We start from the raw sequence: 56172 nt of genomic DNA, 5'->3' as shown, positions 1-56172 counted from the left end.
CCACCTCGATCATGTAGCGGACCACGTCCGCGCCCGAGTCGCCCTCGTACTTGTCGAGCAGGCCGAGGGCCTCCTGCGGGTGCGCCTGCAGCACCCACGCCGCGATCGCGAGCAGGCTGGGGTCGAGCTCGATCGCGGCGCGCAGCCGGCCCTTGCGGTCCAGCCCGCGGATCAGCGCGCGGGCCCGGTCGAACTCGCGCATGCCGTGCGCGGCGCGGACGCACGCGCCGATCAGCCGCGGGTCGGCGTGCACGCGGGTCTCGCCGAACGCCTCCAGCCAGCGCTTGACGACCGGCCAGTCGGCCCGGCCGAACAGGGCCGGGAACGCCTGGACGGCCGTCTCCACCGCCTGGTCGAGGTCGCCGAGCGACAGCCACACCTCGGTGGCGTCCTCGAACTGCCGGACCGCCGCCAGATGGCCGGCGTAGGCTGCGCGCAGCCGCACGTGCCGCTCCGGCTCCGTCTCGATCAGCCGCTGCCGCAGGAACGAGCGGAACAGCGAGTGGACCACGATGGCCGAGGAGGTGGCGCTGGTCGCGGGCAGGTGCCGCGCCGACACCGCCAGCCACAGCCGCTGCCCGTCCGGGCCGCACAGCGCCGCCGCGACCTCCGGCGTCACCGTGCCGGTGACCGAGGTGTCCAGCAGGAAGCGCCGCTCGTCCTCGGGCAGCGGGCCGAGCACCTGGCGGCCGAAGTAGGCCGACAGGTCGCGCAGGTTGGGCTGCTCGCCGAGGCCGAACCGGGAGGCGAACGCGACGCCCGCGGCCCATCCGCCGGTCGCGGAGAAGATCCGCTCGCAGGTGTCCGGACCCGGGCCCGTGTCCATGCCCGTCTCCAGGCCCGCGTCCGGGCCCGCGTCGGCCCGCCGGACGTACTCGGCGGTCTCCTCCAGGGTCAGGTTGAGGGTGGCGTCGCCGAGCTGGGCGATCTGGCCGTGCACGTAGCGGCGCTGCAGCGGCCAGGGCAGCTCCTCCCGCGACAGCAGCAGCATCCGCATCCGGTCGGGCAGGTACTCCAGGAAGGTGTCCAGGGCCGACGCGGCGTCGGGCGACGCCGAGATCTGCTGGCACTCGTCGATGACGACCAGGACGTCCTCGCCGCCGGACGCGGACGCCAGGATCGCGGCGGCCTCCTCCGCCGTGCCGTTGCTCTGCAGGGTGCCGCGCATCGCGTCCACCGCGTCGCCGGCCACCGGCCCGAGCGCCGTGGCCAGGTCGAACACCAGCCCGGACGCCGAGCGGTCGGAGCGGTCCATGGTGAGCCAGGCGAGCCGGCGCCCGGTGCGGCGGGCGAACAGCTGCGCCTCCACCGTCTTGCCCGCGCCGGGGGCCGCCACGATCTCGACGATGGCGTAGGAGTCGAACAGGGTGTCGAGCAGGTGATCGAGCCGCGGCCGTTCGATCGAGCCGCGAGGTACGCCGGGTGCGGCGAACTTGTGCCGCAGTGCAGGCGCCGAGGTGTCCGTCGTCCGGGGATCCAACAATCCAGCACCTCCTCGCCAGGACGGAGCCCCCGGATCCCATGCCGGGATTCGGTCGGTCCGCAGGAGTGAGTTACCTGCAACATGCCCGAAACCCCGACGGGTGTCAACGAACCGGCAACACCTCGGCGACCTGCGAGGAAACTCCCCGGATCGAGCGTCCCGGCGCTCGGGAGGCCGATAACGCGCGCGATAACGGTCGGCGGTGAGCCTGGCCGTGCTCGACGAAACCCGCCTGTCCGACCCGTGGCGCCCGACGCCGGCACGGGACCGGCACCGCCCCTACCGGAGGTCGATTTTGACGCTGCTGCTGAGCGACAGTGAGGTGCGCGCCGCCTGCGACATCGGTGCCATGGTCCCCTTCCTCGAAGCCGCGCTTCGCAAGGAGGCCAAGGGGCCCGGCCCGCGGCTCCCCGAGCGCGTGAACCTCGGCCACGGCCGGTTCTTCCTGCGCGTCATGCCGGCGTTGCTGCCCGAATCCGGCCTGCTCGGCCTCAAGTTCTTCCACGGCTCCATGCCGGACGGCGTCCGGTACGTGGTCGCGGTGTGCCGGCTGGAGACCGGCGAGGTGGAGGCGCTCGTCGACGCCGCCTACCTGACCGCCGCCCGGACCGGCGCCACCAGCGGCGTCGCGACCCGCTGCCTGGCCCGCGAGGACGCCGCCGCGGCCGGGGTGATCGGGTCGGGGCTGGAGGCGGAGACCAACCTGCGCGCGGTGTGCGCCGTCCGCCCGATCGAACGGGCCAAGGTCTACAGCCGGTCCGCCGGACGGCGCGAGGCGTTCGCCGCGCGGATGTCCGAGTCCCTCGGGATCCCGGTGACCGCCACCGGCGATCCGCGGGACGCGGTGGCCGGGACCGACATCGTCGTGGTGGCCACCAACACCGGGCCCGACCCGGTCACCGCCTACGAGGGCGCCTGGCTGGAGCCGGGGCAGCACGTCGTCTCGATCGGCTCCACCACGGCCGCGCTCCGCGAACTGGACGTGGCCGCCTTCACCGGCGCCGACACCGTCGTCCTCGACACCACCCTCGAGCAGATGAGCCACGAGTCCGGCGACATCATCGCGGTGCTGGACGCCGCGCCCGGCCGGCTGGCCCCGGTCGCGCTCGACCAGATCATCACCGGAGAGGTGCGCGGCCGCCGCAGCGACCGCGACATCACCCTCTTCAAGTCCGTCGGCAGCGCCGCGCAGGACCTGCTCGGCGCCGCCCACGTCGTCGGCGAGGCCCGCCGCCTCGGCATCGGCACCGAGATCGGCGAGATCGCCGCCCCCAAGCGGTTCTGAGCCCGGCGGCCCGGCCGTTCCGGGCCGTCACGCCATGTCAACGATCAACCACCGCAGACAGGAGTCGACGCAGATGAGGTCCCAGGAAGTCGAGTTCCAGAGCGAGGGCGTCACCGTCCGGGGCGACCTGCTGCTCCCCGAGGGCGACGGGCCGCATCCGGTCGTCGTCATGGCGGGCGGCTGGTGCTACGTCAAGGAGCTGCGCCAGCCGCAGTACGCCGAGGAGTTCGTCCGGCGCGGGTTCGCCGCGCTGATCTTCGACTACCGGACGATCGGCGCCAGCGACGGCGCGCCGCGGCAGCACCTGGACCCGTGGGCGCAGATCGAGGACTACCGCAACGCGATCACCTACCTGGAGACCCGCTCCGACATCGACGCCGGCCGGGTCGGCGTCTGGGGCATCTCCTACAGCGGCGGCCACGTCCTGGTGCTGGGCGCGGTGGACCCGCGGGTGAAGGTGATCGTCAGCAACGTGCCGGTGATCGACGGCCACCGCAACATGTGGCGGGTGCACGGCACCGACCGGTTCCGCAAGCTCCAGGACGCGATCCTGGAGGACCGGCGCAAGCGCTTCGAGACCGGCGAGTACGGCTACATCACGATGTCGGGCACTCCCGCCGGCCCGGACGCCGACCTGGCCACCTGGCCGCTGGACGAGGTGAAGGCCGTCTTCGAGGAGCTCAAGCGCACCCAGGCGCCGCGGCACGAGCACCGCAGCACGATCGCCTCGGTCGAGCTGCTGATGCAGTACAACGCCGCGCCGTACGCCGAGCGCATCGTCCACAAGCCCACCATGATGATCGTCGCCAACGAGGACGACATCACGCTGTGGGACGTCGAGACCAGGGTGTTCGACTCGATCCCCTCGAACGCCAAGCGCCTGGTGGTGCTGCCCTCGACCAGCCACATGACGCTCTACAGCGACCTCACCGCGCTGGACCTGGCCGCCAAGGCGGCCGGCGGCTGGTTCTCCGAGCATCTGGCCGCGCCGCCCACGGTCCCCGGAATGATCGCCGAGTTCGCCGCGCGGTGAGCGTGAGGCGGGGGTGAAGCCGAGTACCGGACCGGACGGCAGGGAGCCGCAAGTGACTGACAGTTCGCCCTTCTCGCTCGCGGGATCGGTCGCGGCCGTGGTCGGGACCAGCCCGAACATCGGCACGGGCATCGCGCTGCGGCTCGCCGCGGCCGGCGCCCGGGTGGCGTGCGTGGACCGGGACGCGGAGCTCGCCGAGCACGCCGCGGCCGAGGTCCGCGCCGTCACCGGCGCCGAGACCCTGGCGGTGACCTGCGACGTCACCTCCGAGGACGCGGTGGCGGCGGCGGTGGCCCGCGTCCGGTCCGGGCTCGGCCTGGTCGACGTGCTGGTCAACGGGCCCGTCGTCTACCTGGAGAAGGGGATCAGGGAGATGTCGCTCGCCGAGTGGCGGGCCCAGCTGGGCGTGCTGCTGGACGGCACCTTCCTGTTCACCAAGCACGTGACCGAGGCGCTCATCGAGGCCGGGCGGCCGGGCGCGGTCATCAACCTGGTGTCCACGGCCGGCCACCAGGGCGAGCCCGGCAACATCGGCTACACCACCGCCAAGGGCGGCGTGGTCAACATGACCCGGGCCGCCGCGATGGACCTGGCGCCGTACGGCATCCGGGTCAACAGCCTCACCCCGACCGCCACCGATCCCCGCCAGGGGATCGAGCGCGGCCGGCGGTGGGGCGTCACCGGGGTCGCCGGCGCCCATGTCGCCGCCCTGGACGTCGCGGCGGCGCAGGTCCCGCTCGGCGCGCTGCCCACGCCGGCCGACTACGGCGACGCGGCGGTGTTCCTCGCCTCCCCCGCCGCCCGCATGGTGACCGGCGCCGATCTGCGGGTGGACGCCGGCTCCCTCGCCAAGTACTGGCGGCAGAAGCCGGGAGGCGGGGCATGAGCGGGCGGACGGCGCCGGCCGCGGTGCCGCCCGGTCGCCGCGAGCGCGAGGTCGCCGCGGGCCGCTGGCGCGACCGCATGATCGACGGGTACGTGGCGGAGGCGGCCGAGCGCCGGCCGGACGCGCCCGCCGTGATCGACGGCGACGTCACGCTGACCTACGCCGAGCTGGAGCGGCGCGTCCGGGCCACCGCCGCCTCGCTCCAGGATCTCGGGGTGGTGCGCGGCGAGGCCGTCTCGTGGCAGCTGCCGAACTGGCACGAGGCCTGCGTCCTGCACCACGCGGTGCTGCGGATCGGCGCGGTCAGCAACCCGATCGTCCCGATCTACCGGCGGCGCGAGCTGGCCTACATCCTGGCCGAGGCGCGCAGCAGGGTGTTCGTCATGCCGGAGACCTTCCGCGGGTTCTCCCACGTCGACATGCTCGCCGAGATCCGCGGCGAGCTGCCGCTGCTGGAGCACGTCGTGCCGTGCCGGGGCGGCGGGAGCTCCTTCGATGACCTCTGCGCGGGCGACCGCGCCCCGGCGCCGGTGGACCGGACGGCGGACGACCCGATGCTGCTGCTGTTCACCTCGGGGACCACCGCGCGGCCCAAGGGCGCCGTCCACACGCACAACACCCTCGACTACGAGAACCGGAGCATCATCGACGTCTACGGCCTCACGCCGTCCGACGTCGTCTTCATGCCGTCGCCGGTGTCGCACATCACCGGCCTGCTCTACGGGCTGCAACTGCCGGCGATGCTCGGCACCGCGGTCGTCCTCCAGGACGTCTGGGAGGTCCAGGAGGGGCGCCGCCTGATCGACCGGCACCGCTGCACGTTCACCGTGGCCGCGACGCCGTTCCTGCACGACCTCACCTACCGGCCGGACCCCGGCGGCCTCGACGTCTCGTCCATGCGCGTGTTCGCCTGCGGCGGGGCCGACGTGCCGCCGGGCCTGATCAGGGACGCCCGGGAGCGGCTCGGCTGCGTCGCGTCCCGGCTGTACGGGTCGACCGAGTTCCCCACCCTCAGCACCACCGGCCCGGACGACCCGCCCGAGAAGGGCGCGGTCACCGACGGGCGCGCGATCGGCGCCGCCGAGTTCCGCGTGGTGGACGACGGCGGCCGCCCGGTGGCGGCCGGGGAGGTCGGGGAGCTGCTGGTCACCGGGCCGGAGCTGTTCCTCGGCTACCGGCGCGCCGAGGACGACGCGGACGCCTTCACCCCGGACGGCTGGTTCCGCACCGGGGACCTGGCCGTCCGGGACGCCGACGGCTACCTCACCATCCGCGGCCGCAAGAAGGACATCATCCTGCGCGGCGGCGAGAACATCAGCGTCACCGAGGTCGAGGCACTGCTGTTCGACCATCCGCGGATCGCCGAGATCGCCGTGGTCGCGATGCCCGACCCGGTCATGGTCGAGCGCGGCTGCGCCTTCGTCGTCCCGCGGCCGGACGCGGGCCCGCCGCTCACGCTCGCCGACCTGGCGGGCTACCTGATCGAGAGGGGCGTGGCCAAGCAGAAGATCCCCGAACGGCTCGAACTCGTGCCCGGGCTGCCCAGGACGCAGTCGGGCAAGGTCCAGAAATTCCGGCTGCGCGACACCGTCCGCGCCAAGCTCGCGTCCGAGGGCGTCATCGCCCCCGCGGACGCCTAGAGGGGGACGAACGACGATGACCCGCTACGGCAGGGCGGAGGCGCGCGAATGGGCGCGCGCCGAGATGAAGGGCGTCTGCAACGTCATCATCCCGTCCTACACCGCCGATCTCCGGGGGCTCAACGAGGCCGGGATCCGGCACGACGTGCGCCGCGACATCGAGCTGGGCTTCAAGGGCGCGCTGATGGTGAGCGAGACCGCCCTCAGCGCCGACGAGTACGTCCAGATGGTCGAGTGGGCCGCCGACGAGGCCGCGGGCCGCCTGGTGCTGTTCTTCCACGCCGCGTTCAACACGCTGGAGGAGAACATCGCGGTCGCCAAGCGCGCCGAGGAGGCCGGGGCCGAGATGGTGCTGCTGTCCTACCCGCCCTCGTTCTACCCGACGTCGTTGCGGCAGGTGTACGACTACACCGAGGCGTTCTGCGCGGAGACCGGCATGGGCGTGATGCTCTTCCCGGTGCCGCTGTGGGGGTTCGAGCGGCTGCACCCGGCGTCCATCCCCGTCGAGATGCTGGAGGAGATGGTCGAGACCATCCCGAACGTCGTCGCGATCAAGGCGGAGGGCGGGATGCCGGCGATCGCCGGGTTCACCGAGACCTGGAACCGGCTCTCCGACCGGGTCGTGGTCACCATGCCGCTGGAGCAGCAGGCCATCCCGCTGGCCACCGTGCTGCCGCTGCAGCTGATCGCGACGTCGAACACCGAGTGCCTGGGCGGCGCCGTCCCGGCCATGCTCGACCTGTGCCACCAGGGCCGTCACGCCGAGGCGATGGAGCTCTACTGGCGGGTCGACCCGGGGCGCCGCGCCAACGACCGGATCGGCGTGGCCGGGACGAACAGCGTGCACCGGATGGCGTGGAAGTACCAGGCGTGGCTGACCGGTTTCAACGGCGGCCCGCTGCGGATGCCCACGCAGCGGCTGGTGGCCCCGCAGATGGCCGGCTACCGCGCCGCCGCGCGCGAGGCGGGCGTCCTCACCGCGACCGAGCCCGACGAGGCGTTCTTCGTCGGCCGCAACCCCGCCTGAACCGCGATCCGGCCAATCCGGCCAATCCAGCCTGAGCCGCGTCCCCTCGAACACATCGGAGGTTCATCATGGCGCTCGTCCAGGAGTTCGGCTACGCGGTGTGCGGCGTGCCCGACCTCGACGCCTCGGTCGACTTCTTCCGCACGGTCTGCCAGCTGGAGGTGTCCGAACGCCGCGACGGCACCGTCTTCCTCACCGGTGGCGAGCAGCACGCCTGGCTCCGGCTGGAGCGCCGCCCGGAGCCGGAGCTGATCCGGCTCGGCTTCCGCGTGACCGGTCCGGACGCGCTCAGCGAGGTCACCATGCGCCTGGAGGACGAGGGCGTCGCCTGGGCCGAGGGCGGCACCCTCCGCGACGACCGGGTCGCGGGCGCCGTCCGGTTCCGCACGCCGCAGGACATCGAGGTCGAGCTGTACGAGGAGCAGGTCGTGCTGGCCGCCTCCCCCGCGCCCGACCGGGGGCTGGAGCGCGTCCTGCACACGGTCGTGGCCACCGACGACGTCGTCGCCGGCCGCGACTTCTGGAAGCGCACCATGGGCTTCCGGCGCTCTGACCAGATCGAGGACCTGGTGGTGTTCCTGCGCTGCGGCGACGGCTACCACCACAGCATCGGCCTGGCCAAGGGCGAGCCTGGGCGGCTCGACCACATCTGCCTGCTCGCCGACGGCATCGACACCGTGGTCCGGTTCCGCAACCACGCCCGCGCGCACCACGTGAAGGTGGGCGACCTGGTCCGGCACACCGCGTCCGGCTCGGTGTCGGTCTACCTGCAGGAACCGTCGCTGGGCATCGGCGTCGAGATCTGCGCCGAGCACGAGGTGATCACCGACGAGTCCTACAACGGGCGGCTGCTCATGGCGGGGCCCGTGACGGCCGACCGGTGGAGCGTCGGCTTCCCCGACGCCGCACCGGCCGGCACCGTCTTCGGGCGGGGCGGCGGCACCGCGGCGGGCGACGCCGTCTCCGGCGCGGGACGCTGACGCGGCGGCCGGGCCACGCGCCCGGCCGCCGGGCCGCGACCGGCTACAGCGCGAGCGAGACGTACTTGGTCTCCAGGTACTCGTGCATCACGTACCTGCCGCCCTCGCGCCCGTAGCCGGACAGCTTCATCCCGCCGAACGGCGCCTGCCCGGTGGAGGGCGCGCCGTCGTTGACGCCGACCACCCCGTACTCCAGCGCCTCGGCGGCCCGCACCACCCGGCCGAGGTCGCGGCTGAACACGTACGCCGCGAGCCCGAACGGGGACGCGTTCGCCCGGCGCAGCGCCTCCTCCTCGGTGTCGAACGCGGCCAGCGCCGCGACGGGGCCGAACGTCTCCTCGTTGAAGATCAGCATGTCGTCGGTGACGCCGTCCAGCACGGTCGGCTCGAAGAACCGGCCGCCGGGGCCGCACGGCGAACCGCCGCGCAGCAGCCTCGCGCCGCGCGCCACCGCGTCGTCCACGTGCGCCCGCACCTTGCGGAGGGCCGCCCCGTCGATCAGCGGCCCGACGTCGACCGCCTCGCTCAGCGTGCCGCCGACCCGCAACGCCCCGACCGCCGCGTCGAACGCCGCCGTGAACTCCTCGCGGATGCCCCGCTGCACGTAGATCCGGTTGGCGGCGATGCAGGACTGGCCGTTGTTGCGGAACTTGGCCCGCAGCACCCCCGCCACCGCCGCGTCCAGGTCGGCGTCATCGAAGACGATCACGGGGGCGTGCCCGCCCAGCTCCAGCGAGAGCCGCGTGACGTTGCCCGCCGACCGCTCGATCAGCTGCCGCCCCACCTCCGTGGACCCGGTGAACGACACCTTCCGGACCCGCGCGTCCGCGAACACCGCCGCCGCGAAGTCAGGCCCCGGCGCGGTGACGACGTTGACGACCCCGGCGGGCACCCCCGCCTCGACCGCCAGCCGTCCCAGCTCCAGCGCGGTGAGCGGGGTCTGCGGCGCCGGCTTCACCACCTGCGTGCAGCCCGCCGCCAGCGCCGGCCCCAGCTTCCGGGTGATCATCGCCAGCGGGAAGTTCCACGGGGTGATCGAGGCGGTCACCCCGACCGGCTGCCGCAACACCAGCACGCGCTTGCCCTCGTGCCAGGACGGCACGGTCTCGCCGTACACCCGGGTGGCCTCCTCGGCGGCCCAGGCCAGGAACGACCGCCCGTAGGCCACCTCGCCGCGGGCCTCGCCGATCGGCTTGCCGCCCTCCCTGGCGATCAGCTCGGCGAGCTCCGCGGACCGCTCGGACACCAGGCCGGCGAACCGGCGCAGCACCGCGCCCCGGTCGTCGGCGGTGCGCGCCCGCCAGCCCGGCAGCGCCGCCGCGGCGGCGACGATCGCGTCGCGGACGTCGGCCGCGGTCGCCTCGGGCACCTCGGCGAGGATCTCGCCGGTCGCCGGGTCGTCCACCGCGATCGTCCGGCCGCTCTCCGGCGACCGCCACACCCCGTTGATCAGATTGCGCGTCTCCATGCGGCGCATCGTGACCGCGCGCCGTTATCCCGGCCGTCACCGCGAGACGGCCGGTTCCGGTCCGGCGGGTCCAGGTAGGAACGGCTTCGGACTCCGCCGCGAGCGTCCCGCCTGTACCGTGGAGCGCCCGCAGTGAACGCAAGGAAGGCTGGGCGCTCCGTGAGAGAGATCGAGGGCTGGGTACCGCGCGACATCGACCTCGTGACGCCCAACGTCGCGCGCATGTACGACTTCTACCTCGGCGGCAAGGACAACTACGAGGTCGACCGCGAGGCCGCCGCGCAGATCCTGCGGGTCGCTCCCTTCACCCCCGTCCTGGCGTACGCCAACCGCGCGTTCCTGCGGCGGGCGACGCGCTGCCTCGCCGCGGCCGGGATCAGCCAGTTCCTCGACATCGGCACGGGACTGCCCACCCGGAACAACGTGCACGAGGTGGCCCGCGAGGTGGCCCCCGGCTCCCGGGTGGTCTACCTCGACAACGATCCGGTGGTCGTGACGCACGGCCAGGCCCTCATCAGCGGCGCCAACGGCACGCTCGTCCTCGAGCACGACCTGCGGAAGCCGGAGGCGATCCTCGGCGACCCCGCGATCCGCGGGTTCCTCGACTTCGAGAAGCCGATCGGGCTGATGCTGCTGTCGGTGCTGCACTGCCTGACCGACGAGGAGGGCGCCTTCGCGTCGGTGGCGACGCTGCTCGACGCCCTCGCCCCGGGCAGCCATGTGGTGGTCTCGCACATCACCGGCGACGACGATCTGACCGCTAACTCCGTGGCCGTCTACAACAGCGCCAACACCGACATGACGCACCGCACGCGCGAGCAGCTGCTCCGCTTCTTCGACGGGTGCGCGCTGCTCGACCCCGGGCTGGTCCGGCTCGACCAGTGGCGGCCGGACGCCGGCACCGAGACCATCGGGCAAGGCGGCGACTACTTCCAGTGCGGCGTCGGCCGCCTCATCTGATCGCGATGCTCCGCAGGGCCAGTTCCGGTGCCGTCTTCTCGGCCGCCTCGGGGGGCCGGCCGCAGACCAGGACGGGGACGTCGCGGAGCAGGTCGACCGTCGCGGTCGCCGCTCCGGGGCCGTGCGGGCCGTGCCAGGCCAGCTCCACGGCCGCCGACCGCCCGCCGGGGGCGATCTCGGTGCGCGAGGAGGTCAGCCGGTGGGCCGACCAGTCCCAGCCGAACCGCTCGAACAGCTCCCGCTCGGCCACCTGCGCCCACGCGTCCAGGGCGAGATCGCCGCGGTAGTGGCCGCGCAGCGGCGGCGGTCCCGAGCGGCGCACGATCGTGTCGAGGGTCCCGGTGTCCAGGAAGCCCCAGGCCCGCCCGTCCGGCAGGGTGAAGCCGGTCGGGGCGAAGCGGTGGCCGCTGGTGTGGCTGCATCGGCGGACGCGGACGTCCGGCCAGGCAGCGGCCACGTCCAGCACCAGGCGGGTGCCCAGCCGGCCGCAGCAGCCGTCGCGGGCGCCGTGCCCGCACAGCAGCACCTCGGCGGGCGCCTCCCGGCGGCCCGCGTCCGCCTCCGGGGCTTCGACCAGGTCGGCGAGGTGCCCGGCGGGCACGAGGTGGTCGGTGCCGGCGAAGCGGCCGGTGCCGGCGTCGCGGCGCCAGACGGTCACCCGCGTGCCGGACCCTTCGCCGGGGCCGCCGTCAGCGGGCCGGACGGCCAGCAGCCGGGTGCGGCGCAGGCCGCGCCGCCGGAGGCCGGCGAAGACCGGCAGCTCGGTGACGTCCCGCGGCCAGGGCGGCGGCACCTCGACGAGCACGAGCGTGTCGCAGGTCGGCGCGGTGCCGATCGGGTCGATCCCCTGTGCCCGCGTCCAGGGCGCGCACCGGTGGGACAGGGTGGGCGACGTCGTGTCCAGGCTCACGGGCGGGCGCCTTTCATGGGGGGATGGTATCGATCGGCTCCGCGGCGTCGTCCGGCGCCCTCCCCGGGGGACCCGAAGGGAGAATGGCCAAAATTGTGGTGATTTATTGGGAAATAGCTTTCCGTCACGGTGGGCACTTTTACCCCAGCGGACCGTAGCGTCGAAGGGAGGCGCGGAGAGGGGGCCGGCATGCCGGAGAAGACGGCGTACGAGCCGGGCGAGCCGAACTGGATCGAGATCTCCAGCCCGGACGTCGAGGCCGCGACGGCGTTCTACGGCGGCCTGTTCGGCTGGTCCTCCTACAGCGTCTCCGACCCGTTCGTGGGCGACTTCACCATCTTCACGCTCGGAGACGTGACCGGCCCGGAGGTCGCCGGGCTGACCTCCCTGGCCGACGACACCGTCAGCGCCACCTGGACGTGCTACTTCACCGTCCGGGACGCGTCGAAGGCCGCCGATGCGGTCCGCCGGGCGGGCGGCCGGGTCTACATGGAGGCCACCGACGTGGCGCATCTGTGCCGCGTGGTGCTCGCCGCCGACGACCAGGGCGCGGGCTTCGGACTGTGGCAGCCCCGCGCGCTCGCGGGCTGCGGCGTGGTCGGCGAGCCGAACACGGTCAACTGGATGGGCCTGGTGAGCCGGGACACCGCCGCGGCCCGGGACTTCTACCGCCGCGTCCTGGGCTGGAAGGAGCCCACCGTCGCCCAGGGCCTCCTCGTCGACTCCGTCTACGAGTGGCGGATCGCCGACGGGCCGGTCGCGTTCATGGTGCTCGCCGACGAGGAGCTGCTGGACGACGACCTGCCGGCCTTCTGGCTCCCCTACTTCGTCGTCGCCGACTGCGAGGCGACCGTCGCCGCGGCCAAGGCGCTCGGCGGGTCCGTGATCATGCCGTGCACCGACACGCGGTACGGGCCGTGCGCCGCCGTCCAGGACCCGGCGTCCGCGCCGCTGGGCCTCTTCCAGCGCCGCCCATGAGATCGGGCGCGCCGATCCGGCCGGCGACCGGCTACTCCTGCGCGCGGTAGCGCGCCCTCAGCTTGGAGGACGCGGCGTCGACCACCTGGCCCTGCACGCCGGGCTGCATCTCCCAGTGCCACGAACGCAGGTGCTCGCGCGACAACCGCTCCGCCTCGTCCGGGTCGCCGCGTTCGATCGCACCGGTGATGCGTCCGTGCGCCGACAGCACCTCGCGCCGCTCGTCGAGGCTCAGATAGTCACCGGCCTCGTTCAGCGCGTCGGTGAGCGTGAGCTCCCAGGTCTCCTCCTGGGCCGCCCAGAGCGATCCCAGGCCCCGCAGGACCAGCTGCAGCGTCTGGTTGTCGTTGAACGAGCTCAGTACCTGGTGGAACCGGCGGGACGCCCGGGTGAACTCCGCGGCGTCGTCCACCTGCCGCTCGGCCTCGGCGAGCAGCTCGCGCAGGACGGGGACGACGACCTCGCCGCGGTCCGGGCGCATGGCGCAGCACGCCGTGCTCAGCGGTTCGAGCATGGTGATCGCGTCTCCGAGATCGGACACCTTCACCCGCGCCGCCTGCAGGGCCAGCCCGAGGGCGTAACCGGCGCTGGAGGCGCCCGGCGCGTGGATCTCGGCTCCCCCGACGCTGCCCCGGCGGACCGTGATCAGCCCCTCGTTCTCCAGGATCCGCAGCGCCTCGCGCACCGACGGGTAGCTCACCCCGAACTCGGCGACGAGCTCGTCCTGCTTGGGCAGGAGGGAGCCCGCCTCCAGGTCGGCCGCGAGAATGCGCGCCCGCAGCTTGCCGGCGACCTGTTCGGCCAGGCGGAGCTGCCTGGGCCGTCCCCGCCGGGGGGCTCGTGACGAAGGAGGCGGGGACACCATGGTCACAAAGTTAACAGATACGGCTTGAAATGCTGTTAGGAGCTGGTAAAAGCCGTCAGGGCTTGTAGGCGATGCCGCCGTACATGGCGATGTCGGCGTCGTCGACACGGCCCACGTCGACGTGATCGGGACGCCATTTGTGGATCTGCACCACGCCCGGCTCCTCCAGCTCCAGCCCTTCGAAGAAACGCTCCGCCTGGGCCAGGGTGCGCCATCGGAGGGTCTCGCCGTGCGAGTGGTACACCTCCTGAACCCGGGCCAGCACCTCGGGCGCGAAGTCGTCGGTGGCGATGGCGGCGGCGAAGTAGCTGCCCGAGGGCAGCACGTCCACGATCCGCCTCACCACCCGGTAGGCCTCGTCGTCGTCCTCGATGAAGTGCACCATGGCGATCAGCGACAGCCCGACGGGCCGGCTCAGATCCAGCGTCTCGAGCAGCTCGGGCGCGGTGATGATCGTCTCGGGCTCGCGCATGTCCGCCTGGATGTAGGCGGTCCGCCCCTCGGGGGTGCTGGTGAGCAGCGCCCGGGCGTGGGCGAGCACGATGGGGTCGTTGTCGACGTAGACCACCCGGGATTCGGGCGCGATCGCCTGGGCCACCTCGTGGAAGTTGGGCGAGGTGGGAATTCCGGTGCCGATGTCGAGGAACTGCCGGATGCCCTTGTCCGCCGCCAGATAACGGGCCACGCGGTGCATGAAGGAGCGGTTGGCCTGCATGTGGATCCGCAGCGACGGCCACACCTGGAGGGTGGCGTCCCCCGCGGCGCGGTCCGCCGCGTAATGGTCCTTGCCGCCGAGGATGTAGTCGTAGATGCGCGCGCCGTGGGCCCTGTCGGTGTGCAGGTCCACCCCCTCCGCGCCCGCTCCCCCGCTGGCCGGGGTGCCGCCCGGTGCACCACCGTCGGTTTCGCTCACGACTGTTCCCCTCTGGTCACGCCATGCTCCCGCACCACAGGATAAGGCTATTCTCCCGTTACAGAGAGGTTGTCCTGAACGCGTTGAGGGCGGCTTTTTGCCATTCCGTCAGCCGTCCGCGTCGGAAAATCTCCTGGCCAGATCGCGATGCCTGTCCGCGGCCTGCCTCGCCCGGTCGGCGCCGATGGGCGATCCGGGCATGCCGCCCAGGCGCTCGACCTGATCCGCGAAGCGCAGGTGCTCGGCCCGCGCGTGCTCGCGGCAGGCGAGGCAGGTGACGTTGCCCGGACGCGGAGAGGTCATCGCGTACGGCACCCGCAGCCCGCATCCGGTGGTGACCACGCTCGGCAGGTCACCGGCCAGACCGAACGCGGAGGCCATCAGGTCGCGGACGGCGGCATGGCGACGGACCACCTTGACCTCGACATGGATGTGCGGATCGTCCCCGCCCATGGAGCCCTCCCGCGCCCTCACGCCACGGCTGCCGGACCGACTTCACGATCAGTCTGCCACGCGACCCGCGCCTCGGGACCGGCTCAGCCGCGCCCGTGCCGCCGGACGGTCAGGACGGCCGACAGCAGCGTGCGGGTGTACTCGTGCTCCGGGTCGCGGCGGACCCGCCGCCACTCGCCGGTCTCGACCGCGACGCCCTTGTAGAGGACGACGACCCGTTCGGCCAGCGCGGACACCGTGGCCATGTCGTGGGTGATGAGCAGGTAGGACAGTCCGAGGCGGTCCTGCAGCTCGCGCATGGTGTCCAGGATCCGGCCGCGGACCGACAGGTCGAGGGAGGCGGTGGGCTCGTCCAGCACCACGAACTCCGGCTCGGTCACCACCGCCCGCGCGATCCCGGCGCGCTGCTGCTGGCCCCCGCTGAGCTCGCGCGGGTAGCGGTCCCACAGCCCCGGGTCGAGATGCGCCAGCTCCATGGCGTGCTCGGCGCGCTCGCGCCGCTCGGCGGGCGCCAGCCGGGGGAAGTGGACCTCCAGCGGCTCGGTGACCGACTGGCCGAGCGTCCGCCGGGGGTTGAGCGCCAGCTCGGGCTCCTGCAGGACGATCGAGGTCTTGCGGCGGAACTCGGCCAGCCGCTCGCGGCCGAAGCGGGCGAAGTCCTCGCCGCCCGCCAGCAGCCGCCCCCGGTCGATCGGCTCGGCGCCCAGGCAGATCCGGCCCAGCGTGGACTTGCCCGAGCCGCTCTCGCCGATCAGCCCGAGCGTCGTGCCGGGCTCGACGGTCAGCGACACCCCGCGGACGGCCTCGACCGCGTTCCGCCCGCGCCCGTAGGTCTTGTGCACCTCTTCCAGGACGAGCCTGCTCACGACGCCTCTCCTTCGCTGCCGTCCGTGTCCTCCAGGTCGCCGGCTCCGGCGGCCTCGACGAGGGACCGCGTGTACTCGTGCCGCGGGGCGGCGAAGACCTCGCCGACGGGGCCGTCCTCCAGCACCCGGCCCGCGCGCATGACGTACACGCGGTCGCAGTAGTGGGAGACGACGCCCAGGTCATGGGTGACGACGAGGACGCTCTTGCCGTCCTCGTGGCAGATCCGGCTGAGCAGGTCGAGGATCTCGCGCTGCACGGTGACGTCCAGCGCGGTGGTGGGCTCGTCCGCGACCACCAGCTCGGGGGCCAGCAGCAGCGACATCGCGATCACCACGCGCTGGGCCATGCCGCCGCTGAGCTGCCCGGAGTGCCCGGCCAGGACGCGCCGCGGATCGGCGATCTCGACGCGCTCCAGCATCTCCAGCGCCGCCCGGTCGGTCCACGCCCGGCTCCTGCCGTGCGCCCTGCCGACCTGCCGGAACTGCCGGTCCAGTCGGACGACCGGGTTCAGCGCGCTCCACGGCTGCTGCGGGATGAACCCGATCCGCGCGCCCTTGAGGCGGCGCAGCTCCCTGGCGGGCAGGGCCTGCAGGTCGGCGCCGCCGAACTCGGAGGTGCCCGCGGCGAGCGTGCCGTTGCGGGGCAGCATCCGCAGCGCGGCGCGCAGCGACACCGACTTGCCCGACCCGGTCTCGCCGATGATGCCGACGAACTCGCCGGCGCCGACGTCGAACGACACCCCGTCCACGACCCGCGTGGTGCGGCCGTGCCGGGCGAAGTCCACGGTCAGGCCGCGGGCGGCCAGCAGCGCCGCGGACCCGCCGTCCGCCGCGGCGCCGTCCGCCGCGCGCGGGCCGGGAGTGCTCGTCACCTTCACTGGATCTCCTTGGCGAAGTACGCGTCGAGGCTGTCGGCGATCAGGTTGAACGCGACGATCGCCCAGACCAGCGCGAGGCTGGGGAACAGCACGGGCCACCACTGGCCGCCGGTGATCCCGGTGGCGCCGGACTGCACCATCGCGCCCCAGCTGGGGGTCGGCGGGGCGATGCCGAGGCCGAGGAACGACATCGCGCCGATCGCGCCCAGGGCGAGCGCGCCGCCGACGCTGGCCTGGCTCAGCACCGCGCCGCTGACGTTGGGCAGGATGTGGCGGCGCAGCACGTGCCCGCGGCGGGCGCCGATCACCTCGGCGAAGAACACGTACCGGGACTCGCGGATGTGCAGCGCCTCCGCCCGGGTCAGCCGGATGAACCGGGGCATGTTGAGGATCGCGATGGTGAGCACCAGGACCGCCGTCCCGCCCCCGCTGATCTGGACGATCACCAGGATCAGGATGAGCAGCGGGAACGCCTGGAAGCCGTCCACCAGCCGCATGATCGGTTCGGCGAACCGGTTGCGGGTGCCGGCGACCAGTCCCAGCAGCGTCCCGGCCAGCAGCGCGACCAGCGTGCCGCCCAGCGCGATGGGCAGGTCGGCGGCCCCGGCCGCCAGGGTGCGGACGAACACGTCCCGGCCCGAGGAGTCGGTGCCGAACCAGTGCTCGGCGGAGGGCGCCTTGAGGACCGCGTCCACGTCGATCGCGTCGGTCTCGGCGCCGAACCGGGCGGCCAGCGCGCCGCCGAACAGCAGCACGAGCATGCCCAGCCCGATCCAGGCGCCGCGCAGGGCGCGCCGTGCGGCGGGCCGTTCCCGTTTCCGTGTGCGGACCGGAGCGGCGGCGCCCGCCCCGGCCGTCGTCGCCGGCTTCATGGAGGAGGCTCCCTTCAGGAGGAGGCCGCCCGGACCCGTGGGTCCAGCAGCAGGATCAGGATGTCGATCAGCAGGAACAGCACCACGGTGATCCCGCCGAAGACCAGCACCAGCCCCTGCACCACCGGCAGGTCCAGCTTGAGGATGGAGTCGACGCCGAACGCGGCGGCGCCGTCCAGGCTGAAGATCTTCTGCATGATCGCGTTGCCGCCGATCAGCGCCCCGGACACGATCGCGACCGTGGTGAGGATCGCGGTGCGGGAGACCGTCAGCGCGGACAGGAACACCCGGCGGGGCGGCAGGCCGAGCGCGCGGGCGTACTCGACCTGCGGCGAGGCCAGCACGGACCCGAACGCCGACCGGGTGACCTTGGCGAACACCGCCGACAGCACCAGCCCGAAGCTGACCACCGGCAGCACCAGCTGCGCGGCGGCGGCGCGGAAGGCGGCCCAGTCGCCGGCGGGCACCGCGTCCAGCACGGCCACCCCGGTGATCCGCGGCGGCGCGGCCTGGTCGAGGGCGAGCTGGCCGACCGGGGCCGGCAGCAGCCGCAGGTGGAAGAACAGCACGTAGATCAGCACCAGCGCGAACACGAACTCGGGGACCGACTGGAGCAGCGCGACCACGCTCCGGCCCGCCCGGTCCGGCCAGGCGGCGCGGTACCAGGCGCCGACGGCGCCGAGCGCGACCCCGGCCGCGACCGCGACGGCCAGGGCGAGCACGCCCAGGGTGGCGTCCAGCGGCAGCCGGGCCGCCAGCTCCTCGGCGACCGGCTGCCGGGTGAAGTAGGAGGTGCCCAGGTCGCCGCGCAGCAGGCCGCCGAGGAAGGACGCGTACTGGTCCCACAGCCCGCGGTCCAGGCCGAGCTGGCGTTCGGTCTGGGCGATGGCCTCCGGGGTGGCGTACTCGCCGGCGACCGACGAGGCGGCGTTGGTCCCCGACAGCCGGATCATCCAGAAGGCCAGCGAGGCGACCGCGAACAGCGACACCGGGATGGCGATCAGCCGCCCGGCGATCATCTTGACGGGGATACGTCGCCTCTCGGGTGGAGGGCCGCCTCGGCGGCGCGGCGGGCGGCCGGCGGGCACCGGGAGCAGGCCGCCTTCGCCTGCGTGTAGTCGTTGCCGAACCCGGTGCTGGGGACGTCGGTCACGCACTTGTTGCGCACGCCCACGGTCGAGCGGTCCACCAGGTACACGGCCGCCTGCTGGTCGGCGATGATCCCGGCCAGTTCGGCGGTCTTGGCCTTGGTGGCGGGGGTGTCGAAGCCCTCCGCCTGGAGGTCGGCGGCGAGCCCCTCGAGCTTGCGGTCGCAGAATCCGGTGTAGTTCTGCAGGCCGTCGCAGCCCAGCGTCAGCCAGGCCGAGTAGCCGGGGTTGCCGGCGGCGGGCGTCTCGGCCATCAGGAACGCCTGGAGCTTGTTGGCCAGGCCGTCGGCCTTGAACTGCACCGCGGACGGCACGTTCTTGATCCGCATGTCGACGCCGATCGCCTTCAGCTGCTGCTGGATGAGGACGGCGAGGTTCTCGGCGTACGCGCCGGGCTGGGCGTTGGACACGCTGAGCTGGAAGGAGAACCCGTCCGGCACGCCCGCCTGGGCGAGCAGCCGCTTGGCCTCGGCGGCGTCGTGCCGGTAGTTGTCGCCCTTGCCGAAGGCGCCGTACGCCTGGGAGAGGCCGCCCTGCGCCGGCTTGGCGAAGCCGCGGTAGACGGCGGTCTGGATGGCGGAACGGTCCAGCGCGAGGGAGATCGCCCGCCGCACCTCGGGCTTGCCGAGCACCGGGTCCTTGGCGTTCAGGCCGAGCCAGTCGCGGCCGGGGTTGGCGCAGCTCACCAGGTTGACGTCACCGGAGCCGCGCAGGCTCTCCAGCTGGGTGTAGTCGAGGCCGGTCGTCTCGGCGGCCTGGCCGGTGCGCACCAGCTGGATCCGCGAGGACGACTCCGGCACCGTGCGCAGCACGACCTTGTCGACGTCGCCGCGCTGCCCCGCGTAGTGCGGGTTCTTCCCGAAGGTGATCTGCTGGGAGCCGAACTCGGTGAGCGTCCACGGGCCGAAGTCGGCGGTGTGGTCGGTCAGGTACTTGGTGGCCCACGGGTCGCCGGCCCCGGCGTTCGCCTTGGCCGTCGCGCTGTCCAGGATCAGGCCGGAGTTCCCGGCGAGGGTGTACTTGGCCAGCTCGTTGCGCTTCTTGAGGTGCAGGGTGAACTGCGTCGGGCTCTTGACGGTGATGGTCTTGTCCGGGTCGAACCCGCCGACGGTGAACCACAGCGTCTTGGCCGAGGCGTCGATCGCCTTGATCCGGTCGATGGACCACTGGACGTCGGCGGAGGTCAGCACCTTGCCGGCGGCCGACTTGACGTTGTCGCGGAGGGTGAAGTCGATGCCCTTGCCGTCCGGGGTCTCCGTCCAGGAGGACACCAGCGGCGACGAGGCGGCGATCTTCGGGGGGACACCGGGCGCGCAGGCGCCGTCGGCGCGGCCGGAGGTGTCCAGCTCCAGCAGCCGACTGTGCATCACATCGCCGACGATCTTGGATGCCTCGCTGGAGTACTTGGCCCGGTCGACGCCCTGGAAGTCCTGGGGCAGCACGAAGACGTAGCTGCCCGCACCGCCGGCGGACGAGCCGGTGCTACCGGCTCCGCAGGCGGCCAAGGGCGCCGCCAGCAGCGGGATCGTCACGGCGGCTGCCAGCCGCCGTACGGCCTTTCTCGGCATGGAGTGCTCCTGTTTCGCGGAGAGGGGGTCAAGCAGGGGAGGGGCGGGAGCGGGATCAGGGGGCGGGGCGGGCCTTGGCGCGCAGGGCCTCCAGGTAGGCGAACGACTTGGGCACGTCGGTGACGACGGTGCCGTGCGCGGGGGCGATCACGGTGGGGTCGGTGTGGTCGATCAGCCGCAGGAACCGCTGGACCGTGTCCTCGATGTCGAGCAGTTCCAGCCCGCTGACGATCTCGGTCATCGGCGCGTAGGTGTCCGCGCCGGGCGCGAATCCCAGGTCCTCGGTGGTGAGGCCGCAGGCGTCCTGGCGGTGCCAGTGGAAGTAGGCGAACCCGTCGGCGGGGAACAGGGTGCGCGAGCGGTGGTCGAAGCCCCAGACCGTGTTGGGCAGGTCCTTGAACAGCGCCTCGACGATCTCGAACTCGTGGCCGCCGCCGAGGTCGAGCCGCTCCCCCGGCGCCATCGGCCGGTACGCCGAGTCGGGGACGCCGGGGTGGTAGAGGAAGTAGTCGCGGGTGTCGCCGACCACGGTCAGGCCGGGGAACGTGCGGTGGAGCAGGGTCAGGGCGCCGGCGTGCGGGATCTCCGGGTGCGTCGGCATCACGTAGTCGAGCGGCCGGCCGCCGAGCGCCGTGTCCAGGGCGGCGGAGAACCCGGGCCACAGCGCGGGGTGCCCGGCGTCGACCAGCAGGGTCTTCTCCTCGCCCAGCACCAGGTAGGCGTTGAGCGCGGAGTGGGCGAGGTCGGGCTTGCTCCGGTCGAGGAACAGCGCCGAGCAGCCGCCGATCCACTGCACCCCTTCGGCGATCGGCCGGGGGAAGCGGCCGGGGACGAAGTAGGTGCCGTAGACGTCGAGCAGGTCGTCGAGATCCATGGTCACTCCTTCACTGCGGCGGCTCGGGCGCCGAGGACGCGGCGCGCGTGGGACAGGTGGCGGCGGACCGCGTCCGCGCCCTCGATGACGCAGCCGTGGTACGGGCAGAGCCGCTCGATCTCGCGGCCGCCGAAGACGGCGTCGAGGTCGCCGAGCAGCGGCCCGGGATCGGCGTCGCGCATCCAGTAGAAGCGGGCGAAGACGTGCTCCCTGACCTGCTCGTACGTGATGCCCGTCCCGTCGGAGACCGGGCGGTCGCCGGGGGCGGCGAGGGGGACCTCGCCGAAGAAGTCGCTGGAGAACAGCGTCCTGGTCGTGCGGTCGTACAGCCAGGCGAAGCCGAGCGTGGTCAGCCGGGTGTGGAGCAGTTCCAGGCGTCCGCCGCCGAAGCCGACGGTGGACGGCCGCTCGCTCTCAAGGTCGATGGCGCGGTTCGCGCCGGGCGGGACCATGAACACCATCTCGGTGCCGGTGGGAACGTTCCCGCCGAACCCGTCGTACTCGAACCAGCGCAGCAGGTGCCCGGCCCCGGCGAACCAGATCCGCCGCACCCCGAACTCCGCCACCACGGCGGCGAGGTTGCCGATCTGGTCGGCCTCGTTGCGGTCGGCGTAGATCTCCAGCTCGCGGCCGTCCAGCAGCGCGCGGAGCTGGTCGAGGACGAGCCGCTCGTGCAGCCGCACCCCGGTCCCGGCGAGCAGCGCCCGGCCGGGCTCCAGCAGCAGGTAGCAGCCGATCGGCTCGTGCCCGGTCACGCCGGGCGCGCGCCAGCTCAGCCGCCCGTCGATCGGCACGACCCCGCCGAGGCGGTACAGCTCTCCGGGGACGATCTCGGTGGCCTTCATCGGGTCGCCTCCGTCCGGTCCAGGGTGCTGGGGCCGGAGATGCTCTGCCGGTTCTCCTCGACCACCCGCAGCGCCCGCTCGGTGACCTCGGCGAGGTGCTCGCCGCTGAGCGGGGCGCCGTGCGCCGAGCAGACCGTGCGGACGGGATGCTCGCGGACGAGCTCGCGGTAGCGGGCCACGCCCGGCCCCATGCGGTGGTAGCGCATCCCGACGAACGGAAGCGCGAACCGCCGCACGCCGTGCTCGGGCGCGTCCGCCGGGACCTCGCCGGGCAGCAGCCCGCACACCTCGGGCGAGTGGTCGTGGATGTAGCCGAGCCCGTCGGAGGTGAACAGGGTCCGGCCGCGCGTCTCGTAGCCCCACAGCGTGCCGGACAGGTCGTACCAGACCGGGTCGAGGAACTCGAACCGCGTGCCGCCCAGGTCGAGCGCGTCCCCGGCGCGGGTGCGGCGCAGCCGCTCGGGGGCGATCTCCGGGAAGTACAGGTGGTACTCGCGGGTGTCGCCGACCGCGACCGCGCCCGGGTGCAGGTCGAGGAGGCGGCCGAGGTTGCCCGCGTGCGGGATTTCGTGGTGGGTCGGGAAGACGTAGTCCAGCGGACGTCCGTCCAGGCATTCGTCGAGCTGCCGCCGGATCCCGTCCCACTGGGCGTAGTGGCCGGTGTCGACGAGCAGCGTCTTCTCGGTGCCGGCGACCAGGTAGGTGGCCAGGTGCTCGTGGGTGGTCGCGCCCTTGCGGGTGGGCCAGGCGCCGGAGTCCGAGCACCCGCCGAGCCAGTACAGTCCCGGGGCGAACTCCCGTGGGAGCCGGTCGGAGACCGGGTATGCGGTCACGTCTTCTCTCATCTCGTGCGGACCTCCGTCAGCCGGGCCAGCGCGGATCGGGTGTCGTCGAAGGCGCGCCGCACGGTGGCGGCGCCGCTGATCACGCGGCCGTGCACCGGGGCGATGCGCTCCACGTCGTAGGCGGCGGCGACCCGGTCGAACGCCTCGGCCACCTCGGGCGCGGTGGCGCCGGGCAGCCAGTTCACGCGGCGCGGGATCTCCTCCAGCAGCGCGTCCGGTCCCGGCAGGTCCTCGGGCCGCTGGACGACCGGCGGCGCGTCCGCCGCCCCCGGCCGCGACCAGCCGAAGAAGTCGCTGGTGAACAGCGTCTTCGTGGACTCCTCGTACGCCCACTGGGTGAGGAACATCTGCTTGACCGGGGCGTCCAGCCAGTGGAAGCGGACGCCCCCGCCGAACTCGGTGGTGGACCCGTTGGGCGCCAGGCGGATCTCGCGCCGGCCCAGGAAGCTCCGGCCGTCCTCGTCGCCCACCCATTCCAGGATCCCGCCGCCGCCTCCGAAGAGCAGGCGCGCGTCGTCCCGGAGGCCGAGCAGCAGGCCCAGGTTGCCGATGCAGTCGAACTCGTTGCGGGTCGGGAACACCCACAGCGCGCGGTCCCCGGCCAGCTCGCGCGCCGCCCGCGCCACCCGGGGCCGCAGGATCGCCGGTCCGGTGTCGAGGAAGACCGCGTCGCCGGGGGTGGTCAGCAGGTAGCAGTTGAGCGGCTCGAACGAGGCCGTCCCGTCGGCGAGCCAGGTGAGGTCGCAGGCCGGAACGGTGCCGCCGATCCGGTAGAGCGCACCGGGCACCAGCTCGGTGACGGCGGGTCCGGTGACCTGCGTCGCGGCGGCCGTCATCGGACCCGGCCCTCCGGGCTCAGCGTCCCGACGAGCATCGAGGCGCGCAGCAGGTGGTCGCGGGCCCTGGCCGGGTCGGCGGCGATGGCGCGCATCTCCTCGCGCTGGCGGATCCGCTCCGCCTCGTCGGTCTCCTGCAGGACCTCCCAGTTGCGGTGGGTCACCACGCGGACGTAGTCGTGCGCCACGGCGCGGCGCGTCTCCTCGTACCGTTCCAGCGGTCCGGGGTCGCCGCGCTCGGCCGCCAGGATCGCCTCGACCGCCGCGGCGGCGTCGTGGATGCCGCTGTTCATGCCCATGCCGCCCAGGGGGTTGTTGATGTGCGCGGCGTCGCCGGCGAGCAGCACCCGGCCCACCCGGAAGCGGTCGGCCACCCGCTGGTGGACGCGGTAGACGCGGCTGTGCGCCACCCGGTACGGGCGGGGCAGCGGCGCGATCGCCTGCAGCCGGCGCTGGATCTCCTCCGGTTCCTGCGCGGCGGCCGCGGCCTCCTCCCCGCTCGGGATCGGGAACAGCGCCCGCCAGTGCAGCGGCGTCCGCAGCAGCACCAGCCACTCGACGGGGTCGGAGATGTAGTTGACGGTCGCGATGCCGGGGATCAGCTCCGCGAAGTCCTCGGTGGTGGACACCACCAGGAAGTGCTCGGGGTAGGTGATGCCGTCGAAGGCGACGTCCAGGCAGCGGCGGATCGCGCTGCCCGCGCCGTCGGCGGCGATGACCCAGCGGGCGCGCACGGTGCCGCCGGGGTCGACGTCCAGCTCCACACCGTCATCGGTGTCCCCGGCGCGGACGCCGGTCACCTCGGTGCCCAGGGCCAGCGTCACGTTCGGCATCGCGCGCAGCTCCGTCTCGATGATCCGCACGAGGTTGCGCTGCTCGCTCTGCAGCCGGTACGGGAACGGGGTGTCGCCCGCGATGCTGTCGAGGTCGAAGTGCGCGATGACGCCCTCGGCGCGGTCGCGGTACTGGTAGGTGTCGGAGACCAGGCCGACCTCGTGCAGCCGGCCGGCGACTCCGAGGCGGTCGAGGATCTCGAGGGTGGGCGGGTGGAAGGTGGACGCCCTGGACTCGGCCGGGTCGTCGGACCACCCGTGCCGGCGTTCGAGGACGGCCACCCGCAGGCCGGCCCGGGCCAGCGCGAGCGCCGCCGTGGCGCCGACCGGGCCGAAGCCCGCGATCGCCACGTCGTGGTCGCCGGCGGCGGTGCGTCCGCCGGCGCCGTCCGGGCCGCCGTCCGAACGGCCGGTGCCGTTCGAACCGTTGGGGCCGAGGTTCACGGATCCTCCTGAAACATCTGCAGCTCTCACACTGCGGGAACCGCTTGCTCGGTATGTGGGAATGGACAGTAAGCGGGGGTACCGCCGCACGTCAATAGCCGGACCGGGGCCGGATCGGCGATTTAATCAACGGGTTACATGCCGGGTGTCCGGAAACCTGATCGTCATCCGTCCGTGCCGATCGGTGACGTTTCACTGGTGGCCACCGGGTGTCACCACCGTATCGGGGGCGCAGAAAAGCCGAGGTCGTGCCCCCTGGAGGCAGGGGCACGACCTCGGCCGAGCGATGGACCGGCGGATCAGCCGTCCGCGATGTGAGAAGAGAAGCCGCGGGCCGCGCCGCTCCCGGGCCCCCGCTCCAGCGCCGCCGCGATCTCGGCCGCGCCGGACACCAGCAGATTGATGATCTTCATGCGGTCGGCCTGCTGGAGCCGGAACAGCGGGCCCGCCACGCCGATCGCCGCCAGCGGCTCGCCCTGCCTGCGGATCAGCGCCGAGGCGCCCCAGATACCCTCGTCCACCTCGCCGAAGCTCTCGACCCAGCCGGTCCGGGCGACGGTGTCCACGTCGGACTCGATCTGGTCCCGCTCGGCGGGGGTCAGCCCCGTCACCGACGCCAGGTAGCGGTCGCGGTCGGCGGCGGGCATCGAGGCCAGCAGGACGCGCGCGGCCGAGCCGCGGTGCAGCGTCATCGGCTGGCCGGGATCGAACTGGAGCCGGACCGGATGCGGGGACTCCACCCGGTCGATGCACATCGCGTTCCAGCCGACCCGCTTGATGAGCAGGGTGGTCTCGCCGCCGGCAGCGGCGATCGAGTCGAGCACCGGGCGGGCGGTACTCTCCAGGGTGTCGCCGGCGGCCCGCGCCGCCCGGGCCAGGCCGACGAACAGCCAGGTCAGCCGGTACTCGCCGGCGCCAACGTCCTCGACCATCCCGGTGTCGCGCAGGACGGACAGGTAGCGGTAGACCGAACTCTGCGGCATGTCCAGCGCCCTGGCCAGGTCCGCGGCCGTGCGGGTGTGCCGGCGCTCGTTGAACGCCAGCAGCAGGTGCAGCATCTTGCGCGAACTCTCGGCGCCGCTGCGCCGCTGGGCCTTGCCGGCCGCACGCTCGGTCTGGGGCACCGGGCCTCCCGTGTGCTCGGAGCTGATGTCGGGGGTCGTGCTACGATCGCACATAGCAAAAATCATGCTCTCACACTGCGGGAATGGTAGCAGAACCTGATCCCGAAGGATGTCCCCCCGATGGTGCGACACATCGTCGTCCTCCAGTGGTCCGACTCGGCCACTCCCGCGCAGAAGGAGGAGGCGGCCGCGGCGTTCCGCGCCCTGCCCGGCTCCGTCCCGCAGATCCGCGCGCTGCGCAGCGGGCCCGACCTCGGGCTCGTCCCCGGCAACCACGACTTCGCCGCCGTCCTCGACTTCGACACCGTCGAGGACTGGCGGGCGTACCAGGAAAGCCCGCCCCACAAGGAGCTCATCGCGCGGCACATCAAGCCCATTCTCGCCGGGCGCACCGCGATCCAGTTCCAGGTCGGCCAGTGAACGTGCCGGCCGGTGATCCCTCGGCCGGGAGCGGCGGCCGTTCCCTGGCCGAGGACTACCAGGACGCCGGATTCGGCGCCGAGCTGGGGATGGGGGCACGCCCCGCCCTCCTCATCGTCGACCTCGTCCGGGCCTACCTCGACCGCGACTGCCCCCTCTACGCGGGACCGCACATCGAACCCGTCGTGGAGCGGGTCGCCGCGCTCGCCGGCGACGCCCGGCGGCACGGGCATCCGGTCGTCTTCACCTACGTGTCGTACCGCAAGGACGGCGCCGACGGCGGCCTGTTCCGCCGGAAGGTGCCCGCGCTGCGCTTCTTCGAGGAGGGCTCGCCCTTCGCCGCGCCGCCGCCCGAGCTGGCGCCCGAGCCCGGCGACCTGGTCGTCACCAAGCACTACCCGAGCGCGTTCTTCGGCACCTCCCTCGCCTCCACGCTGACCTCGCTCGGCGTGGACGGCGCGGTGGTGACCGGCGTGAGCACGAGCGGGTGCGTCCGGGCCACCGCGCTCGACGCCCTGTGCCACGGCTTCCGGCCCGCGGTCGTGACCGACGCCGTCGCCGACCGCGACCCCGCGCCGCACCGGGCCGCGCTGTTCGACCTCGGCGCCAAGTACGCCGACCTCCGGACGGCCGCGGACGTGCGCCGGGCCTGGGGCCGCTCCCGGGCGTGCGCCGGCGGGGACGCGGCATGAGCGGGCACCACGGCTTCCCCGCCGACCGGCTGCGGGCCCGGATCTCCGCCGGGCCGCCCGTGCTCGCCGCCGGCTGCCACGACGCGCTCAGCGCGCGGCTCGCCGCCGACGCCGGTTTCGAGGCGGTGCACCTGTCCGGGGCCGCGGTCAGCGCCACCGCGCTCGGGCTGCCCGACCTCGGCTTCACCGGCGCCACCGACATGGTCGACGCGCTGCGCCGGGTGAGCGCCGGGGCAGGGCCGGGCGTCCCGATCGTCGCGGACGCCGACACCGGCTACGGGGATCCGCTCCAGGCCGCCGAGACCGCCCGCCGCTACGAGGCGGCCGGCGCCGCCGCCCTGCACCTGGAGGACCAGGTGCTGCCCAAGCGCTGCGGCCACATGGCCGGCAAGCGCCTGGTCCCGGTGGACGAGGCCGCGGCGCGCGTCGCCGCGGCCGCCGGAGCCCGGCAGCGGCTGCTGGTGATCGCGCGGACCGACGCGCTGTCGGTCGCCGGGACGGCCGAGACCCTCGCCCGGGTCGCCGCCTACGCCGCCGCCGGCGCCGACGCGATCTTCGTGGAGGGGGCGCGCGGCGCCGCCGAGTTCGAGGCGGTCCGCGAGGCCGCCGCGGGGCTGCCGCTGGTGGTGAACTTCTCCGAGGCCGGAGCCGAGCCCGACCCGCTGCCCGTGCTGGCCAAGGCGGGCGTGCGGCTCGCGCTGTTCCCCGTCGCGGCGCTCCTGGCCGGGGCCCGCGCGATGCGCGACGCCTACCGCGGCGTGCTCGACCGCGCCGCCCTCCCCGGCGGCACCCTGCCCTGGGACGAGTTCACCGCCCTGCTCGGCCAGGACGCCCTCGTCGAGGCCGAACACCGCTACCGGGCCGCCCCCTCGCCCTCCCTCTCCTCCACCTCCGACTCACAGGAGCCCGCATGACCACCGTGCTCGCGCCGCGCGCCGCGTTCGGCGTCATCGTCCCGTCCACCAACACCGTCGTGGAGGACGAGTACTACCGCTTCCGCGCCCCGGGCGTGTCCTTCCACTCCGGCCGGATCCTGATCCGGGACGCCGCGCTGGACTCCGACGCCGCGTTCGAGACGTTCCTGGCCGGCCTGCGCGAGGAGATCGCCGCCGCCGTCGCCTCCGTGCTGACCTGCGAACCCGACTACCTGATCATGGGGATGAGCGCGGAGACGTTCTGGGGCGGCGCGGCCGGGAACGCCGAGTTCGAGCGGTGGATCGGGGAGCTGTCCGGGCTGCGCGTCTCGACCGGCGCCTCCGCCTGCCACGCCGCCCTGACCGCGCTGGGAGCCCGCCGCATCGGGGTCATCACGCCGTACCAGCCGGTCGCCGACGAGCAGGTCCGCGCCTTCTTCACCGAGCTGGGCTACGAGGTGCACGCCGTGCGCGGCCTCAAGTGCGGCTCGGCGACCTCGATCGCCTCGGTCGGACCCGAGGAGATCCGGGCCGCGTTCGCCGCCGTCGACGGGCCCGGCGTGGACGCCCTCGTCCAGGCCGGGACGAACCTGCCGGTGATCGGCGTCGCCGACGAGCTGGAACGGGAGCTGGGCAAGCCGGTGATCCCGATCAACGCCGCCACCCTCTGGCACGCCTACCGGGCCAACGGCATCACCGACCGCGTCGAGGGCGCCGGCCGCCTGCTCGCGACCCTCTGACCGCCGTCCAGCGAAAGGACCATCTCCATGCCATCGACGCCCTCCGCCGGCACGGTCCGGGTGGCGGCCGCGCAGTTCTTCTCCGGCACGGACGTGCGCGAGAACCTCGCCCTCTGCCGCGGCTTCCTGCGGCGGGCCGCCGGCGAGGGCGCCCGCCTCGTCGTCCTGCCCGAGAACTCCAACCGCGTCCGCGACTACGCGGACCGCCGGGAATGCTGGGAGCGCGGCGAGGACCTGTCCGGCCCGTTCGTCACGGGCCTGCGCGAGACGGCGGCCGAGCTCGGCCTGCACGTCGCGGCCGGCGTCGACCTGCGCGGGGACGCCGAGCCGATCGTGCACATCGCCTCCGTCCTCATCGGCCCGGACGGCGGGATCGTCGGCGTGCACCGCAAGCACGTGCTGTGGGACTACGAGTACACCCTGTTCGAGCCGGGCGAGGAGCCCTACCAGGTCTTCGACACCGCGCTCGGCCCGATCGGGCTGCTGCTGTGCGCGGACGGGATCGTCCCGGAGACCCCGCGGGCGCTGGCCCTGCTCGGCGCGCGGATCCTGTGCAACTCGCTCAACTCCCGGGGGCCCGACGAGCTGCGCGTCCACGTGCCGCTGCGGGCCATGGAGAACCGGGTGTTCCACGTGGCGGCCAACACCGTCGGCGGCCCCGAGCTGGAGTGGCCGTGGATGGGCGGCAGCCAGATCGTCGCCCCCGACGGCACCCGCCTGGCCGAGGCGAGCGAGCTGGAGCCGGACCTGGCCGTCGCCGACATCGACCCGTCCGAGGCCGGCGACAAGCGGATGCCCGGCGTCGCCGACCTGGTCGCCTGGCGCCGCCCCGAGCTGTACGGGGCGCTGACCCTGCCGCTGGACCAGGTGCCCGCCGCGGCGATGTACGGCCCGGCGCCCCGCGACCTGCCGTCCCGGCCGCTGCCGACCGCGCTGATGCAGGTCTCCCACTTCCGCGGCACCGAGTGGACGATCCGGCGCGCCCTCGGCCAGATCGCGTACGCGGGGCGGCGCGGCGCGCGGCTCGGGGTGCTGCCCGAGCTGTTCTGCTTCGCCGACGGCGAGGCCGCCGCCGACCCTGGCGCCGCCGCGGACCTGTCCCGCGAGGTCCTGGACCGGGTCTCGAAGGCGTGCGCCGAGGCCGGGCTGTACGTCGCGGCCAGCCTCGTCGAGAGGGGCGCCGGCGGCCGCTTCCATTCGACCGTCCACCTGGTCGACGACACCGGCGCGGTCGTCCACGCCTACCGCAAGACCCACCTCACCGACGCCGAGCGCGCCTGGGCCTCCCCCGGCGACGAGATCACCGTCGCCCGCACCCCGATCGGCGCGATCGGGGCGATGGTCGGGGACGAGGTGTGGGTGCCGGAGGTCGCGCGGGTGCTGGCGCTGGAGGGCGCGGAGCTGATCGTCCACCCGACCTCGTGGACGTCGCGGGCGGCGATGGAGATCGCGGCGACCGAGCGCACCGAGGAGAACCGCGTCCACCTGGTGTCGGTGACCCGGCTGGACTGCCCGGCCGGGCTCGGCAGCCAGGCCCTGCGCCCGGACGACTTCGCCCCGGGCCAGCCGATCGCGGTGATGCGCTACCCGACCGGCTACTGGACGCGCCCCGGTTTCGAGGAGCAGCTGCTGCTCGACCTCGACCTGCGGGAGGCCAACGACAAGATGATGGGCCACCATCTGGACCCGCTGGCCAAGCGGACCCCGCACCTCTATCCCATGTTCGTGTCCGAAAAGGGATGATGGCGACTTTCCGCAGTTCTCCCGGCCTTCAGGAAAGGCAAGGACCACGGGGTGAATTCTCGGTGAACTTCGAGGTCGGGCGGGCACCGTGCACCGAGAGTGAGTTTTGCCTGCCTCACATCGACCAGTACTGTTTCTGCTGCCGCTGACGGAGCCCCTCGATCCAGCCTTGCCGACGCGGAGCTTCATGGTGCGGCGTCCCCCCTGAACCGTGAGACGCGGCCGGTCCCGGCAGGCGACCGCGCACGTGCCGCGGCCCGCGTCGACGAACGAATACGAGGGCTAGGTTGAACATTCTGGAAGCGGTGTTCCTCGGTGCCGTCGAGGGATTGACCGAATTCCTGCCGGTCTCCAGCACCGGGCATCTGACGATCCTCGAAAGCCTGATGGGGTATTCCCCCCAGGACCCCGACATCACGGCGTTCACCGCCATCATCCAGGTGGGCGCCGTCCTCGCGACGCTGATCTACTTCCGCCGCGACTTCCAGCGGCTGATCGCCGCGTGGGTGCGGGGGCTGGCCAGCCGCGAGCGCCGCGCCGACCTGGACTACCGCCAGGCGTGGGCGGTGATCGTCGGCTGCATCCCGATCGGGATCGTCGGGCTGCTGTTCAAGGACCAGATCGAGACGACGCTGCGCAGCCTCTGGTTCGTCGGTTCGGCGCTGATCCTGTGGAGCGGGGTGATGTACTTCGCCGACAGGACGGCCCGCCAGGACCGGCACGAGAAGGACGTGACCTGGAAGGACACCCTGATCATCGGGGTGGTCCAGTGCCTGGCGCTGATCCCGGGGGTGTCGCGCTCGGGCGCGACGATGAGCGCCGGCCTGCTGCGCGGCCTGGACCGGGTCGCGGTCACCAAGCTGTCGTTCTTCCTCTCCGTCCCGGCGCTGACCGCGGCCGGCGCGCTGCAGATCGCGACCGAGTACGACTCGATCTCCCACGGCGTCGGCTGGCCCGCGACGATCACCGCCACCGTGGTCAGCTTCGCCGTGGCCTACGTGGCCGTGGCCTGGCTGCTGAAGTTCGTCGCCAAGCACACCTACTCCGTCTTCATCGTCTACCGGGTGATCCTCGGCGTCGTCGTGCTCGCGCTGGTCTCGACCGGCGTCGTCTCGGCCACCTGAACGCCCGCTGACGGGACGCCGACCCCCGCGGGTCCAGGGGCTTTCCGTTCTGTGCGGGGCGAACCGGCCCGGCAGGGTGATCGTCAAACTTTTGGCCGTGCCAGGGCCGGGACCCGGGCCTGGCACGGCCGGGTTCGACGCACTTCCGGAGAGGAACGAGATGCGCCTGAGAATGCTGCCCGCGGCCGCCCTGCTGCCGGTCCTCGGTCTGACCGCCTCATGCACGACGGAGAACACCGCGCTCAGGCAGATCCAGCCGAACGCGACCGTCTATATCGACGCCTGGGACGAGGACGCCGACGAGGGGGACCGGGCCCTCGTCGAGCAGAAGCCCTCGGGCATGTGGGTCGTCCCCTCGGACGCGCCCTTCCGCTCCAGGCGCGTCAAGGGCTTCACGGTCCGGGTGACGCTGGACCCCAGGCGCGGTTTCGTGGTCACCGATCTGGGCGGCACGAGGGTCGGCAAGGACCACGACAACTGCCTTGAGCAGGGCGAGACCTATGCCTTCCTCGACACCCCGCCGAGCTCGCTCCGGTGGGAGCCGGCCCGGGCCGACAGCGGTGCGAGCAACGACGACTGCCAGGTCGTCCAGACGGACTGAGCAACCGCCCCCGCCGGTGCCGCGGGCGCCCTCAGGTGATGCCGGCCAGGCGTGACCGGGTGCGCTGCGGGGCCGACGGGGGCAGCGTGTCGATGACGCCGGCCAGGGTCACGCCGGCGAGGCTGTCCCGCCACGCCTGATGCGCGTCGGCCATCTTCACGGCGAGGACGCAGGTGCTCTGGCAGTCCTCGGCCGGCAGCGCCCCCCTCCCCTGCCGCCGGATCTCGCGGCACTCGTAGGGGGAGGACGTGCCGTCCACGGCCTCGACGATCTGCAGCAGCGTGATCTCCGCGGCGGGCCGGGCGAGCCGGAACCCTCCCCGCGGGCCCGTGGTCGCGGCCAGCAGGCCGGCCTTGACCAGTGCCTTCAGCTGCTTGGCGAGGTAGGGCGCGGGCAGGTCGTAGTACTGCGCCAGCTGCGCCGTCGACGCGCTGGCTCCCGGCTCCAGCTGCGCCAGCGTGGTGGCGCAGTGCAGAACCCATTCGGTGCTCGCAGGCAGCTTCACGCGTGCCAGTCTATTCACGGACATTGTGGACCTTTTTAGTCCATGATAGTTTCGTGCCCGATCACGAGGACGGGAGAGCACCATGCGGATCGCCGTCGCCGGCGCGACCGGCACCATCGGCACCCTCACCACCGCCGCCCTGGAACGGGCCGGGCACGAGGTGGCGGGCATCAGCCGCTCGCTCGGCGTGGACCTGACGACCGGTGCCGGGCTCGACGCCGCCCTGACCGGTGTGGCCGCGGTCGTCGACGTCACCAGCAGCAACGCCACCGACCGGGACGAGGCGGTGGGGTTCTTCGGCACCGCCACGCGCCACCTGCTGGCCGCCGAGGAGCGGGCCGGCGTGCGCCACCACGTCCTGCTGTCGATCGTCGGGCTCGACCGCGTCGAGGGCAACGCGCACTACGCCGGCAAGCGGGAGCAGGAGCGCCTGGTGGCCGCGGGCCCGGTGCCGTGGACGATCGTCCCGGCCACGCAGTTCCACGACTTCGCCGCGATGGTGGCGAGCTGGACCGAGCAGGACGGCGTCGCCACGATCGCGCCGCTGCTGGTGCAGCCGATCGCCCCGGCCGACGTCGCCGACGTCCTCGCCGAGGTCGCGGTGGGACGGCCGCAGGGCCGCTACGCCGACCTCGCCGGGCCCGAGCCGCAGGACCTGGTGGACATGGCCCGGCGCACCGACCAGGCGCGCGGCCGCTCCGTCAGGCTCGTGCCGACGTGGTCGGGGATCTTCGACCCGGCGATGGCCGGTGACGTGCTGCTGCCCGGCCCGGACGCCCGCATCGCGCCGACCACCTTCGACCAGTGGCTCGCCGGGCAGACGCCGTAGGACCGCCCGCGGGCCGCCTCACGCGGCGGCCCGCTCCCGGGAGCGGGCCAGGACGAGCAGGACCCCGGCCCCCGAGACCGCCATGCCGAGGACGACGCTCGCGGTGAGGTCCTGGCCGAGGATCGGCACGGCGAGGACGGCGGTCACCGGCGGCACGAGGTAGAGCAGGCTGGTGGCGGCCCCGCCCGTCCCGCGCCGGAGCAGGGCGAACAGCAGGATGAGCGCGCCGATCGAGTTGACGATCGCCAGCCATGCCAGCGAGCCCAGCGCCTCGGCGGTCAGCGGCATGTGCAGCCCGCCGTGCAGCGCGGCCAGCGGGAAGGTGGTGACCGTCGCCCCCAGAAGCTGGATCGTGGTCCCGGTGCGCAGGTCGACGGAGAGGCCGAAGCGCTTCTGGTAGAGCGTCCCGGCGGCGAGCCCGGCCAGGGCCAGGAGGGTGTAGGCGTAGCCGACGAGGGGTGCGCCGCCGGACAGGTTCCCGCTCACCGAGACGGCCACGCCCGCCAGGCCCAGGGCGAGCCCGGCCCACTGGCGTCCGGTCAGCCTTTCGGCGAACATCGGGACCGCCACGGCCGCGACGATCAGCGGGCAGGCGCTGAGGACGAGCGAGGACAGCCCGGCCGGCACCCCGTGCCCCAGGCCGAAGAACACGGCGCCGAGCTGCACCGTCTGCAGCAGCACTCCGGTCGCGAACAGGTGCGCGTAGACGCGGCGGTCCTTCGGCCACGGCGCGCGGGTGGCCAGCGCGACCGCGCCCAGGACGGCGAACGCGGCCAGGAACCGCCAGGCGACCAGGGCCAGCGACGCGCCGCTGCGCGCCCCGATGGTCCCGGCGAGATACCCGCTGCTCCAGATCGGCACGAACACCACCGGCAGGGCGGCCGCCGCCACCCGGCGGGCGGTCCGCCCTCGTCCCGGCGGCGCCTTCTCCCTCCGGCGCCCCGGCTCCCCGTCCGTGTTCTCGGCGGGGTCGGCTCGGCATTCCTCGGACGCGGTCACAGCCCTCCCTCGGCCGGGCGACGGCTCTCCGGATCAACCGCCGCGGCTCCGCCGATCATCCCGCCCCGCGCCCACCGGCACCGACACGACGTCGGCACGTTTTCATGGTTAACCTACCTTTATAATAGGAAATTACAGCCTCCGTCGACAAGGGGAGATCGATGAGCACGACCAGCACAGTCACGGCACCGCCCGTGCTCTCCGACGCCGCGGCGGTCGAGGCGGCCCGCGCCTTCGCCGCCCGGATCGCGCCCGGCGCGATCGACCGGGACCGGGAGGCCCGCCACCCGGGCCCCGAGCTGGACGAGCTGGCCGCCACCGGCCTGCTGGCCGTCTCCGTCCCGCGCGAGCACGGCGGCGGCGGGGTGGCGGCGAGCACGGTGGGCGAGGTGTTCCGGATCCTCGCCGTCGCCGACCCCTCGGTGGCCCAGCTGATCCTTGCGCACTTCGTACTGATCGCCCTGCTCGGCGAGGCCGGCACCGACGCGCAGAAGGAGTTCTTCTACGGCCGGGTGACCGCCGGCGCGCGGATCGGCAACGCGACCGCCGAACGCGGCACCAAGCACGTCTTCGACCGGCTCACCTCCGTGACGCCCGCCCCCGGGGGCGGGTACCGGCTCGACGGCCGCAAGTACTACACCACCGGCGCGCTGGGCGCCCAGTGGATCGGCGTCGCCGCCTCCCTGGACGGCGACCAGAGCCTGCCGGTCACGGCGTTCGTCCCGGGCGACGCCGAGGGCCTGGAGTTCGGGGACGACTGGACGGCCTTCGGGCAGCGCGCCACCGCCAGCGGCTCGATCGTCTTCAGCGGCGTGCACGTCCCGGCCGACCGGGTGCTGCACCTGGGCCCGGTGCCCGCCGCCCCCCCGCCGCTGATCCTGGGCGCCTACGACCAGCTGCTGCACCTGGCCATCGACGTCGGCATCGCGCGGGCGGCGCTGGAGGAGGGGGCCGCGTTCGTCCGCACCCGCTCGCGCCCGTGGTTCGAGTCCGGCGTGGACAGGGTGTCGGACGAGCCGCACGCCGTCCTGCGCTTCGGCCGCCTGACCACCCTCCTGCACGCGCTGGAGGCGCTGTACGAACGGGGCGGACGCGCCGTCGACGCCGCCCTCGCCGCTCCGGAGCCGACCGACGAGAACACCGCGGCCGCGTCGCTGGCGGTCGCCGAGGCCAAGGCCTACTCCCAGGAGATCGCGGTGCAGATCGCCACCGACGTGCTGGAACTGGCCGGGACCAGCGCCGCCGACGCGAGCCACGGCCTGGACCGGCACTGGCGCAACGTCCGCACGCACTCCCTGCACGACCCCGCCCGCTGGAAGTACGTCCACATCGGCAACCACCTCCTCAACGGCGTCAACCCGCCCCGCTACCCGCTCCTCTAGACGCCCACGGCGGCCGCCTCCGCGCGGCCGCCGTCCGCAGAGGGCCGATGACATTCGCGATTACATTCGTAGGTGTACGGCCCGGTCGCCACGCCGGGCGGCTCCCGAGAAGTGGCGGAGGACCCATGACCACGTTCGACTCCCCCATCCCGCGGTTCCACCTGGCGATGCCGGTCGACGACCTGGACGCCGCCCGCCACTTCTACGGCGAGGTGCTCGGCCTGGAGCAGGGCCGCAGCTCCGATTCCTGGGTGGACTGGAATCTGCACGGCCACCAGTTCGTCACGCACCTGGCGCCGGAGCGTCCGGGGCGGGTCCACAACCCGGTCGACGGCCATGACGTCCCCGTGCCGCACTTCGGCCTGATCCTGACGGTCCCGGAGTTCCACAAGCTCGCCGACCGGTTGCGCGCGGCGGGCACCGCGTTCGTCATCGAGCCCTACGTGCGTTTCGAGGGGCTGGCCGGCGAGCAGTGGACGATGTTCCTGCTCGACCCGGCGGGCAACGCCCTGGAGTTCAAGGCGTTCGCCGACGACGCGCAGGTCTTCGCCTCCTGACCGTCCCCCGGTCGGATCGCGGGCCGAGATCATGTACTTTTCCGGTGTGAATGATGGGAAATCGATCGCGGGGCTCGATCTGACCGGTCTGCGCCGCTCGTTCCACGCGCACGCGGAGACGGCGTTCACCGAGCTGTGGACCTCGGTCGCGATCGCGGCGGAGCTGCGGCGGCTCGGCTGGCGGGTGCGCACCGGCCGGGAGGCCGCCGACCTCTCGCGGGTGCCCGCGCTGCCCGGCCCGGACGAGCTGGCGCGCGCGGCCGAGCGGGCACGGGCCTGGGGCGCCGACGACGACGGCCTGCGAGCCGTCCGCGACGGGCACACCGCGGTGGTCGCCGACCTCGACGGCGGCGCGCCCGGCCCGACGACCGCCGTGCGGGTCGACATCGACGCGCTGCCCCTGGCCGAGTCCGGTGACCCGTCCCACGCGCCGGCCCGCGAGGGGTTCGCGTCGCGGTCGGCCGAGGTCATGCACGCGTGCGGCCACGACGGGCACATCGCGGTCGGCCTGGAACTGGCGCGGCGCCTGGCGGGGAGGGGCTTCCCGGGCCGGGTCCGGCTGCTGTTCCAGCCCGCGGAGGAGGGTGGGCGGGGCGCCCGCGCGATGCTCGCCGCGGGCGCGGCCGAGGGCGTCGACCGCCTCTACGCCCTCCACCTCGGGCTCGGCCTGCCGGTCGGGGAGGTCGCGGCGGGCACCTCCGGCTTCTTCGCCAACGCCAAGCTGCTGGCGGCCTTCACGGGACGGCCGTCGCACGCCGCGCACTCCCCCGAGGAAGGGCGCAACGCGCTGCTCGCGGCGGCTCAGGCGGCGCTGGGCCTGCACGCGCTGCCGCGGTTCGCCGCCGCCGACACGCGGGTGAACGTGGGCGTGCTGCGCGCCGGGACGGCCCCCAACATCGTCGCGGCGGACGCCGAGCTGCGGATGGAGCTGCGCGCCACGGACGGCGAGGTCTGCGACGAGCTCGAGCGCCGCGCCCGTGCCGTGCTGGACGCCGCGGGCGCCGCGCACGAGGTCGGCGTGCGGGTCGAGCAGATCGGCGCGGCCACGACCGCGCGCTGCGACCCGGCGGCGGTGCGGGCGATCGCCGCGGCGGCCCGAGACGTTCCGGCGGTGACGCGCGTCCTGGACGACCACCGGTTCGGGGCCAGCGACGACGCGACGTTCCTGATGCGGGCCGTCCAGGACGCGGGCGGCGAGGCGACGTACCTGGTCGTGGGGGCGTCGAGCCCCGCACCGCACCACAGTCCCGGATTCGACATCGACGAGACCTGCCTGGCCATCGCCGCCGACGTGTTGGAGCGTGCCGTCCGATGAGTTTCAGCCATCTGTCCCATCTGGAGTGCGGGCGGTGCGGCGCCGTCCACGCCGCGCAGCGGCCGCACAACCTGTGCACGGCGTGCGGGTCGCCGCTGCTCGCCCGCTACGACCTGGACGCGGTCCGCTCGTCGGTGACCCCCGCCGACCTCGCGACCCGCCCGCCGGACCTGTGGCGCTACCACGAGCTGCTCCCGGTCTCCGCGCCGGGCTCGGTGGTCAGCCTCGGCGAGGGCATGACCCCGCTGGTGCCGATGGCGCGCTACGGCGAGCGCATCGGCGTGCCCGGACTGCTGATGAAGGACGAGGGGCTGGTCCCCACCGGGTCGTTCAAGGCGCGCGGCGCCGCCGTCGGCGTCTCGCGCGCGGCCGAGCTGGGGATCGGGCGGCTGGCCATGCCCACCAACGGCAACGCGGGGGCCGCCTGGGCGGTGTACGGGGCGCGCGCCGGGCTGACCTCGACGGTCGTGATGCCGGCGGACGCCCCGGAGATCACCCGGCGCGAGTGCGTGGCGGCCGGCGCCGACCTGCACCTGGTCGACGGCCTCATCAGCGACGCCGGGCGGATGGTCGGCGAGCTGGTGGCCCGCGAGGCGGGCCGGGTGTTCGACGCCTCGACGCTCAAGGAGCCGTACCGCATCGAGGGCAAGAAGACCATGGGGCTGGAGATCGTCGAGCAGCTCGGCTGGCGGTCGCCCGATGTGATCATCTATCCGACCGGCGGGGGCGTCGGCCTGATCGGCATCCACAAGGCGGTGCGGGAGCTGACCGAGCTGGGCTGGCTGACCGGCCCGCCGCCGCGGCTGGTCGCGGTGCAGGCCGAGGGCTGCGCGCCGATCGTGCGGGCGTTCGAGCGGGGCGAGCGGGAGAGCACGTTCTGGGAGGACTCCCGCACGGTCGCGTTCGGCATCAACGTGCCCAAGCCGCTGGGCGACTTCCTCATCCTGGAGGCGCTGGCGGAGACCTCGGGCACCGCGATCGCCGTCGGCGACGACGAACTGATCGAGGACCTGCGCGCCGTGGCGGCCCTGGAGGGCGCCTACGTGTGCCCCGAGGGCGCGGCCGCGTTCACCGCCGCCCGCAGGCTGCGCGCCTCCGGCTGGATCGCCGAGGACGAGCGGGTCGTGGTGCTCAACACCGGCGCCGGTCTGAAGTACCCGCAGACGGTCGAGGCGGACGCGCCGATCCTCCCGGTGGACGCCTCGCTCGCCTGATTCCCTATAAAAGAAGTATGTTCTACCCGGTTTCTAGGTGAGGGGATCAGTGGACGAGGACATGACGGCCGTCCCCGCCGGCGACGCCGGCGACGGCGCGGCCCTGCTGGTCGTCGACCGGGTCGCGATCGGTTACCGGCGGAACGGGCGGTACGTGCCCGCCGTGGGCGAGGCGAGCTTCGAGGTGCGGCGCGGCGAGAAGATCATGCTGCTGGGCCCGTCGGGCTGCGGGAAGTCCACCATCCTCAAGGCCGTCGCCGGGTACCTGCGGCCGGCGGCGGGACGCATCGTCGTCGGCGGCCGGGAGGCGCCGCCGCCCGGCCCCGACCGCGCCGTCGTGTTCCAGGAGTTCGACCAGCTCTTCCCCTGGCGCACGGTCCTCGGCAACGTCGTCTACCCGCTGCGGGTGACCGGGGTCGACCGCGCCACCGCCCGCACCCGCGCCGTGGAGCACCTGGAGCTCATGGGGCTGGGGGCGGCGCTCGACAGCTACCCGCACCAGCTCTCGGGCGGGATGAAGCAGCGGGTCGCCATCGCCCGCGCGCTGGCCATCGACCCGCTGATGCTGCTGATGGACGAGCCGTTCGGCGCCCTCGACGCGCAGACCCGCGGGCGCCTCCAGCGCGAGCTGGCCACCATCGCGGCCCGCACCAACGTGACGCTGCTGTTCGTCACGCACAGCATCGACGAGGCGATCCTGCTCGGGGACCGGGTGGTCGTCCTGGCGGGGCGCCCCTCCCAGGTGGCGCGGATCGTCGACGTCGCCGGCCTCGGCGGCCCGGACGACCCCGGCTTCGCCGACGCCCGGCAGACCCTGCGCGGGCTGCTCGCCGAGGAAGGAGAGGACCTCAGCCGTGCCGTCTTCGACTGAGACCGAGACCGGGGCCCCCGGGAAGGCGGCGCCGCACGCGCCGGACCGGGCCCGGCGTCTGCCGTCCTGGTCGCGGCTGCCCGCCTGGGCGCGCCGCACCATCCTGTTCGCCGTGCTGATCGGGATCTGGCAGGCCTACGCGTCGTACTCGGGCGCCAGCCGGTTCGTGTTCGCCGGCCCCTGGGACGTGGCCCGGGCGTTCGCCGAGGGCTGGGCCAGCGGCGAGATCGCCGTGGCGACCGGCACCACCATGCGGCTGCTGGTCACCGGGATGGTCATCGGCATCGCGCTGACGATCGTCCTCACCGTCCTGGCGATGACGACCCGGATCGGCGACGACCTCCTCACCCTGCTCTCCTCCATGATCAACCCGCTGCCGTCGGTGGCGATCCTGCCGCTGGCGATCCTGTGGTTCGGGCTGACCGACTCGGCGCTGATCTTCGTGACGGCCAACGCCGTCCTGTGGCCGATGACCGTCAACGTCAGCATGGGGCTGCGGACCGTCCCGGCCACGCTGACGATGGTCGGCCGGAACCTGGGCCTGACGGGCTGGCGGCTCACCCGCGACGTCCTGATGCCCGCCGCCCTGCCGCACGCCATCGCCGGGCTGAAGACCGGCTGGGCGTTCGGCTGGCGCACGATCATCGCCGCCGAGCTGGTGTTCGGCATCGCCGGCGCGCACGGCGGCCTCGGCTTCTTCATCAACAACTCACGCTATTTCGCACGGATCCCCGACGTGTTCGCCGGGCTGGTGACGATCGCCCTGATCGGCATCGCGTTCGACCTGTTCTTCGGCTGGGTCGAGCGGCGCACGGTGGCGCGCTGGGGAATGAAGGAAGGCGCAACGATATGACCCCCCGCCTGCGGACCCCACGCCCGGCCGCCCGCTCCTACAGCCGCCGCGACGCGCTGCGGCTGGGCGCGGTCACCACCGGCGCCGCCGCGCTGGCCGCCGCGTGCGGCGGCGGCTCGGACGGCTCCGGCAAGGAGATCGGCATCGCGATCGGCAACGGGATCAGCTACGCCGCGTTCAACGTGATCCAGGCCAAGGGCTGGCTCGAGCAGGAGCTCAAGGGCCGCACCATCTCCTGGCGGGTCATCTCCGGCGGCGGCACCACCCGGGACGCGCTGCTGTCGGGCAAGCTCCAGATCGGCTCCTCCGGCCTCGGCCCGCTGCTCATCGGGTGGGACGCCGGCGTCCCCTGGAAGATCGTGTCGTCGCTGAACGACATGCCGCTGTGGCTGGTGGCCAAGGACCCCAGGTTCAGGAGCCTGCGGGACTTCAGGCAGGGCGACCAGATCGCCGCCGTCCAGCCCGGGTCCATCCAGTCGGTCATGCTGCAGAAGGCCGCGCAGCAGCAGCTCGGCGACCCGCACGCCCTGGACAAGAACATCGCCACGATGGCGCACCCCGAGGCGTTGCAGGCGCTGCTCGGCGGCCAGATCGCCGGCGCGTACACCTCGCCGCCGTTCCAGTTCCAGGCCGTGGAGCAGGGCGCCCGCAAGCTGGTCGACAGCTACGGGCTGTTCGGGCAGCACGGTTTCAACGTGATGGCGGCGACCGATGAGTACGCGGAGAAGAACCCGGACGTCCTCGCCGCGGTGCACAAGACCATCGCCCGCGCCAACGACTTCATCATCAAGCAGCCCGCCGAGGCGGCCAAGATCCTCTCGGCCGCGGAGAAGGGCAGGATCTCGGCCGCCCAGTACGAGAAGTACCTCACCCACCAGGGCATCCAGTTCACCACGACCCCGCACGGCCTGCTGAAGATCGCCGCGTTCATGAAGGAGATCGAGGTCATCAAGAAGGTCCCGGGCGACTGGCGCGACCTGGCGTTCGACACCGTCAAGAAGGAGAACGGCTCCTGACCGCGTAGGCGGCCGGGCGCGACGCCCGGCCGCGTCCGCGGGTTGACGGACGGTCGTGCGAGCCCTCCGAAAGCCTTGGTCAGGAGCGGGCCAGACCTCCCCTTCCGGAATGGAAACTTTGGCCGCGATGAACATGTTCCCGCAGGTGGGGGTAGTGCCGCACAGTGTGAACCATTCGCAACGGATTGAAGTGACCTGGTCGGGTCTGGGTGTCACCGTCACCGCCGACCTCGATGACCGGAACGCCGGTCTGGCCCGGGCACTGTGGGAGTCCCTGCCGTACCGGAGCCTGCAGGGCCACGCCCTGGTGGCCGGTCACCACCTCTTCCACGTGGCCCCGATCCACGACCTGATCCACCTGGACGCCGCCCACCGGGTCGACCGCCGGACGGTCCCGGACGGCACCGTCTTCTGCTCGAAGCTGCAGCATCTGGGGATCAAGTACGGGACGCTGACCGAGCCGATGGCGGCCGCCCCGATCGGCCGGGTCGTGCCCGGCGACCTGGACGCGCTCGCCGAGGCCGGGCGCGCGGTGTGGGAGTCGGTCTACACGTCCAAGAAACCGGTCGTGGCCGAGGTGCGGCGCGCCGGCGAGATGGGCGGCCACCGCGTGCCGCGGCTCACCGCCGCCGCGCCGGAGGCCGACGCGCTGATCGGCGACGTGCACGCCGAGACCGAGCGGATCTGGCTCGACCTGCCCGAGGAGCTCGCCGAGGTGCACGACGGCCGGGTCCGCTCGGGCGCGGGCAGCTACGGCACCGTCCTGACGACGATGCTGTTCGTCAACGGGGAGACCCGGCCGCTGGGCTACAACGCCTACAGCGGCCTGGTGCGCGCCGCGCACGAGGGGATGCCGGTGCGGTCGCTGCGCCACATGGCCCGCACCCTGATCGCCGTGCCGGCGGAGTTCCTGGCCTACTGCGGGCTGGAGAAGCTCGGCGCGTTCACCGAACGGGTGCTGGAGCACCTGGACCGGCTCTCGACCCGCGACGACTTCATCGCGGTCATGTCGCACATGGCGCTGTACGTCAACTGCCTGGGCGGGTGGAACCTGCACCTGTTCCCCTGGCATCTGGGCGAGCACCTCACGGCCGGCGGAGCGCGCCGGTGACGGGCGGCCGCGTGGCGGTCGTCGGCGGCGGCGTGATCGGGCTGTCGGTCGCCTGCCACCTGGCCGAGGCGGGCGCCGACACGGTGCTGCTGGAACGGCACGGGCTGGGGTCGGGGGCGTCCCGCGCCACCGCCGACGTGCTGCGCGCCTACTTCCCCGGCAACCCGGTCAGCTCGGCGATGGCGGTGCGGAGCCTGGCCGCCTACCGGGCCTTCGCCGGGCGGACCGGGACGCCGCTGCCGCTGCGGCGGGTCGGCTACCTGGTCCTGTTCACCGAGCCCGAGCAGGTCGCGGCGTTCGAGGACGACCTGCCCGCCCAGCGCGCCGCGGGCGTGGACGTCCGCCCGATCGGCGCCGCGGAGGCCCGTGGGCGCAACCCGCTGATCGGCGACATCGGGCTGCTGGCGGCGGCGTGGTCGCCGCAGGCGTACGTCTCCGACACCGCGGCCATCGTCGGCGGGTTCGCCGCCGCGGCCCGGCGGGCGGGCGCCGACCTGCGCACGGGCTGCCCGGTCACCGGGATCGACGTCCCCGCGGGCCGCCTGGCCACCACCGGCGGCACCCTGGCCGCCGACGCGATCGTGTGCGCCGCGGGCGCCTGGTCGGTGCCGCTCGCCCGCGCGGCGGGGGTGGAGCTGCCCCTGGCCGAACCGGTCGAGCAGGAGCTGCTGGCCACCGGGCCGCCGCCGTCCGGGGACCCGGTCCCCGATATCCCGATCACCCTGCGCGCCGGCAGCGGCCTGCTCGTGCGCAAGCGCGGGGACGGGCTCCTGGTCGGCATGGGCTACCCGGGACCGGATCGGGAGGAATGGCGCGAACGGGTGCGCGCCGAGCTGGCCGCCACCTATCCGAGCCTGGACGGGGCCGGCCTGCGCACCGCGTTCACCGGCGTCCGCGACGCCAGCCCCGACCGGACCGCCTTCATCGGCGGCGTGCCCGGAGACAGGCCCTTCCTGTACGCGGCCGGGTTCTCCGGGCACGGCCTGTGCACGGCGCCCGCGGCCGGGGAGCTGGTCCGCGACCTGTACCTGGGCCGCGAGCCGGACTTCGACGTCCGGCGGCTCGCGGCCACCGCCCAGAGGGGGTGAGCCATGGAACCGGCGCACATCGTGCTGGACTTCCGGCCGGAGGACGTGCACTCGGTCAACGAGCGGCTGCGGCGGGCCGGGACGCTGGTCCCGGTGGAGGTCGAAGGCGTGCGGGTGTGGGCCGCCGCCCGCTACGCCACCCTGGAGGCCGTCCTGACGCACCCCGACCTGTCCCGGGACATCCGGCACTGGTCGCGGGAGGGGCGGCGCGCCCTCGACCCCGGGGGGTCGATCGCGCAGATCGTCGGGGACACCTCGCTGGTCAACGCCGAGGGCGCCGAGCACCGGCGGCTGCGCGGGCCGCTCGCCCGCGCGTTCTCGCCGGGCCGCGTCCGCAGGCTGCGGCCCCGGATCGAGGCGCTGACCGCGGAGCTCGTCGACCGGCTGGCGCTGCTGCCGCCGGGCCCGGTCGACCTGCGCCGCGAGTTCGCCTTCCCGCTGCCCTGCGACGTCATCGCCGACCTGCTGGGCGTCCCGCCGGGCCGGCGGCCCGAACTGTACGAGCACGGGCGGGTGACGTCCACGACCCGGGACGACCGCCGGCGCCTGGCGGGCGCCCGCGCCGGGCGCCGCGCGGTGCTCGCCGAGATCGTCGCCGAGCGGCGGCGCGGCCCCGGCGACGACCTGATCAGCGAGCTGGTCGCCCTGGAGGGGGACGGTCTCGGCCCCGGCGAGGTGCTGGACACCATCGAGGTGCTGTTCGTCGCCGGGCACGTCACGACCGTCAACCTCATCACCAACGCCGTGCGGGCCCTGCTCGACTCCCCCAGCCAGCTGCGGCTGCTGCGGTCCGGGGACCTGCCGTGGGAGGCGGCCGTCGAGGAGTCGCTGCGCCTGCACTCCCCCATCGGGGTGTTCCCGATGCGCTACGCCGTCCGCGACCTGCGGATCGACGGAGTGCGGGTGCGCAAGGGCGAGGCGGTCCTGGCCTGCTACGCGGCGGCCGGGCGCGATCCCGGGCGGTACGGGGAACGGGCCGCGCGGTTCGAGCCGTCCGGCCAGGCCACGCCGCACCTCTCGTTCGGGCTCGGGCACCACTACTGCCTGGGCGCGCCGCTGGCCCGGCTGCAGACCGAGGTCGCGCTGGACGCGCTGTTCGAGGCGTTCCCCGACCTGGCGCCCGCCGAGCCGCTGGACCGGCTCGGCGGCCTGAACACCGTGATCGCCGTCAGCGCCAGGACGCTGCCGGTACTGCTCGGCAGGAGGGCGCGGTGAGCGGCGGCGGGCTCGGGCGGGCGGTCGCCGACGGCCTGCGCGCCGCGGCCGACCGCGAGGTGCTCGTGCGCGGCGACCGCCGGCTGCGCGGCGACGAGGTGCTGGCCATGGTCGAGGCCGGCGTCGAACGGCTGACCGCGCGCGGCGTTCGGCCGGGCGCCACCGTCGCCTGCCTGTACGGCGAGGCGCCCGAGTCGGTCGCGGCGCGGCTGGTCGCGCTGGCGCTCGGGTGCCGGTTCGTGCACCTGGTACAGGACGTCCCGGTCCCGATCGCGGCGGAGACGATGCGGGCGCTGGACGCCTCGGCCCTGCTGTGGGACCCGGCCCGGGAGCCGGACGCCGGGCCGCTGCTGGCCGCGTGCCCGGTGCCGGTCCGCGCCCGGCTGGACGCCGGGCTGTTCGCTCCGACGACGGCCGGGCCGGTGGACATGCCCGGTCCGGACGACGCCCCGGACGCGACGTCGGTGGTGATGTTCAGCAGCGGCACGACCGGGCCGCGCAAGGCCGTGGCGTACGGGCACGGAACCGAGGCCGCCCACCTGACCGCCGCGCGGGCGATCTTCGGTCCCGGACCGTGGCGGCTCCTGGTGGCGCCGCGCGCCCGGTACCTGCCGGGCCTGTTCACGCTGTGGACGCTGGCGGGCGGCGGCACGGTCGTCCTGGAACCGGCCCTGGGCGACGCGCGGCGGCTGGCCCGGCTGGTGGACCGCGAGGGCGTCACCCATTGCATGGCGGGCCGCCCGCTGGCAGTCTACGGCCTCGCCCGGGATCTGGACGCTCCCCTGACCGGCCTGCGGCAGCTGCTCTACGGCGGGACGGCCGCCTACCCGGCCCGCACCGCCGCGGCCGGCCGGCGGCTCGGCCCGGTGCTGACGCAGACCTACGGCATCACCGAGGGCGGTTTCCTGACCGTCCTCACCGCCGACGACCACCACCGCACCGAGCTGCTGGGATCCGTCGGGCGGGCGGTGCCTGGGGTGGAGATCCGCGTCCGCGACTCGCGCGGCGGCGACCTTCCCCGCGGGGAGACCGGGGAGGTGTGGGTCCGGACGGGGCAGCGGATGCTCGGCTACGTCAACGCCCCCGGGCGCACGTCCCGGACGGTGCCGGGCGGCTGGCTGCGCACCGGGGACCTCGGCCGCCTGGACGCCGAGGGCTACCTGTTCCTCTCCGACCGTGCCGCGACCGCGCCGCCCGTGAGGTGATCTCGGCCTGCTTCCACCTCGGGTGAAAGAGTGGGGCATGTAACCGCCCCCTTACCGCCGGGGCCGAGGAGAGGCCGAGGAGACCCATGGACTTCACCCTGCCCGACACGCTGGTCCGGCTGCTCGCCGACCTGGACGACTTCATCGAACGGGAGATCGCGCCGCTGCAGGAGCAGGACGAAAACGCGCGGTTCTTCGACCACCGCCGCGAGTACGCCCGCACCGACTTCGAGAACGGCGGCGTCCCGCGCCCGGAGTGGGAGGAACTGCTGGCGGAGGTGTTCCGGCGCGCCGACGCCGCCGGATGGCTGCGCTACGGCCTGCCCCGGGAGGCGGGCGGCTCGGACGGCACCAACCTGGACATGGCGGTGATCCGCGAGCATCTGGCCCACCGCGGGCTCGGCCTGCACAACGACCTGCAGAACGAGTTCTCGGTGGTGGGGAACTTCCCGTTCGTCCACATGCTCCTGGAGTACGGGACGCCGGAGCAGCGGGAGGAGTTCATCGAGCCGATGCTGGCCCTGGAGAAGGGCGTCGGCTTCGGGCTCACCGAGCCCGACCACGGCAGCGACGCCACCTGGATGGAGACCGCGGCCGTCCGCGACGGCGGGGACTGGATCATCAACGGGGCCAAGCGCTTCAACTCCGGGATGCACGCGGCCACCCACGACGTGATCTTCGCCCGGACCTCCGGGAACCCCGGGGACGCGCGCGGCGTCACCGCCTTCTTCGTCCCGGCCGACTCCCCCGGCCTGTCGGTCGACTTCCACTGGTGGACGTTCAACATGCCCACCGACCACGCCGAGGTGACGCTGCGCGACGTGCGGGTGCCCGACTCGGCGATCTTCGGCGCGGAGGGCGAGGGGCTCGCGGTGGCGCAGACGTTCGTGCACGAGAACCGGATCCGGCAGGCCGCCTCCGGGGTCGGCGCCGGGCAGTACTGCGTCGACCGCAGCGTCGAGTACGCCCGGCGGCGCAGCACCTTCGGCAAGCCGCTGGCGACCCGCCAGGCGATCCAGTGGCCGCTGGTGGAGCTGCAGACCGAGGCCGAGATGCTGCGCGGGCTGGTCCGCAAGACCGCGTGGGAGCTGGACCGGGTCCCGCACATGGAGATCAGCGACCGGGTCTCGATGTGCAACTACCGCGCCAACCGGTTCGTGTGCGAGGCGGCCGACCGCGCGATGCAGGTGCACGGCGGGCTCGGCTACACCCGGCACACCCCGTTCGAGCACATCTACCGCCACCACCGGCGCTACCGGATCACCGAGGGGGCGGAGGAGATCCAGATGCGCAAGGTCGCCGGGTACCTGTTCGGGTTCACGGGCCCGCGCAAGGGCGAGGGCTGAGAGGGCCCACCCGGGCGAGGTGACGCGGGAACGCGGAACCTGCGCGGCCGCCGCCGCGGGTGCCGACTGCGTCCAAGGCGGTGAGTTGACCTCCTCCCCCTCGTCAACCGAGGGGGATTCCAACCTGTGGCCTCAGGAGAGGGCAACAGGTTGAGGTTCGCGGTTCGTCCGCCCCGGCAACCCGGAGCGTCCCCGCGCAGCAACGGCCGGTCCGGCCGCCGTGCACACGAGCCTGGACTCGCGTGCGATGTTGCACGCCGCGTTCACATCAGCATCGCCGACGTAGCCGCAGGACCGGCAGCCGGAAACACGCTTGGCTCTCGCGCGCCTCCCGGCCCCTGGCCCCGCACGCCGAACAGCGCTGCGAGGTGTACGCGGGATCGATCTTTTGCACGCGGTCGGGCGCCTTAGGCTCCAGCCGCTCGACCAGCATGGCCCGGCCAGCTTGGTCTGCACCGGCCAGGCAGTATCGACGTTAGCACCATCCTCGCAGGCCGCACCCAAGATTTCGGAGATCCGCCGTGGCGGCGGATCCCCAGTCCCTGCCCTGCTCCCCAGGAATCCGATTCCTCCCCCGGACGATCCGTCCGCGTGCGCGAGCGCACCGGCGCCCTGAAGTCCAAGGTCGAGACGCGCGTCCGGGAGGGGGCCATCGCCCGGCGGCGCGGCGACGACCTCCTCCGCATCCTCTCCGCCGGGTAGGCGAGGCGGCCGGGGTCCCCTCCGCATCCCCAGGAGGAACGGGACATCTGACTCATGACACCCGGCCGGGAAGATCGGCAGCATCGGCCCATGCTTCGTGGATCGCTGTGTGCGCTGACGTTGGTCGTGTCCCTCGCCGGGTGTTCCAGTGAGGTCGCGCAACCGCGCGACCCCGTGCAGCTGGACGGCAAGGCGTTCGGCCCGGAGCTGCCCGCGGTGCGCCCGTACGAGTTGAACGGACCGCGCACGCTGGCCGGCTGGTCCCGCGATCCGGAGCTGGAACGGTCCGCCGACTTCACCAGGCTGGCCTCCGCGCTCCCGCAGTCGCTCCGCGCCCGGCTCACCGGCGTCCGGGCGGGCTATTACCGGCTGCCCGGCAGCGACCGCGTCCTGGACCGGTTCTTCTACGCGGGCGGCACGCTGGGCGGCGGTGATCCGGAGGCGGTCGCACAGGAGGTCATCGCGTACGCCAACGGCTACCGGCGGCGGACCGTGACGGCCGCGGACGCCACGTTCGGCGACCCCGCCGTCAAGCGCGTCTACGTCAGCTTCGGCCTCGCCGCCTTCCAGAACCCCTACCAGGTCGGCAAGGCGGCGCCCGCGTCGTACAACTCCGTCGTGTGGACGGACGGGAAGACGCTCGGGGTGGTCACGATGGAGAGCCCGAACCTCTCCGACGTGCTCGGCAAGTCCAAGCAGATCCGCGCCGACCTCGGCTGAGCACGCGCGCCCCGGAAAATGGCTCCGGGGCGACCGAAACCCGGGCGGGGAGGTTATATCATCGCGCGCACCGGGGGCGTTCGGAATGTGCACGACGGGGTGGTCGCGCGAGGAGCAGCATGACGAGCACCGGACCGCGGGGCGGCCTTCCCGCGGCTCCCCAGTTCAGCCCCGCACGCGGCGGTCCGTCCATCTGGCGCATGCTGCTGGGCGCGCGCCTTCGCCGCCTCCGTGAGGCTGCGGGCGTGACGCGCGAGGACGCCGCCTACTCGATCCGGGCGTCGGCGTCCAAGATGAGCCGGCTGGAGCTGGGCCGCGTCGGTTTCAAGGACCGGGACGTCGCCGATCTGCTGACCCTCTACGGCGTGCACGACGAGAGGGAGCGGATGAGGCTCCTGGCCGTCGTCCAGCGCGCCAACGCGCCGCAGTGGTGGCACCGGTACGGCGACATCGTGCCGACCTGGCTGGAGACCTACATCGCGCTGGAGGAGGCCGCCCACCGCGTGCGCGTGTACGCCACGCAGCTGGTTCCGGCGCTGCTGCAGACCGAGGACTACGCGCGCGCCGCCATGGACCTGTGCCCGCCGCACAGGCACCCGGACGACCTCGACCGCCGCGTCGAGCTGGAGATGGAGCGGCAGCGGATCCTGGCGCAGCCGGACCCGCCCAGGCTCTGGGCGCTGATCGACGAGGGCGCCCTGCGGCGCCCGGTGGGCGGCCGGCAGGTCATGCGCCGCCAGCTGCGGCACCTGGTCGAGATGACCGCCGTGCCGAACGTGACGCTGCAGATCCTGCCCGCCCGGCTGGGGCTCGGCCTGCCGGGCGGGCCGTTCACCCTGCTGCGCTTCCAGGAGCCCGACCTGCCCGACGTGGTCTACCTGGAGCAGCTCGGCGGCGCCCAGTTCCTGGAGAAGCGGCAGGAACTCGACCTCTACGGCAGCACGCTGGACGCCCTGTGCGCGCGGGCGGCCCAGCCCGACCAGACCGCGGAGCTGGTCAAGGCCGTCATCGGCGACCTCGGCTAGCGGGTGAGCTCCTCCAGCCGTTCGAGCGGCGTGGCGCGCAGCTTCTGCAGGCACATCACCGGCAGGTAGGCGCCGTCGCTCTCCATGACGTGCGTGGCGGTGGACGGGCAGTCCTTCCGGGTCTTCACGCGGGCGGCCACCTTGGCGATGGCCTGCTGGGTGCCGCAGGCCGCCTTGTCGAGCCCGCCGACGGCGAACGACGGGTCCTCGATGCAGTCGCCGGTGCCGAGGACGCCGCCGCCCTGGCCGAGGCACAGCACCGGCCGCGACACCGAGCCGCCGCCGCCGAAGGACCTCAGCTTCATCGTCTCCAGCGTCTGCGGGGCCGGGCAGGCGGCGCCGGAGTCGACCCGGGCGATGACCTTGCCGTACCAGTCGCCGGAGCACGGCTTCTCGCCGCCGAAGCCGAAGGAGGCGCTGCTCACGCAGTCACCCTTGGCGATCATGGCCCCGCCCGCGCCGGGGTCGCCGGGGTGCGGGCCCACACCCACCAGTGGGTGTGGGCCGGGCTGTCGCCCCTGCTGTTCCGGACTTGGCCGTACTTGACCTCCTCCCCCTCGTAAACGAGGAGGATTCCAACCCGTGGCCTCAGAAGAGGAGAACAGGTTGAGGTTCGCGGTTCACCCGCCCCGGCAACCCGGAGCGTCCCCGCGCAGCAACGGCCGGTCCGGCCGCCGTGCACACGAGTCTGGCCTCGTGTGCGATATTGCGTGCCGCGTTCACCTCGGTGTTGCCAGCGTAGCCGCAGGACTGACACCGGACACACGCTTGGCTCTCGCGTGCCCCCAGGCCCTAACTCCCGCATGCTGAGCAAACACTGCGAAGTGTACGCAGGATCGATCTTGCTGCACGCGGCCGAGCGCCTGTGCTCCAGCCGCTCAACCAACATGGCCTGGGCAGCTTGCTCTCCACCGGCCAGGCATCACAGATGCTAGTACCAGCCCGTAGGCCGCGCCCGGAGTTTCGGAAATCCGCCGTGGCGGCGGATCTCCGACCGGCCCGCTCCTCGCCTCTGGGCGTTTGGCCTGCTCCTTCGGGGAAGCCTCAGCGGGAGGGAAGCGGAGGGGAGCCGATGCGGGTGCTGCTGGCGGGATGGCCGAGCTTCCTGCGCGGAGAGGCCACCGCCGGGGACGTCCTGGCGATGGAGGCGGTGCGGGCGACGCTGGCGGGCGCGGGCGTGGAGTGCGACACCGCCTGGAGCCCCGTCCTGCGCCCGGAGGGGCTGACGCTCGACGGTGCGGACCCCGCCCGCTACACGCACCTGGTGTTCGCCTGCGGCCCCGCGCACGGCCGCCAGGTCGAGTCCCTGCACCGCCGTTACGCGCGCTGCCACCGCATCGCGGTCGGCGTCTCGGTCATCGATCCGGGCGCGCCCGCCGTGACGGGGTTCCATCTGGTGCTGCCCCGTGACGCCCCCGGCGCGGAGCCGAGCCGGGACCTGTCGGCCGCGACGCCCGTGCCGTCCCCGGGCCCTCCCGTCGTGGGGGTCGTGCTGGCGCCGGGCCAGGGCGAGTACGGCCGGTGGGCCGACCACGGGCGCGTCGACCGGGAGCTGACGGAATGGCTGCACGCGCGCGGGCCGGCACGGGTGCCGCTGGACACCCGGATCGACCCGCGCGACTGGCGGCACCCGGCGGCGCCCGCCGAGCTGGAGGCCGTCCTGCGGCGGCTGGACCTGGTGGTCACGACCCGCCTGCACGGCCTGGTCCTCGCGCTCCGGAACGGGGTGCCGGCGCTGGCGGTGGATCCGGTGGGCGGCGGCGCGAAGGTCACCGCGCAGGCGCGGGCCTGGGGCTGGCCCGCGATCGTCACCCTGGGCGACCGCGAGGAGTCGTTCCACCTCGACCGGGCCGTGCTGGACCACTGGTGGGACTGGTGCCTGTCCCCCGGCGCCGGGCGGCGTGCTTGCGGGTACGGGACGTTCGCGTCACCGCTCCTCGCCCGTCTCGGCGAAGCGCTCGGACTGTAGGGGCGGAGGCGTCAGGGGCGGAAGGCCCTGAGCGCGGCGTCGACGAGCGCGTCGGCGTACTCGGCGGTGAGCGGCCCGGAGCGGTGCAGCCACCGCTGGAAGAGGGGGGCGTAGAGCACTTCGAGCACCAGGTCGAGATCGGCGTCCGCCGCCAACTGGCCCGCGCGCTGGGCGCTGCGCAGCCGCGCCTTCTTGGCCTCGTCCACGGGACGGGCCAGCTTCTCGCGGTACTGGGCGGCGAGGCCGGGATCGTTGACGATCTCCGCGTTGAGCGCGCGGACGGGCCGCTCGAACTCCGGGTCGGCGAACTCGGCCGCCGTCGCGCGCATGACGAGCTTGAGATCGGCCTCGAGGTCGCCGGTGTCGGGCAGCGCCATGCCCTCGCCGCCGGCGTCCAGGCTGAGCTCCAGGAAGGAGTCGAAGATCACGGCGCCCCTGGACGGCCACCACCGGTAGATCGTCTGCTTGCCGACGCCCGCCCGCGCGGCGATGGCCTCGATCGAGACCTTCCCGTACCCCACCTCGGAGATCAGCTCGCGGGTGGCTGTGAGGATCGCCTGCCGCGACCGCTCGCTGCGCCGGGTCTCGTCGGGCCTCCTGGAGTTGGGCATGCGGGTCAGGCTAGCAGCTGACGAGACGGACCGGTTCGTGTTGACAACCGGTGAGCGAGGACGCAGACTGTGGAGCGTCAACGAACCGAGACGTATCGTCTCGTCTCTATCGAGAAGGGGTGAGTCGCTGTGACGACCCGAAGAGTGTGGTTCATCACCGGCGCCTCCCGGGGCCTGGGCAGGGCGTTCACCGAGGCCGCCCTCGCCGCCGGAGACCGCGTCGTGGCCTCCGCCCGCGATGTCTCACCGCTCGCGGACCTGGCCGGGAGGCACCCGGACGCCCTCCTGCCGCTCCCGCTGGACGTCTCCGACCGCGGAGCCGTGTTCCAGGCGGTCGACAGGGCCGCGGAAGCCTTCGGGAGGCTCGACGTCGTGGTCAACAACGCCGGCGGGCTGCTGTACGGGATGGTGGAGGAGGCCACCGAGGAGCAGGTCCGCGCCCACCTCGACGTGAACTTCTTCGGCGCGCTGTGGGTGACCCAGGCCGTGATCCCGTACCTGCGCGCACAGGGATCGGGGCGGATCCTGCAGGTCACGTCCATGGCCAGCGGAGGGGGCATGGCCTCCGTCGGGTTCTACGGCGCGGGCAAGGCCGCGCTGGACTCGCTCACCGAGGCGCTGGCCATGGAGGTCGCGCCGTTCGGCGTCAAGGTCACGAACGTGCAGATGGGCGGCTACGACACCGGGCTGTTCACGACCGGCACCACGGCGACCGCCCCCGACCCGGCCTACGCCTCCCTGCGGGCCGAACTGGAGGAGATGTGGGGCGACGACGCCGGGCCGGACCCGAGCACCGCCGCACCCACGATCATGAAGCTGGCCGGGCTGCCGGATCCGCCCCGGCGGCTGATCGTCGGCAGCCGGTCCTACGACCTCGTCCAGCAGATGGACGGCGCCCGCACGGAGCTGTACCGGTCGTGGGAGGAGCTCAGCCGCACCGCCCCGGGCTGACCCGGCGGCCGGTTCCGGACGGCGCCGGCGCCCGCCCTGGTCTGGCGAAACGGCGCTCCACGGCCGATGATGTGGTGATCGGGGCCGGGCCGTTGCCCCCGTGCGGTCCGGCCTCTTTTTTGATCTCCACCGGCTCCACCGGCCTCAGCGCCACAGGTGTCTGAGCCGCCAGGGACTCCCCTCGATCTCCGGGCCGACGACCTCCACGACGACCATCGGGCCGTCCGGCTCGCTGGCCTGCAGGCGGAAGAGCCGCGCCTCCCCGGGCGCCTGCCACTCCCCCATCACCTTGCGCACGCGGTACGCCCGTCCCGCCTCGGGCGTGAGCAGGGTCGGACGGCCGGTCGCCGGGTCTGTCTCCACCTCGACAGGTGCATCGATCAACACAGCACCCAACTCTAGAACATTTGTTCGAGTCGCGGCGACGTTCTCTCGCGGAACGTCGGCGCCGCCCGTCGTGGCGGCATCCCGGAAACGCTGTCCACATGCGGCCTGAGCCACCGAACCCCATTGCTAATGCGAAGGTGTTCGCATTAGCTGGTGATGTCCGGCACGACGACACGGGAGCGGCGGAATGCGGGAGACCCGGCAGGCTTCGGGGGCGGTCCGCCCCGGGGGCCGCACGGCGCGCACGCGCGCCGCCGTGCTCGACGCGGCGCGCGACGAGCTGGAGGACGCCGGGTACGCGGGCCTCACCCTGGAGCGCGTGGCCGAGCGGTCCGGAGTGCACCTGGCCACGCTGTACCGGCGGTGGCGCACCGTCGAAGGACTGGTCGTCGACCTGCTGGGCGAGATCGGCAAGACCCGGGTGCCGATCCCCGACACCGGCTCGCTGGAGGAGGACCTCCGGATCCTCGCCCTGGAGATCGCCCGGCTGTACCAGCAGCCCCGGATGCGGGCGCTGATCGAGGGCGTCGTGGCCGCCGCCGTCCGCTCCCCCGAGGCGTCGGACGCCTGGGCCACGGTGATCGCCGAACGCAACCGGCTGGCCGCGCGGATCGTCGAGCGCGCGGTCGAACGCGGCGAGCTCCCACCCGGCACCGACGGCATCGCGGTCATCAGCGCCGTCGGAGCCCCCATCTACTACCGCATGCTCGTGGCCCGCGGCGCCGTCGACGACGCCCTCGCCGAGAGCACCGCCGTCTCCGTCCACGCCGGAGCGCTGAAGGGCGCCTTCACCCGGCCCGCCGGCGATCCCCCGGCAGACGGCACGCCGTCCACCACTCCCTGACAGGACCGCCCCACCAGGCGCGGAAAGGACACGCAATGCGACAGGACATCGAGTTCGACTCCGCCGGCACCACCCTGCGCGGCCGGCTCTACACCCCCGACACCTCCCCCGGCCCCCACCCCGCCGTCGTCGTCACCCACGGCCTGGGCGCGGTCAAGGAGCAGTACACCGACGACATCGCCGAGGCGCTCGCCGCCGCGGGCCTGGCGGTGGTCCTGTACGACCACCCCACCTTCGGCGCCAGCGACGGCGAGCCCCGGCAGGAGGCCGACCCGTGGGCGCAGATCCAGGGCTACCGGGACGCGATCACCTTCCTGTGCACCCGGCCCGAGGTGGACCCCGGCCGCATCGGGATCTTCGGGTCGAGCTACTCCGGCGGGCACGTGCTGGTCGTGGCGGCCCTGGACCGGCGGGTGAAGGCGGTCTACTCCCAGGTCCCGGTGATCAGCGGCGGGACGACCCTGTCGCGGTTCATCCCCAGCGAGGCCCTGGCGGAGGTCCGGCGCACCTTCGACGCCGACCGGCTGGCGCGCTTCCGCGGCGAGCCCCCGGCGATGCTCCCGCTGGTCACCGCGACGCCGGGGGAGCCGGCGGCGATGGCCGACCGGGAGACCTACGAGTGGTACCAGACCATCGAGCCCGAGCGGCTCGCCACCTGGCGGAACGAGATCACCCTCCGGTCGGTGGAGTCGATCTCGGGCTACGAGCCGGGCGACTTCATCTCCCGGATCACCCCCACGCCGCTGCTGCTGGTGGTCGCCAAGGACGACATCCTGACCCACAGCGACCTGGCCTTCGCCGCCTACGAGCGCGCCCTGCACCCCAAGCGGCTGGTGACGCTGCGCGGCGGCCACTTCGTCGTCTACAACAAGGAGTTCAAGAACACCGTCGGCCTGATGACCGAGTTCTTCCTCGACAACCTGGGGCCTGAGGGCGACGCCTGACCGGTTCCAGAACCGATCATGAGATTCCCCGGGTGCCGGACGGGGGTAGGGGCCAGAAGGGTCCGCCACAGGATCACGCACGCCGGAGAGGGAGGCGCGTCTTGACCTCCTCCCCCTCGTGAACGAGGGGGATTCCAACCCGTGGCCTCAGGAGAGGAGAACAGGTTGAGGTTCGCGGTTCGTCCGCCCCGGCAACCCGGAGCGTCCCCGCGCAGCGACGGCCGGTCCGGCCGCCGTGCACACGAGCCCGAGCTCGCGCGCGATC

General features: G+C 73.4%; 57 protein-coding genes (1 of these 57 only partly in view). 34 read left to right on the top strand and 23 right to left on the bottom strand.

The annotated features are described in order from the left end of the window. Positions 1 to 1480 carry the beginning of a winged helix-turn-helix domain-containing protein gene (locus ACFPZN_RS47180; RefSeq protein ID WP_378290070.1) on the bottom strand. Its footprint begins 1664 nt before the window's first position, so only the first 1480 of its 3144 coding nucleotides appear in the window; its start codon is at positions 1478 to 1480; its stop codon lies off the left edge, out of view. Between the two features lie 205 nt (positions 1481 to 1685). Here ACFPZN_RS47180 and ACFPZN_RS47175 point away from each other — a divergent pair, with 205 nt between their 5' ends. The 6 genes from ACFPZN_RS47175 to ACFPZN_RS47150 all read left to right on the top strand — a co-directional run bounded on the left by ACFPZN_RS47175 (position 1686) and on the right by ACFPZN_RS47150 (position 8334). After that, entirely contained in the window at positions 1686 to 2768 is a 1083-nt protein-coding gene (locus tag ACFPZN_RS47175; protein ID WP_378290068.1) for an ornithine cyclodeaminase family protein, read from the top strand. 73 nt (positions 2769 to 2841) lie between these two features. Continuing rightward, positions 2842 to 3801, top strand: a complete 960-nt coding sequence (locus tag ACFPZN_RS47170) for an alpha/beta hydrolase (protein WP_378290066.1) — start codon at positions 2842 to 2844, stop codon at positions 3799 to 3801. A 52-nt stretch (positions 3802 to 3853) separates the two neighbouring features. Continuing rightward, the gene (locus tag ACFPZN_RS47165) at positions 3854 to 4687 is read left to right on the top strand and encodes an SDR family NAD(P)-dependent oxidoreductase (RefSeq protein WP_378290064.1); all 834 of its coding nucleotides are present in this window, start codon (positions 3854 to 3856) and stop codon (positions 4685 to 4687) included. Then, positions 4684 to 6327 (top strand): AMP-binding protein, encoded by a 1644-nt coding sequence (locus ACFPZN_RS47160; RefSeq protein WP_378290061.1) that lies wholly within the window; start codon positions 4684 to 4686, stop codon positions 6325 to 6327. Before ACFPZN_RS47165 ends, ACFPZN_RS47160 begins: the two co-directional genes overlap by 4 nt. Positions 6328 to 6343: 16 nt before the next feature. After that, positions 6344 to 7354 (top strand): dihydrodipicolinate synthase family protein, encoded by a 1011-nt coding sequence (locus tag ACFPZN_RS47155; RefSeq protein WP_378290059.1) that lies wholly within the window; start codon positions 6344 to 6346, stop codon positions 7352 to 7354. A 68-nt stretch (positions 7355 to 7422) separates the two neighbouring features. Then, positions 7423 to 8334, top strand: coding sequence for a VOC family protein (locus ACFPZN_RS47150; protein ID WP_378290057.1), 912 nt, complete (start codon positions 7423 to 7425; stop codon positions 8332 to 8334). Between the two features lie 43 nt (positions 8335 to 8377). Here ACFPZN_RS47150 and ACFPZN_RS47145 read toward each other — a convergent pair whose 3' ends face one another. Next, positions 8378 to 9802, bottom strand: a complete 1425-nt coding sequence (locus ACFPZN_RS47145) for an NAD-dependent succinate-semialdehyde dehydrogenase (protein WP_378290055.1) — start codon at positions 9800 to 9802, stop codon at positions 8378 to 8380. A gap of 159 nt (positions 9803 to 9961) precedes the next feature. On the opposite strand from ACFPZN_RS47145, the gene ACFPZN_RS47140 reads away from it, so the two are divergent. Further along, positions 9962 to 10762 (top strand): SAM-dependent methyltransferase, encoded by an 801-nt coding sequence (locus ACFPZN_RS47140; protein ID WP_378290053.1) that lies wholly within the window; start codon positions 9962 to 9964, stop codon positions 10760 to 10762. On the opposite strand, the gene ACFPZN_RS47135 is transcribed toward ACFPZN_RS47140, so the two are convergent. After that, on the bottom strand, positions 10755 to 11672 hold the full coding sequence (locus ACFPZN_RS47135; protein WP_378290051.1) for a sucrase ferredoxin: 918 nt from the start codon (positions 11670 to 11672) through the stop codon (positions 10755 to 10757). The genes ACFPZN_RS47140 and ACFPZN_RS47135 overlap by 8 nt on opposite strands. 189 nt (positions 11673 to 11861) lie before the next feature. Between ACFPZN_RS47135 and ACFPZN_RS47130 the strand changes: the two genes are divergently transcribed. After that, positions 11862 to 12650 carry a VOC family protein gene (locus tag ACFPZN_RS47130; RefSeq protein ID WP_378290049.1) on the top strand — a complete coding sequence of 263 codons (789 nt, stop codon included), beginning with the start codon at positions 11862 to 11864 and terminating at the stop codon, positions 12648 to 12650. Positions 12651 to 12681: 31 nt separating this feature from the next. Here the strand turns inward: ACFPZN_RS47130 and ACFPZN_RS47125 are convergent, their stop codons facing one another. The 14 genes from ACFPZN_RS47125 to ACFPZN_RS47060 all read right to left on the bottom strand — a co-directional run bounded on the left by ACFPZN_RS47125 (position 12682) and on the right by ACFPZN_RS47060 (position 26068). Next, the gene (locus tag ACFPZN_RS47125; RefSeq protein ID WP_378290047.1) at positions 12682 to 13515 is read right to left on the bottom strand and encodes a FadR/GntR family transcriptional regulator; all 834 of its coding nucleotides are present in this window, start codon (positions 13513 to 13515) and stop codon (positions 12682 to 12684) included. 55 nt (positions 13516 to 13570) lie between these two features. Then, entirely contained in the window at positions 13571 to 14428 is an 858-nt protein-coding gene (locus tag ACFPZN_RS47120) for an SAM-dependent methyltransferase (RefSeq protein WP_378290045.1), read from the bottom strand. A gap of 108 nt (positions 14429 to 14536) precedes the next feature. Continuing rightward, positions 14537 to 14881: a hypothetical protein gene (locus tag ACFPZN_RS47115; protein WP_378290043.1), complete on the bottom strand. Its 345-nt coding sequence runs from the start codon at positions 14879 to 14881 to the stop codon at positions 14537 to 14539. Between the two features lie 83 nt (positions 14882 to 14964). Continuing rightward, positions 14965 to 15747: an ABC transporter ATP-binding protein gene (locus ACFPZN_RS47110; RefSeq protein WP_378290041.1), complete on the bottom strand. Its 783-nt coding sequence runs from the start codon at positions 15745 to 15747 to the stop codon at positions 14965 to 14967. Further along, positions 15744 to 16625, bottom strand: a complete 882-nt coding sequence (locus ACFPZN_RS47105; RefSeq protein ID WP_378290039.1) for an ABC transporter ATP-binding protein — start codon at positions 16623 to 16625, stop codon at positions 15744 to 15746. Before ACFPZN_RS47105 ends, ACFPZN_RS47110 begins: the two co-directional genes overlap by 4 nt. After that, entirely contained in the window at positions 16622 to 17497 is an 876-nt protein-coding gene (locus ACFPZN_RS47100; RefSeq protein WP_378290037.1) for an ABC transporter permease, read from the bottom strand. Before ACFPZN_RS47100 ends, ACFPZN_RS47105 begins: the two co-directional genes overlap by 4 nt. Positions 17498 to 17511: 14 nt before the next feature. Beyond that, positions 17512 to 18516 (bottom strand): ABC transporter permease, encoded by a 1005-nt coding sequence (locus tag ACFPZN_RS47095; protein WP_378290035.1) that lies wholly within the window; start codon positions 18514 to 18516, stop codon positions 17512 to 17514. After that, a complete protein-coding gene (locus ACFPZN_RS47090) occupies positions 18513 to 20213 on the bottom strand; it encodes an ABC transporter substrate-binding protein (protein WP_378290033.1) in 1701 nt (566 codons plus the stop codon). The genes ACFPZN_RS47095 and ACFPZN_RS47090 overlap by 4 nt, the downstream gene beginning before the upstream one ends. A gap of 55 nt (positions 20214 to 20268) precedes the next feature. Beyond that, a complete protein-coding gene (locus tag ACFPZN_RS47085; protein WP_378290031.1) occupies positions 20269 to 21087 on the bottom strand; it encodes an MBL fold metallo-hydrolase in 819 nt (272 codons plus the stop codon). A gap of 2 nt (positions 21088 to 21089) precedes the next feature. Further along, positions 21090 to 21932 (bottom strand): MBL fold metallo-hydrolase, encoded by an 843-nt coding sequence (locus tag ACFPZN_RS47080; RefSeq protein WP_378290029.1) that lies wholly within the window; start codon positions 21930 to 21932, stop codon positions 21090 to 21092. Beyond that, positions 21929 to 22765, bottom strand: coding sequence for an MBL fold metallo-hydrolase (locus ACFPZN_RS47075; protein WP_378290027.1), 837 nt, complete (start codon positions 22763 to 22765; stop codon positions 21929 to 21931). The genes ACFPZN_RS47080 and ACFPZN_RS47075 overlap by 4 nt, the downstream gene beginning before the upstream one ends. A gap of 8 nt (positions 22766 to 22773) precedes the next feature. Then, positions 22774 to 23613: an MBL fold metallo-hydrolase gene (locus ACFPZN_RS47070; protein ID WP_378290025.1), complete on the bottom strand. Its 840-nt coding sequence runs from the start codon at positions 23611 to 23613 to the stop codon at positions 22774 to 22776. After that, the gene (locus tag ACFPZN_RS47065) at positions 23610 to 24890 is read right to left on the bottom strand and encodes an FAD-dependent oxidoreductase (protein WP_378290023.1); all 1281 of its coding nucleotides are present in this window, start codon (positions 24888 to 24890) and stop codon (positions 23610 to 23612) included. Before ACFPZN_RS47065 ends, ACFPZN_RS47070 begins: the two co-directional genes overlap by 4 nt. Before the next feature lie 299 nt (positions 24891 to 25189). Then, positions 25190 to 26068 (bottom strand): IclR family transcriptional regulator, encoded by an 879-nt coding sequence (locus ACFPZN_RS47060; protein WP_378290021.1) that lies wholly within the window; start codon positions 26066 to 26068, stop codon positions 25190 to 25192. A 66-nt stretch (positions 26069 to 26134) separates the two neighbouring features. Here ACFPZN_RS47060 and ACFPZN_RS47055 point away from each other — a divergent pair, with 66 nt between their 5' ends. From ACFPZN_RS47055 to ACFPZN_RS47025, 7 genes are all read left to right on the top strand, one after another. Then, entirely contained in the window at positions 26135 to 26434 is a 300-nt protein-coding gene (locus tag ACFPZN_RS47055; protein WP_378290019.1) for a Dabb family protein, read from the top strand. Continuing rightward, entirely contained in the window at positions 26431 to 27126 is a 696-nt protein-coding gene (locus tag ACFPZN_RS47050) for an isochorismatase family protein (RefSeq protein ID WP_378290017.1), read from the top strand. Before ACFPZN_RS47055 ends, ACFPZN_RS47050 begins: the two co-directional genes overlap by 4 nt. After that, the gene (locus ACFPZN_RS47045) at positions 27123 to 28040 is read left to right on the top strand and encodes an isocitrate lyase/PEP mutase family protein (protein ID WP_378290015.1); all 918 of its coding nucleotides are present in this window, start codon (positions 27123 to 27125) and stop codon (positions 28038 to 28040) included. Before ACFPZN_RS47050 ends, ACFPZN_RS47045 begins: the two co-directional genes overlap by 4 nt. Beyond that, on the top strand, positions 28037 to 28780 hold the full coding sequence (locus ACFPZN_RS47040) for a maleate cis-trans isomerase family protein (RefSeq protein ID WP_378290013.1): 744 nt from the start codon (positions 28037 to 28039) through the stop codon (positions 28778 to 28780). The genes ACFPZN_RS47045 and ACFPZN_RS47040 overlap by 4 nt, the downstream gene beginning before the upstream one ends. Positions 28781 to 28807: 27 nt before the next feature. Next, positions 28808 to 30523, top strand: coding sequence for a nitrilase-related carbon-nitrogen hydrolase (locus tag ACFPZN_RS47035; protein WP_378290011.1), 1716 nt, complete (start codon positions 28808 to 28810; stop codon positions 30521 to 30523). Positions 30524 to 30810: 287 nt separating this feature from the next. Beyond that, entirely contained in the window at positions 30811 to 31647 is an 837-nt protein-coding gene (locus tag ACFPZN_RS47030; RefSeq protein ID WP_378290009.1) for an undecaprenyl-diphosphate phosphatase, read from the top strand. A gap of 160 nt (positions 31648 to 31807) precedes the next feature. Continuing rightward, positions 31808 to 32248, top strand: coding sequence for a hypothetical protein (locus ACFPZN_RS47025; RefSeq protein WP_378290006.1), 441 nt, complete (start codon positions 31808 to 31810; stop codon positions 32246 to 32248). A gap of 31 nt (positions 32249 to 32279) precedes the next feature. On the opposite strand, the gene ACFPZN_RS47020 is transcribed toward ACFPZN_RS47025, so the two are convergent. After that, positions 32280 to 32753 (bottom strand): RrF2 family transcriptional regulator, encoded by a 474-nt coding sequence (locus ACFPZN_RS47020; protein ID WP_378290004.1) that lies wholly within the window; start codon positions 32751 to 32753, stop codon positions 32280 to 32282. 82 nt (positions 32754 to 32835) lie between these two features. Here ACFPZN_RS47020 and ACFPZN_RS47015 point away from each other — a divergent pair, with 82 nt between their 5' ends. Continuing rightward, the gene (locus tag ACFPZN_RS47015) at positions 32836 to 33582 is read left to right on the top strand and encodes an SDR family oxidoreductase (RefSeq protein WP_378290002.1); all 747 of its coding nucleotides are present in this window, start codon (positions 32836 to 32838) and stop codon (positions 33580 to 33582) included. An 18-nt stretch (positions 33583 to 33600) separates the two neighbouring features. Here ACFPZN_RS47015 and ACFPZN_RS47010 read toward each other — a convergent pair whose 3' ends face one another. After that, complete coding sequence (locus ACFPZN_RS47010) at positions 33601 to 34581, bottom strand: DMT family transporter (RefSeq protein WP_378290000.1); 981 nt, start codon at positions 34579 to 34581, stop codon at positions 33601 to 33603. 161 nt (positions 34582 to 34742) lie between these two features. On the opposite strand from ACFPZN_RS47010, the gene ACFPZN_RS47005 reads away from it, so the two are divergent. From ACFPZN_RS47005 to ACFPZN_RS46950, 12 genes are all read left to right on the top strand, one after another. Further along, entirely contained in the window at positions 34743 to 35963 is a 1221-nt protein-coding gene (locus ACFPZN_RS47005) for an SfnB family sulfur acquisition oxidoreductase (protein ID WP_378289998.1), read from the top strand. A 125-nt stretch (positions 35964 to 36088) separates the two neighbouring features. Further along, positions 36089 to 36520, top strand: coding sequence for a VOC family protein (locus tag ACFPZN_RS47000; RefSeq protein ID WP_378289996.1), 432 nt, complete (start codon positions 36089 to 36091; stop codon positions 36518 to 36520). 46 nt (positions 36521 to 36566) lie between these two features. Continuing rightward, positions 36567 to 37835, top strand: a complete 1269-nt coding sequence (locus ACFPZN_RS46995; RefSeq protein ID WP_378289994.1) for an amidohydrolase — start codon at positions 36567 to 36569, stop codon at positions 37833 to 37835. Continuing rightward, complete coding sequence (locus ACFPZN_RS46990; RefSeq protein ID WP_378289992.1) at positions 37832 to 39049, top strand: threonine synthase; 1218 nt, start codon at positions 37832 to 37834, stop codon at positions 39047 to 39049. Before ACFPZN_RS46995 ends, ACFPZN_RS46990 begins: the two co-directional genes overlap by 4 nt. 49 nt (positions 39050 to 39098) lie before the next feature. Next, positions 39099 to 39920: an ABC transporter ATP-binding protein gene (locus ACFPZN_RS46985; RefSeq protein ID WP_378289990.1), complete on the top strand. Its 822-nt coding sequence runs from the start codon at positions 39099 to 39101 to the stop codon at positions 39918 to 39920. Then, on the top strand, positions 39904 to 40773 hold the full coding sequence (locus ACFPZN_RS46980; RefSeq protein ID WP_378289988.1) for an ABC transporter permease: 870 nt from the start codon (positions 39904 to 39906) through the stop codon (positions 40771 to 40773). Before ACFPZN_RS46985 ends, ACFPZN_RS46980 begins: the two co-directional genes overlap by 17 nt. Further along, positions 40770 to 41789, top strand: coding sequence for an ABC transporter substrate-binding protein (locus tag ACFPZN_RS46975; RefSeq protein WP_378289986.1), 1020 nt, complete (start codon positions 40770 to 40772; stop codon positions 41787 to 41789). Before ACFPZN_RS46980 ends, ACFPZN_RS46975 begins: the two co-directional genes overlap by 4 nt. A gap of 190 nt (positions 41790 to 41979) precedes the next feature. Next, positions 41980 to 42900, top strand: coding sequence for a cucumopine synthase-related protein (locus tag ACFPZN_RS46970; RefSeq protein WP_378289984.1), 921 nt, complete (start codon positions 41980 to 41982; stop codon positions 42898 to 42900). Next, on the top strand, positions 42897 to 43988 hold the full coding sequence (locus tag ACFPZN_RS46965) for an NAD(P)/FAD-dependent oxidoreductase (protein ID WP_378289982.1): 1092 nt from the start codon (positions 42897 to 42899) through the stop codon (positions 43986 to 43988). Before ACFPZN_RS46970 ends, ACFPZN_RS46965 begins: the two co-directional genes overlap by 4 nt. 3 nt (positions 43989 to 43991) lie before the next feature. Then, on the top strand, positions 43992 to 45203 hold the full coding sequence (locus ACFPZN_RS46960; protein WP_378289980.1) for a cytochrome P450 family protein: 1212 nt from the start codon (positions 43992 to 43994) through the stop codon (positions 45201 to 45203). Beyond that, complete coding sequence (locus ACFPZN_RS46955) at positions 45200 to 46408, top strand: class I adenylate-forming enzyme family protein (protein ID WP_378289979.1); 1209 nt, start codon at positions 45200 to 45202, stop codon at positions 46406 to 46408. The genes ACFPZN_RS46960 and ACFPZN_RS46955 overlap by 4 nt, the downstream gene beginning before the upstream one ends. Before the next feature lie 86 nt (positions 46409 to 46494). Beyond that, positions 46495 to 47754 (top strand): acyl-CoA dehydrogenase family protein, encoded by a 1260-nt coding sequence (locus tag ACFPZN_RS46950; protein ID WP_378289977.1) that lies wholly within the window; start codon positions 46495 to 46497, stop codon positions 47752 to 47754. 268 nt (positions 47755 to 48022) lie between these two features. On the opposite strand, the gene ACFPZN_RS46945 is transcribed toward ACFPZN_RS46950, so the two are convergent. Then, complete coding sequence (locus ACFPZN_RS46945) at positions 48023 to 48187, bottom strand: zinc ribbon domain-containing protein (protein WP_378289975.1); 165 nt, start codon at positions 48185 to 48187, stop codon at positions 48023 to 48025. 359 nt (positions 48188 to 48546) lie between these two features. Between ACFPZN_RS46945 and ACFPZN_RS46940 the strand changes: the two genes are divergently transcribed. Together ACFPZN_RS46940 and ACFPZN_RS46935 are read left to right on the top strand one after the other, a co-directional pair. Further along, a complete protein-coding gene (locus ACFPZN_RS46940) occupies positions 48547 to 49176 on the top strand; it encodes a hypothetical protein (RefSeq protein ID WP_378289973.1) in 630 nt (209 codons plus the stop codon). 119 nt (positions 49177 to 49295) lie between these two features. Further along, positions 49296 to 50201, top strand: a complete 906-nt coding sequence (locus tag ACFPZN_RS46935; RefSeq protein WP_378289971.1) for a helix-turn-helix domain-containing protein — start codon at positions 49296 to 49298, stop codon at positions 50199 to 50201. Here the strand turns inward: ACFPZN_RS46935 and ACFPZN_RS46930 are convergent. Beyond that, positions 50198 to 50626: a hypothetical protein gene (locus ACFPZN_RS46930; protein ID WP_378289968.1), complete on the bottom strand. Its 429-nt coding sequence runs from the start codon at positions 50624 to 50626 to the stop codon at positions 50198 to 50200. The genes ACFPZN_RS46935 and ACFPZN_RS46930 overlap by 4 nt on opposite strands. A gap of 647 nt (positions 50627 to 51273) precedes the next feature. On the opposite strand from ACFPZN_RS46930, the gene ACFPZN_RS46925 reads away from it, so the two are divergent. Next, positions 51274 to 52170 (top strand): polysaccharide pyruvyl transferase family protein, encoded by an 897-nt coding sequence (locus tag ACFPZN_RS46925; protein ID WP_378289966.1) that lies wholly within the window; start codon positions 51274 to 51276, stop codon positions 52168 to 52170. An 11-nt stretch (positions 52171 to 52181) separates the two neighbouring features. Here ACFPZN_RS46925 and ACFPZN_RS46920 read toward each other — a convergent pair whose 3' ends face one another. Further along, positions 52182 to 52781 carry a TetR/AcrR family transcriptional regulator gene (locus ACFPZN_RS46920; protein ID WP_378289964.1) on the bottom strand — a complete coding sequence of 200 codons (600 nt, stop codon included), beginning with the start codon at positions 52779 to 52781 and terminating at the stop codon, positions 52182 to 52184. Positions 52782 to 52910: 129 nt separating this feature from the next. Between ACFPZN_RS46920 and ACFPZN_RS46915 the strand changes: the two genes are divergently transcribed. Continuing rightward, positions 52911 to 53732, top strand: a complete 822-nt coding sequence (locus tag ACFPZN_RS46915) for an SDR family NAD(P)-dependent oxidoreductase (RefSeq protein WP_378289962.1) — start codon at positions 52911 to 52913, stop codon at positions 53730 to 53732. A gap of 144 nt (positions 53733 to 53876) precedes the next feature. Here the strand turns inward: ACFPZN_RS46915 and ACFPZN_RS46910 are convergent, their stop codons facing one another. Then, positions 53877 to 54116 (bottom strand): hypothetical protein, encoded by a 240-nt coding sequence (locus ACFPZN_RS46910; RefSeq protein ID WP_378289960.1) that lies wholly within the window; start codon positions 54114 to 54116, stop codon positions 53877 to 53879. 190 nt (positions 54117 to 54306) lie between these two features. Between ACFPZN_RS46910 and ACFPZN_RS46905 the strand changes: the two genes are divergently transcribed. Together ACFPZN_RS46905 and ACFPZN_RS46900 are read left to right on the top strand one after the other, a co-directional pair. Further along, entirely contained in the window at positions 54307 to 54963 is a 657-nt protein-coding gene (locus tag ACFPZN_RS46905) for a TetR/AcrR family transcriptional regulator (protein ID WP_378289958.1), read from the top strand. Between the two features lie 35 nt (positions 54964 to 54998). Then, complete coding sequence (locus ACFPZN_RS46900; protein WP_378289956.1) at positions 54999 to 55907, top strand: alpha/beta hydrolase; 909 nt, start codon at positions 54999 to 55001, stop codon at positions 55905 to 55907. Positions 55908 to 56172: the final 265 nt, after the last annotated feature.

This window comes from Actinomadura rugatobispora, assembly GCF_042656285.1.
Lineage (GTDB): Bacteria > Actinomycetota > Actinomycetes > Streptosporangiales > Streptosporangiaceae > Spirillospora > Spirillospora rugatobispora.
Note: the sequence above shows the minus strand (reverse complement) of the source record. Positions and strands in the feature narration are given on the sequence as shown.

Coding starts and splice junctions, on each gene's coding strand:
- ACFPZN_RS47055 (WP_378290019.1), top strand. CDS start 26,135: ATGGTGCGACACATCGTCGTCCTCCAGTGGTCCGACTCGGCCACTCCC.
- ACFPZN_RS47035 (WP_378290011.1), top strand. CDS start 28,808: ATGCCATCGACGCCCTCCGCCGGCACGGTCCGGGTGGCGGCCGCGCAG.
- ACFPZN_RS47090 (WP_378290033.1), bottom strand. CDS start 20,213: ATGCCGAGAAAGGCCGTACGGCGGCTGGCAGCCGCCGTGACGATCCCG.
- ACFPZN_RS46925 (WP_378289966.1), top strand. CDS start 51,274: ATGCGGGTGCTGCTGGCGGGATGGCCGAGCTTCCTGCGCGGAGAGGCC.
- ACFPZN_RS46900 (WP_378289956.1), top strand. CDS start 54,999: ATGCGACAGGACATCGAGTTCGACTCCGCCGGCACCACCCTGCGCGGC.
- ACFPZN_RS47155 (WP_378290059.1), top strand. CDS start 6,344: ATGACCCGCTACGGCAGGGCGGAGGCGCGCGAATGGGCGCGCGCCGAG.
- ACFPZN_RS47060 (WP_378290021.1), bottom strand. CDS start 26,068: ATGTGCGATCGTAGCACGACCCCCGACATCAGCTCCGAGCACACGGGA.
- ACFPZN_RS46960 (WP_378289980.1), top strand. CDS start 43,992: ATGGAACCGGCGCACATCGTGCTGGACTTCCGGCCGGAGGACGTGCAC.
- ACFPZN_RS46950 (WP_378289977.1), top strand. CDS start 46,495: ATGGACTTCACCCTGCCCGACACGCTGGTCCGGCTGCTCGCCGACCTG.
- ACFPZN_RS46945 (WP_378289975.1), bottom strand. CDS start 48,187: ATGCTGGTCGAGCGGCTGGAGCCTAAGGCGCCCGACCGCGTGCAAAAG.
- ACFPZN_RS46990 (WP_378289992.1), top strand. CDS start 37,832: ATGAGTTTCAGCCATCTGTCCCATCTGGAGTGCGGGCGGTGCGGCGCC.
- ACFPZN_RS47125 (WP_378290047.1), bottom strand. CDS start 13,515: ATGGTGTCCCCGCCTCCTTCGTCACGAGCCCCCCGGCGGGGACGGCCC.
- ACFPZN_RS47080 (WP_378290029.1), bottom strand. CDS start 21,932: ATGAAGGCCACCGAGATCGTCCCCGGAGAGCTGTACCGCCTCGGCGGG.
- ACFPZN_RS46905 (WP_378289958.1), top strand. CDS start 54,307: ATGCGGGAGACCCGGCAGGCTTCGGGGGCGGTCCGCCCCGGGGGCCGC.
- ACFPZN_RS47115 (WP_378290043.1), bottom strand. CDS start 14,881: ATGGGCGGGGACGATCCGCACATCCATGTCGAGGTCAAGGTGGTCCGT.
- ACFPZN_RS46940 (WP_378289973.1), top strand. CDS start 48,547: ATGCTTCGTGGATCGCTGTGTGCGCTGACGTTGGTCGTGTCCCTCGCC.
- ACFPZN_RS47170 (WP_378290066.1), top strand. CDS start 2,842: ATGAGGTCCCAGGAAGTCGAGTTCCAGAGCGAGGGCGTCACCGTCCGG.
- ACFPZN_RS47000 (WP_378289996.1), top strand. CDS start 36,089: ATGACCACGTTCGACTCCCCCATCCCGCGGTTCCACCTGGCGATGCCG.
- ACFPZN_RS47040 (WP_378290013.1), top strand. CDS start 28,037: ATGACCACCGTGCTCGCGCCGCGCGCCGCGTTCGGCGTCATCGTCCCG.
- ACFPZN_RS47045 (WP_378290015.1), top strand. CDS start 27,123: ATGAGCGGGCACCACGGCTTCCCCGCCGACCGGCTGCGGGCCCGGATC.
- ACFPZN_RS47150 (WP_378290057.1), top strand. CDS start 7,423: ATGGCGCTCGTCCAGGAGTTCGGCTACGCGGTGTGCGGCGTGCCCGAC.
- ACFPZN_RS46920 (WP_378289964.1), bottom strand. CDS start 52,781: ATGCCCAACTCCAGGAGGCCCGACGAGACCCGGCGCAGCGAGCGGTCG.
- ACFPZN_RS47085 (WP_378290031.1), bottom strand. CDS start 21,087: ATGGATCTCGACGACCTGCTCGACGTCTACGGCACCTACTTCGTCCCC.
- ACFPZN_RS46935 (WP_378289971.1), top strand. CDS start 49,296: ATGACGAGCACCGGACCGCGGGGCGGCCTTCCCGCGGCTCCCCAGTTC.
- ACFPZN_RS47025 (WP_378290006.1), top strand. CDS start 31,808: ATGCGCCTGAGAATGCTGCCCGCGGCCGCCCTGCTGCCGGTCCTCGGT.
- ACFPZN_RS47015 (WP_378290002.1), top strand. CDS start 32,836: ATGCGGATCGCCGTCGCCGGCGCGACCGGCACCATCGGCACCCTCACC.
- ACFPZN_RS47145 (WP_378290055.1), bottom strand. CDS start 9,802: ATGGAGACGCGCAATCTGATCAACGGGGTGTGGCGGTCGCCGGAGAGC.
- ACFPZN_RS47005 (WP_378289998.1), top strand. CDS start 34,743: ATGAGCACGACCAGCACAGTCACGGCACCGCCCGTGCTCTCCGACGCC.
- ACFPZN_RS47160 (WP_378290061.1), top strand. CDS start 4,684: ATGAGCGGGCGGACGGCGCCGGCCGCGGTGCCGCCCGGTCGCCGCGAG.
- ACFPZN_RS46975 (WP_378289986.1), top strand. CDS start 40,770: ATGACCCCCCGCCTGCGGACCCCACGCCCGGCCGCCCGCTCCTACAGC.
- ACFPZN_RS47095 (WP_378290035.1), bottom strand. CDS start 18,516: ATGATCGCCGGGCGGCTGATCGCCATCCCGGTGTCGCTGTTCGCGGTC.
- ACFPZN_RS47100 (WP_378290037.1), bottom strand. CDS start 17,497: ATGAAGCCGGCGACGACGGCCGGGGCGGGCGCCGCCGCTCCGGTCCGC.
- ACFPZN_RS47130 (WP_378290049.1), top strand. CDS start 11,862: ATGCCGGAGAAGACGGCGTACGAGCCGGGCGAGCCGAACTGGATCGAG.
- ACFPZN_RS47070 (WP_378290025.1), bottom strand. CDS start 23,613: ATGACGGCCGCCGCGACGCAGGTCACCGGACCCGCCGTCACCGAGCTG.